General features: G+C 60.3%; 55 protein-coding genes and 2 pseudogenes (2 of these 57 cut by a window edge). 39 read left to right on the top strand and 18 right to left on the bottom strand.

All coding sequences use genetic code 11. The features are described from left to right. The 16 genes from mnmG to glmS all read left to right on the top strand — a co-directional run. A protein-coding gene (mnmG, locus tag ACOKS3_RS29315; protein ID WP_294327051.1) for a tRNA uridine-5-carboxymethylaminomethyl(34) synthesis enzyme MnmG crosses the window boundary here: on the top strand, positions 1-676 show its 3' portion. Its footprint begins 1,217 nt before the window's first position; only the last 676 of its 1,893 coding nucleotides appear in the window; its start codon lies off the left edge, out of view; its stop codon occupies positions 674-676. Further along, the gene (gene rsmG, locus ACOKS3_RS29310; protein ID WP_103448393.1) at positions 673-1,323 is read left to right on the top strand and encodes a 16S rRNA (guanine(527)-N(7))-methyltransferase RsmG; all 651 of its coding nucleotides are present in this window, start codon (positions 673-675) and stop codon (positions 1,321-1,323) included. The genes mnmG and rsmG overlap by 4 nt, the downstream gene beginning before the upstream one ends. Positions 1,324-1,341: 18 nt before the next feature. After that, a complete protein-coding gene (locus ACOKS3_RS29305) occupies positions 1,342-2,133 on the top strand; it encodes a ParA family protein (RefSeq protein ID WP_060507762.1) in 792 nt (263 codons plus the stop codon). A gap of 9 nt (positions 2,134-2,142) precedes the next feature. Further along, entirely contained in the window at positions 2,143-3,015 is an 873-nt protein-coding gene (locus ACOKS3_RS29300) for a ParB/RepB/Spo0J family partition protein (protein ID WP_103448394.1), read from the top strand. A 149-nt stretch (positions 3,016-3,164) separates the two neighbouring features. After that, positions 3,165-3,572, top strand: a complete 408-nt coding sequence (locus ACOKS3_RS29295; RefSeq protein ID WP_008092225.1) for a F0F1 ATP synthase subunit I — start codon at positions 3,165-3,167, stop codon at positions 3,570-3,572. Between the two features lie 16 nt (positions 3,573-3,588). Next, complete coding sequence (gene atpB / locus ACOKS3_RS29290; protein ID WP_103448395.1) at positions 3,589-4,458, top strand: F0F1 ATP synthase subunit A; 870 nt, start codon at positions 3,589-3,591, stop codon at positions 4,456-4,458. A 143-nt stretch (positions 4,459-4,601) separates the two neighbouring features. Continuing rightward, the gene (atpE, locus tag ACOKS3_RS29285; RefSeq protein ID WP_003097235.1) at positions 4,602-4,859 is read left to right on the top strand and encodes a F0F1 ATP synthase subunit C; all 258 of its coding nucleotides are present in this window, start codon (positions 4,602-4,604) and stop codon (positions 4,857-4,859) included. Between the two features lie 57 nt (positions 4,860-4,916). Continuing rightward, a complete protein-coding gene (locus ACOKS3_RS29280) occupies positions 4,917-5,387 on the top strand; it encodes a F0F1 ATP synthase subunit B (protein WP_027917106.1) in 471 nt (156 codons plus the stop codon). 12 nt (positions 5,388-5,399) lie between these two features. Beyond that, positions 5,400-5,936 (top strand): F0F1 ATP synthase subunit delta, encoded by a 537-nt coding sequence (locus tag ACOKS3_RS29275; protein ID WP_003253191.1) that lies wholly within the window; start codon positions 5,400-5,402, stop codon positions 5,934-5,936. A gap of 21 nt (positions 5,937-5,957) precedes the next feature. Next, positions 5,958-7,502: a F0F1 ATP synthase subunit alpha gene (gene atpA, locus ACOKS3_RS29270; protein WP_060507759.1), complete on the top strand. Its 1,545-nt coding sequence runs from the start codon at positions 5,958-5,960 to the stop codon at positions 7,500-7,502. A gap of 48 nt (positions 7,503-7,550) precedes the next feature. Continuing rightward, complete coding sequence (gene atpG / locus ACOKS3_RS29265) at positions 7,551-8,411, top strand: F0F1 ATP synthase subunit gamma (RefSeq protein WP_013974905.1); 861 nt, start codon at positions 7,551-7,553, stop codon at positions 8,409-8,411. Between the two features lie 27 nt (positions 8,412-8,438). Then, complete coding sequence (gene atpD / locus ACOKS3_RS29260) at positions 8,439-9,815, top strand: F0F1 ATP synthase subunit beta (RefSeq protein WP_008092236.1); 1,377 nt, start codon at positions 8,439-8,441, stop codon at positions 9,813-9,815. 44 nt (positions 9,816-9,859) lie between these two features. Next, positions 9,860-10,279, top strand: coding sequence for a F0F1 ATP synthase subunit epsilon (locus ACOKS3_RS29255; protein WP_103448396.1), 420 nt, complete (start codon positions 9,860-9,862; stop codon positions 10,277-10,279). 120 nt (positions 10,280-10,399) lie between these two features. Then, the gene (gene glmU, locus ACOKS3_RS29250; RefSeq protein WP_422763598.1) at positions 10,400-11,767 is read left to right on the top strand and encodes a bifunctional UDP-N-acetylglucosamine diphosphorylase/glucosamine-1-phosphate N-acetyltransferase GlmU; all 1,368 of its coding nucleotides are present in this window, start codon (positions 10,400-10,402) and stop codon (positions 11,765-11,767) included. Between the two features lie 164 nt (positions 11,768-11,931). Further along, complete coding sequence (locus tag ACOKS3_RS29245; RefSeq protein ID WP_054884856.1) at positions 11,932-12,708, top strand: DeoR/GlpR family DNA-binding transcription regulator; 777 nt, start codon at positions 11,932-11,934, stop codon at positions 12,706-12,708. A gap of 2 nt (positions 12,709-12,710) precedes the next feature. Then, positions 12,711-14,546, top strand: a complete 1,836-nt coding sequence (gene glmS, locus ACOKS3_RS29240; RefSeq protein ID WP_103448398.1) for a glutamine--fructose-6-phosphate transaminase (isomerizing) — start codon at positions 12,711-12,713, stop codon at positions 14,544-14,546. Positions 14,547-14,990: 444 nt separating this feature from the next. On the opposite strand, the pseudogene ACOKS3_RS29235 reads toward glmS, so the two are convergent. Next, a pseudogene (locus ACOKS3_RS29235) lies at positions 14,991-15,542 on the bottom strand (IS3 family transposase); the annotation flags it as partial. Between the two features lie 141 nt (positions 15,543-15,683). On the opposite strand from ACOKS3_RS29235, the gene ACOKS3_RS29230 reads away from it, so the two are divergent. The 4 genes from ACOKS3_RS29230 (at position 15,684) to ACOKS3_RS29215 (ending at position 19,046) form a co-directional block, all read left to right on the top strand. Continuing rightward, positions 15,684-16,187 carry a hypothetical protein gene (locus tag ACOKS3_RS29230; protein ID WP_103448400.1) on the top strand — a complete coding sequence of 168 codons (504 nt, stop codon included), beginning with the start codon at positions 15,684-15,686 and terminating at the stop codon, positions 16,185-16,187. A 284-nt stretch (positions 16,188-16,471) separates the two neighbouring features. Then, entirely contained in the window at positions 16,472-17,362 is an 891-nt protein-coding gene (locus ACOKS3_RS29225) for a LysR family transcriptional regulator ArgP (RefSeq protein WP_103448401.1), read from the top strand. A gap of 566 nt (positions 17,363-17,928) precedes the next feature. Next, positions 17,929-18,825, top strand: a complete 897-nt coding sequence (locus ACOKS3_RS29220) for a polysaccharide pyruvyl transferase family protein (protein ID WP_103448403.1) — start codon at positions 17,929-17,931, stop codon at positions 18,823-18,825. 89 nt (positions 18,826-18,914) lie between these two features. Then, the gene (locus ACOKS3_RS29215) at positions 18,915-19,046 is read left to right on the top strand and encodes a hypothetical protein (RefSeq protein WP_258035890.1); all 132 of its coding nucleotides are present in this window, start codon (positions 18,915-18,917) and stop codon (positions 19,044-19,046) included. Between the two features lie 548 nt (positions 19,047-19,594). Here ACOKS3_RS29215 and ACOKS3_RS29210 read toward each other — a convergent pair. Next, entirely contained in the window at positions 19,595-20,020 is a 426-nt protein-coding gene (locus ACOKS3_RS29210) for an anti-virulence regulator CigR family protein (RefSeq protein WP_258035891.1), read from the bottom strand. Between the two features lie 164 nt (positions 20,021-20,184). Between ACOKS3_RS29210 and ACOKS3_RS29205 the strand changes: the two genes are divergently transcribed. The 4 genes and pseudogenes from ACOKS3_RS29205 to ACOKS3_RS29190 all read left to right on the top strand — a co-directional run bounded on the left by ACOKS3_RS29205 (position 20,185) and on the right by ACOKS3_RS29190 (position 23,011). After that, entirely contained in the window at positions 20,185-20,607 is a 423-nt protein-coding gene (locus tag ACOKS3_RS29205; RefSeq protein ID WP_103448404.1) for a hypothetical protein, read from the top strand. Between the two features lie 66 nt (positions 20,608-20,673). After that, positions 20,674-20,784, top strand: a pseudogene (locus tag ACOKS3_RS29200) (SAM-dependent methyltransferase); the annotation flags it as partial. A 161-nt stretch (positions 20,785-20,945) separates the two neighbouring features. Further along, positions 20,946-22,244 carry an MFS transporter gene (gene tcuC / locus ACOKS3_RS29195; protein ID WP_422763597.1) on the top strand — a complete coding sequence of 433 codons (1,299 nt, stop codon included), beginning with the start codon at positions 20,946-20,948 and terminating at the stop codon, positions 22,242-22,244. Positions 22,245-22,252: 8 nt separating this feature from the next. After that, complete coding sequence (locus ACOKS3_RS29190) at positions 22,253-23,011, top strand: substrate-binding domain-containing protein (RefSeq protein WP_422763596.1); 759 nt, start codon at positions 22,253-22,255, stop codon at positions 23,009-23,011. On the opposite strand, the gene ACOKS3_RS29185 is transcribed toward ACOKS3_RS29190, so the two are convergent. After that, the gene (locus tag ACOKS3_RS29185) at positions 22,997-23,905 is read right to left on the bottom strand and encodes a LysR family transcriptional regulator (protein ID WP_422763595.1); all 909 of its coding nucleotides are present in this window, start codon (positions 23,903-23,905) and stop codon (positions 22,997-22,999) included. The two genes, ACOKS3_RS29190 and ACOKS3_RS29185, sit on opposite strands and share 15 nt — an antisense overlap. Positions 23,906-23,979: 74 nt before the next feature. Beyond that, positions 23,980-25,380, bottom strand: a complete 1,401-nt coding sequence (gene lpdA, locus ACOKS3_RS29180; RefSeq protein ID WP_422763594.1) for a dihydrolipoyl dehydrogenase — start codon at positions 25,378-25,380, stop codon at positions 23,980-23,982. Positions 25,381-25,599: 219 nt separating this feature from the next. On the opposite strand from lpdA, the gene cfaB reads away from it, so the two are divergent. Continuing rightward, complete coding sequence (gene cfaB / locus ACOKS3_RS29175) at positions 25,600-26,784, top strand: C17 cyclopropane fatty acid synthase CfaB (RefSeq protein ID WP_103448409.1); 1,185 nt, start codon at positions 25,600-25,602, stop codon at positions 26,782-26,784. Positions 26,785-26,831: 47 nt separating this feature from the next. On the opposite strand, the gene cls is transcribed toward cfaB, so the two are convergent. After that, positions 26,832-28,271, bottom strand: coding sequence for a cardiolipin synthase (gene cls, locus ACOKS3_RS29170; protein ID WP_103448410.1), 1,440 nt, complete (start codon positions 28,269-28,271; stop codon positions 26,832-26,834). Between the two features lie 130 nt (positions 28,272-28,401). Between cls and ACOKS3_RS29165 the strand changes: the two genes are divergently transcribed. Beyond that, entirely contained in the window at positions 28,402-28,929 is a 528-nt protein-coding gene (locus tag ACOKS3_RS29165; RefSeq protein ID WP_060483822.1) for a DUF3617 domain-containing protein, read from the top strand. A gap of 3 nt (positions 28,930-28,932) precedes the next feature. Here ACOKS3_RS29165 and folE2 read toward each other — a convergent pair whose 3' ends face one another. Then, positions 28,933-29,820, bottom strand: a complete 888-nt coding sequence (gene folE2, locus ACOKS3_RS29160; RefSeq protein ID WP_422763593.1) for a GTP cyclohydrolase FolE2 — start codon at positions 29,818-29,820, stop codon at positions 28,933-28,935. Between the two features lie 22 nt (positions 29,821-29,842). Next, a complete protein-coding gene (locus ACOKS3_RS29155; protein WP_103448412.1) occupies positions 29,843-30,223 on the bottom strand; it encodes a glutamine synthetase in 381 nt (126 codons plus the stop codon). A 112-nt stretch (positions 30,224-30,335) separates the two neighbouring features. Between ACOKS3_RS29155 and zigA the strand changes: the two genes are divergently transcribed. From zigA to ACOKS3_RS29140, 3 genes are read left to right on the top strand one after another with little or no spacing between them, the layout of a single operon-like run. Next, positions 30,336-31,544 (top strand): zinc metallochaperone GTPase ZigA, encoded by a 1,209-nt coding sequence (gene zigA, locus ACOKS3_RS29150; protein WP_422763592.1) that lies wholly within the window; start codon positions 30,336-30,338, stop codon positions 31,542-31,544. Further along, positions 31,541-32,167, top strand: a complete 627-nt coding sequence (locus ACOKS3_RS29145) for a DUF1826 domain-containing protein (RefSeq protein ID WP_103448414.1) — start codon at positions 31,541-31,543, stop codon at positions 32,165-32,167. Before zigA ends, ACOKS3_RS29145 begins: the two co-directional genes overlap by 4 nt. Positions 32,168-32,206: 39 nt before the next feature. After that, complete coding sequence (locus tag ACOKS3_RS29140; RefSeq protein WP_422763591.1) at positions 32,207-33,175, top strand: CobW family GTP-binding protein; 969 nt, start codon at positions 32,207-32,209, stop codon at positions 33,173-33,175. Positions 33,176-33,178: 3 nt separating this feature from the next. Here ACOKS3_RS29140 and ACOKS3_RS29135 read toward each other — a convergent pair whose 3' ends face one another. Further along, the gene (locus ACOKS3_RS29135; RefSeq protein WP_103448416.1) at positions 33,179-33,571 is read right to left on the bottom strand and encodes a DUF3301 domain-containing protein; all 393 of its coding nucleotides are present in this window, start codon (positions 33,569-33,571) and stop codon (positions 33,179-33,181) included. 120 nt (positions 33,572-33,691) lie between these two features. Here ACOKS3_RS29135 and pdxY point away from each other — a divergent pair, with 120 nt between their 5' ends. After that, positions 33,692-34,564 carry a pyridoxal kinase PdxY gene (gene pdxY, locus ACOKS3_RS29130; RefSeq protein ID WP_422763590.1) on the top strand — a complete coding sequence of 291 codons (873 nt, stop codon included), beginning with the start codon at positions 33,692-33,694 and terminating at the stop codon, positions 34,562-34,564. Here pdxY and ACOKS3_RS29125 read toward each other — a convergent pair. Further along, positions 34,561-35,046, bottom strand: coding sequence for an acyl-CoA thioesterase (locus ACOKS3_RS29125; protein WP_103448418.1), 486 nt, complete (start codon positions 35,044-35,046; stop codon positions 34,561-34,563). The two genes, pdxY and ACOKS3_RS29125, sit on opposite strands and share 4 nt — an antisense overlap. A 333-nt stretch (positions 35,047-35,379) precedes the next feature. Here ACOKS3_RS29125 and ACOKS3_RS29120 point away from each other — a divergent pair, with 333 nt between their 5' ends. After that, positions 35,380-37,140, top strand: coding sequence for a cation:proton antiporter (locus tag ACOKS3_RS29120; RefSeq protein WP_103448420.1), 1,761 nt, complete (start codon positions 35,380-35,382; stop codon positions 37,138-37,140). 89 nt (positions 37,141-37,229) lie between these two features. On the opposite strand, the gene ACOKS3_RS29115 is transcribed toward ACOKS3_RS29120, so the two are convergent. The 3 genes from ACOKS3_RS29115 to uvrD form a co-directional block, all read right to left on the bottom strand. Further along, positions 37,230-37,637: an SMI1/KNR4 family protein gene (locus ACOKS3_RS29115; protein ID WP_103448421.1), complete on the bottom strand. Its 408-nt coding sequence runs from the start codon at positions 37,635-37,637 to the stop codon at positions 37,230-37,232. Positions 37,638-37,751: 114 nt separating this feature from the next. Beyond that, on the bottom strand, positions 37,752-38,609 hold the full coding sequence (locus tag ACOKS3_RS29110; protein ID WP_103448422.1) for a Tim44 domain-containing protein: 858 nt from the start codon (positions 38,607-38,609) through the stop codon (positions 37,752-37,754). A gap of 110 nt (positions 38,610-38,719) precedes the next feature. After that, positions 38,720-40,906, bottom strand: a complete 2,187-nt coding sequence (gene uvrD / locus ACOKS3_RS29105) for a DNA helicase II (protein ID WP_103448423.1) — start codon at positions 40,904-40,906, stop codon at positions 38,720-38,722. 367 nt (positions 40,907-41,273) lie between these two features. Between uvrD and ACOKS3_RS29100 the strand changes: the two genes are divergently transcribed. Next, positions 41,274-43,502, top strand: a complete 2,229-nt coding sequence (locus ACOKS3_RS29100) for a putative bifunctional diguanylate cyclase/phosphodiesterase (protein WP_374755327.1) — start codon at positions 41,274-41,276, stop codon at positions 43,500-43,502. A gap of 13 nt (positions 43,503-43,515) precedes the next feature. Here ACOKS3_RS29100 and zwf read toward each other — a convergent pair whose 3' ends face one another. Then, entirely contained in the window at positions 43,516-44,958 is a 1,443-nt protein-coding gene (gene zwf / locus ACOKS3_RS29095) for a glucose-6-phosphate dehydrogenase (RefSeq protein WP_103448425.1), read from the bottom strand. 103 nt (positions 44,959-45,061) lie between these two features. Between zwf and hexR the strand changes: the two genes are divergently transcribed. Both hexR and ACOKS3_RS29085 read left to right on the top strand, forming a co-directional pair. Continuing rightward, complete coding sequence (gene hexR, locus ACOKS3_RS29090) at positions 45,062-45,928, top strand: transcriptional regulator HexR (RefSeq protein WP_103448426.1); 867 nt, start codon at positions 45,062-45,064, stop codon at positions 45,926-45,928. A 131-nt stretch (positions 45,929-46,059) separates the two neighbouring features. Next, entirely contained in the window at positions 46,060-46,278 is a 219-nt protein-coding gene (locus ACOKS3_RS29085; RefSeq protein ID WP_103448427.1) for a PA3496 family putative envelope integrity protein, read from the top strand. Here the strand turns inward: ACOKS3_RS29085 and ACOKS3_RS29080 are convergent. Then, positions 46,220-47,182 carry a LysR family transcriptional regulator gene (locus ACOKS3_RS29080; RefSeq protein WP_103448428.1) on the bottom strand — a complete coding sequence of 321 codons (963 nt, stop codon included), beginning with the start codon at positions 47,180-47,182 and terminating at the stop codon, positions 46,220-46,222. The genes ACOKS3_RS29085 and ACOKS3_RS29080 overlap by 59 nt on opposite strands. Before the next feature lie 189 nt (positions 47,183-47,371). Between ACOKS3_RS29080 and ACOKS3_RS29075 the strand changes: the two genes are divergently transcribed. The 4 genes from ACOKS3_RS29075 (at position 47,372) to ACOKS3_RS29060 (ending at position 52,424) form a co-directional block, all read left to right on the top strand. Continuing rightward, positions 47,372-48,787: an acetyl-CoA carboxylase biotin carboxylase subunit gene (locus ACOKS3_RS29075; RefSeq protein WP_016489867.1), complete on the top strand. Its 1,416-nt coding sequence runs from the start codon at positions 47,372-47,374 to the stop codon at positions 48,785-48,787. Between the two features lie 11 nt (positions 48,788-48,798). Then, complete coding sequence (oadA, locus tag ACOKS3_RS29070) at positions 48,799-50,607, top strand: sodium-extruding oxaloacetate decarboxylase subunit alpha (protein WP_103448429.1); 1,809 nt, start codon at positions 48,799-48,801, stop codon at positions 50,605-50,607. A 216-nt stretch (positions 50,608-50,823) separates the two neighbouring features. Beyond that, entirely contained in the window at positions 50,824-52,149 is a 1,326-nt protein-coding gene (locus ACOKS3_RS29065; RefSeq protein WP_422763589.1) for a type II toxin-antitoxin system HipA family toxin, read from the top strand. Further along, a complete protein-coding gene (locus tag ACOKS3_RS29060) occupies positions 52,146-52,424 on the top strand; it encodes a helix-turn-helix domain-containing protein (RefSeq protein ID WP_103448431.1) in 279 nt (92 codons plus the stop codon). The genes ACOKS3_RS29065 and ACOKS3_RS29060 overlap by 4 nt, the downstream gene beginning before the upstream one ends. Before the next feature lie 50 nt (positions 52,425-52,474). Here the strand turns inward: ACOKS3_RS29060 and ACOKS3_RS29055 are convergent, their stop codons facing one another. The 3 genes from ACOKS3_RS29055 to ACOKS3_RS29045 are packed head-to-tail and all read right to left on the bottom strand — an operon-like array spanning position 52,475 to position 54,240. Continuing rightward, positions 52,475-53,146, bottom strand: a complete 672-nt coding sequence (locus ACOKS3_RS29055) for a GNAT family N-acetyltransferase (RefSeq protein WP_103448432.1) — start codon at positions 53,144-53,146, stop codon at positions 52,475-52,477. Between the two features lie 5 nt (positions 53,147-53,151). Continuing rightward, complete coding sequence (locus ACOKS3_RS29050; RefSeq protein ID WP_422763588.1) at positions 53,152-53,598, bottom strand: GNAT family N-acetyltransferase; 447 nt, start codon at positions 53,596-53,598, stop codon at positions 53,152-53,154. 12 nt (positions 53,599-53,610) lie between these two features. Continuing rightward, on the bottom strand, positions 53,611-54,240 hold the full coding sequence (locus ACOKS3_RS29045) for an FMN-binding negative transcriptional regulator (RefSeq protein ID WP_422763587.1): 630 nt from the start codon (positions 54,238-54,240) through the stop codon (positions 53,611-53,613). An 89-nt stretch (positions 54,241-54,329) separates the two neighbouring features. Here ACOKS3_RS29045 and pdxR point away from each other — a divergent pair, with 89 nt between their 5' ends. Beyond that, positions 54,330-55,859 carry a MocR-like pyridoxine biosynthesis transcription factor PdxR gene (gene pdxR, locus ACOKS3_RS29040; protein WP_422763586.1) on the top strand — a complete coding sequence of 510 codons (1,530 nt, stop codon included), beginning with the start codon at positions 54,330-54,332 and terminating at the stop codon, positions 55,857-55,859. Positions 55,860-55,890: 31 nt separating this feature from the next. On the opposite strand, the gene ACOKS3_RS29035 is transcribed toward pdxR, so the two are convergent. Then, positions 55,891-55,933, bottom strand: the end of a protein-coding gene (locus ACOKS3_RS29035; protein ID WP_103448436.1) for a polyamine ABC transporter substrate-binding protein. It continues 1,061 nt past the right edge of the window; only the last 43 of its 1,104 coding nucleotides appear in the window; its start codon lies beyond the right edge, outside the window; the stop codon is at positions 55,891-55,893.

Below are 55,933 nucleotides of genomic sequence, written 5' to 3'. Positions count from 1 at the left end.
CGAGGCGTACATCGGCGTACTGGTCGACGACCTGATTACCCTGGGTACCCAGGAGCCGTATCGCATGTTCACTTCGCGCGCCGAATACCGGCTGATCCTGCGTGAAGACAACGCCGACCTGCGCCTGACCGAGAAAGGTCGCGAGCTCGGCCTGATCGATGACGATCGCTGGGCAGCGTTCTGTGCCAAGCGCGACGGCATCGAGCGGGAAGAGCAGCGCCTGAAGTCGACCTGGGTGCGCCCAAACACCGAGCAAGGCCAAGCCATTGTGGATAAGTTTGGTACGCCGCTGGCCCACGAGTACAGCCTGCTCAACCTGCTGGCCCGTCCAGAGATCGACTATGCCGGGCTGATCGAAGCGACCGGCGGTGCAGAAATCGATCCACAGGTTGCCGAACAGGTCGAGATCAAGACCAAGTACGCCGGTTACATCGACCGCCAGCAGGACGAGATCGCCCGCCTGCGCGCCAGCGAAGACACGCGCCTGCCTGTGGATATCGACTACACCACGATTTCCGGGCTGTCGAAGGAAATCCAGGGCAAGCTCGGCCAGACCCGTCCGGAGACCCTGGGCCAGGCTTCGCGTATCCCCGGCGTTACTCCGGCGGCGATTTCCCTGTTGCTGATTCATCTGAAAAAACGCGGCGCTGGCCGCGAATTGGAGCAAAGCGCTTGAGTTCCCTGGTCACCCCGCAACACGCCGACGAGTTGTCCACAGGTGCGCGCCAGCTTGATGTCGAGCTGAGCGCCGAGCAGCACGAAAAGCTGCTGGGCTACCTGGCCCTGTTGATCAAATGGAACAAAGCCTACAACCTCACTGCCGTGCGCGACCCGGATGAGATGGTTTCCCGCCATCTGCTCGACAGCCTCAGTGTCATGTCGTTTATCCACAGCGAGCGTGACAACTGGCTGGATGTTGGCAGCGGCGGTGGTATGCCTGGGATTCCTTTGGCTATCCTGCATCCGCACAAGCAGGTGACGGTGCTGGACGCCAACGGCAAGAAGACGCGCTTCCTGACCCAGGTGAAGATGGAGCTGAAACTGGACAACCTCACGGTTATCCACAGCCGGGTCGAAGCCTTCCAGCCGTCGCTACCGTTCAGCGGCATCATCTCCCGCGCCTTCAGCAGCATGGAGAACTTCACCAACTGGACCCGCCATCTGGGCGACACCGGGACGCAATGGCTTGCAATGAAGGGGCTGCATCCTGCCGATGAACTGGTAGCATTGCCCGCAGACTTCACAGTGGAAAGCGAGCAGGCCCTGACCGTTCCAGGTTGCCAGGGCCAGCGCCATCTGCTGATACTGCGCCGCAAGGCTTGATTGGGAACACACGCAACAATGGCTAAGGTATTCGCAATCGCGAACCAGAAAGGTGGTGTCGGCAAGACCACCACCTGTATCAACCTCGCAGCATCGCTGGCCGCGACCAAGCGTCGTGTGCTGCTGATCGACCTCGATCCGCAGGGCAACGCGACCATGGGCAGCGGTGTGGACAAACACGAACTCGAGCATTCGGTCTATGACCTGCTGATCGGGGAATGCGACCTTGCCCAGGCCATGCACTATTCCGAGCATGGCGCCTACCAGCTGCTGCCGGCCAACCGCGACCTGACCGCCGCGGAAGTGGTGCTGCTGGAAATGCAGGTCAAGGAAAGCCGCCTGCGCAACGCGCTGGCGCCGATCCGCGAAAACTACGATTTCATCCTCATCGACTGCCCGCCGTCGCTGTCGATGCTGACGCTCAACGCCTTGGTCGCTTCCGATGGCGTAATTATCCCGATGCAGTGCGAGTACTACGCACTGGAAGGTCTCAGCGACCTTGTGGATAACATCAAGCGCATCGCAGCGCGGTTGAACCCGCAGCTGAAGATCGAAGGCCTGCTGCGGACCATGTACGATCCGCGCCTGAGCCTGAACAACGATGTGTCGGCGCAGCTCAAGGAACACTTCGGCGAGCAACTGTACGACACGGTCATTCCGCGCAACATCCGCCTGGCCGAGGCCCCGAGCTTCGGCATGCCGGCGCTGGCGTACGACAAGCAATCGCGTGGCGCACTGGCCTATCTGGCCCTGGCCGGGGAACTGGTACGCCGTCAACGCCGTCAATCTCGCACTGCACAAACAACTTAAGGAATCCGCATGGCCGTTAAGAAACGGGGTCTCGGACGTGGGTTGGATGCACTGCTCAGTGGTCCTTCCGTCAGCGCGCTCGAAGAGCAGGCTGTGAAGATCGACCAGAAAGAACTGCAACATCTGCCCGTTGAACTGATCCAGCGCGGCAAGTACCAGCCGCGCCGCGACATGGACCCCGAGGCACTGGAAGAACTCGCGCACTCGATCCGCAACCACGGTGTGATGCAGCCGATCGTGGTTCGTCCGATCGACGGTAGCCGCTACGAGATCATTGCTGGTGAGCGCCGCTGGCGCGCCACCCAGCAGGCCGGTCTCGACACCATCCCGGCGATGGTGCGCGAAGTGCCGGATGAAGCCGCCATCGCCATGGCGCTGATCGAGAACATTCAGCGCGAAGACCTCAACCCGCTGGAAGAAGCCCTGGCCCTGCAGCGCCTGCAGCAGGAGTTCGAGCTGACCCAGCAACAGGTGGCCGATGCCGTGGGCAAGTCGCGGGTAACCGTGGCCAACCTGCTGCGCCTGATCTCGCTGCCCGAGGCGATCAAGACCATGCTCGCCCACGGCGACCTGGAGATGGGCCACGCCCGTGCCTTGCTCGGCCTCGAGGAAGATCGTCAGGAAGAGGGGGCGCGTCATGTTGTCGCACGTGGCCTCACCGTGCGCCAAACCGAGGCGCTGGTCCGTCAGTGGCTCAATGGCAAGCCTGATCCGATCGAACCGAGCAAGCCTGATCCGGACATCGCGCGCCTTGAACAGCGGCTCGCAGAGCGCCTGGGCTCTGCCGTGCAGATACGCCACGGTAACAAGGGCAAAGGCCAATTGGTTATTCGCTACAACTCGCTTGACGAGTTGCAAGGCGTGCTTGCTCACATCCGTTGAAACAATTCCCGTTGTAGCGCGCAGTCGGAAATCACTACCGAAGAGTTGAATAGGGGTTAATCCACCCCTATACTCTGCGCGCATTTTGTCGGCACAAATTATGCCAAGTCATAGCTGACTTGTTGGTCGACTTCCGAGGAGCAGTTGTGATGGAAATCCGCACGCCAAACCGCCTGCCTTTCCATCGCTGGGCGGTTTTTCCGGTACTGCTGGCTCAATTCGTCGTACTACTGCTGGCAACTTTGGTGTTGTGGCAGTGGAAAGGGGCGGTCAGTGGATATTCAGGCCTTTGCGGAGGTTTGATTGCCTGGCTGCCCAATGTGTATTTCGCCTGGAAGGCTTTTCGCTTCAGCGGAGCTCGGGCGGCACAAGCTATCGTCAAGTCGTTTTACGCGGGCGAAGCAGGCAAGATGATTTTGACGGCAGTGCTTTTTGCACTGACCTTCGCAGGAGTGAAGCCACTGGCGCCGTTAGCAGTATTCGGCGTCTTCGTGTTGACCCTTTTGGTCAGCTGGTTCGCGCCCCTGCTGATGAATAAAAGACTTTCGAGACCTTAGGGCGTTTGAGGCAACCATGGCAGCAGAAACCGCTTCGGGCTATATCCAGCACCACTTGCAGAACCTGACCTACGGTCAACTACCAGACGGCAGCTGGGGCTTTGCCCATTCGGCTGCAGAAGCCAAGGCAATGGGCTTCTGGGCGTTCCACCTGGACACCCTGGGTTGGTCCGTCGCGCTGGGTCTGATCTTCCTGTTCATCTTCCGCATGGCGGCCAAGAAGGCGACTTCCGGCCAACCTGGCGGCCTGCAGAACTTCGTTGAAGTGATGGTGGACTTCGTCCACGGCAGCGTGAAGGACTCCTTCCACGGCCGTAGCCCGGTCATCGCTCCGCTGGCACTGACCATCTTCGTCTGGGTGTTCCTGATGAACGCCATCGACCTGGTACCGGTCGACTGGATTCCTCAGCTGGCCATGCTGATCTCCGGTGATCCGCACATTCCGTTCCGCGCCGTGTCGACCACCGACCCGAACGCGACCCTGGCCATGGCCTTCAGCGTGTTCGCCCTGATCATCTTCTACAGCATCAAGGTCAAGGGCCTGGGCGGCTTCATCGGTGAGCTCACCCTGCATCCGTTCGGCAGCAAGAACATCTTCGTTCAGATTCTGCTGATCCCGGTGAACTTCCTGCTGGAATTCGTCACCCTGATCGCCAAGCCGATCTCCCTGGCACTGCGTCTTTTCGGCAACATGTACGCCGGCGAGCTGGTGTTCATCCTGATCGCCGTGATGTTCGGCGCCGGCATCCTCTGGCTGAGCGGCCTGGGTATCGTGCTGCAGTGGGCGTGGGCTGTGTTCCACATCCTGATCATCACGCTGCAAGCTTTCATCTTCATGATGCTGACCATCGTCTACCTGTCGATGGCTCATGAAGATAACCATTAAGACCGCCTGGCGTGTCTTGTAGCCTTCCCCGCTCGTTTGGGGGGAGGGCTTTAAAAGTCCGCAAGGGCAGCTGTACCAAACGATTTGTTTTACCGCTTCAACTTAAAAACCTAACCAATACGACGTAAAAGTCGGGAGGAAAGATGGAAACTGTAGTTGGTCTGACCGCTATCGCTGTTGCTCTGCTGATCGGCCTGGGTGCTCTGGGTACCGCCATTGGTTTCGGCCTGCTGGGCGGCAAATTCCTGGAAGGCGCTGCTCGTCAACCAGAAATGGTTCCGATGCTGCAGGTGAAAATGTTCATCGTTGCCGGTCTGCTCGACGCCGTAACCATGATCGGTGTTGGTATCGCTCTGTTCTTCACCTTCGCGAATCCGTTCGTTGGTCAGATCGCCGGCTAATCACTCGTAACCACGAGTTGATGGCTGTGATGAATTAAGACCGAGCGAGGTGTTGGCGTGAACATTAATGCAACCCTGATTGGCCAATCCGTTGCCTTCCTGATTTTTGTACTCTTCTGCATGAAGTACGTATGGCCTCCGGTCATCACTGCTCTGCAAGAGCGTCAAAAGAAGATTGCCGACGGCTTGGACGCTGCCAACCGCGCAGCTCGCGACCTGGAGCTGGCCCAAGAGAAAGTGGGTCAGCAACTGCGTGAAGCTAAAGCACAGGCAGCCGAAATCATTGAGCAAAGCAAGAAACGCGCTGCTCAGCTTGTCGAGGAAGCCCGTGACCAGGCCCGCGTCGAAGCTGACCGTGTGAAGGCTCAGGCTCTGGCCGAGATCGAACAGGAACTGAACAGCGCTAAAGACGCCCTGCGTGCCCAAGTGGGTGCCCTGGCTGTTGGCGGTGCTGAAAAGATCCTTGGCGCCACAATCGATCAAAACGCGCATGCGGAGCTGGTTAACAAACTGGCCGCTGAAATTTAAGCGAGGGCGATCATGGCAGAACTGACCACGTTGGCCCGACCTTACGCTAAGGCTGCCTTTGAGCATGCCCAGGCCCATCAGCAACTGGCCAATTGGTCAGCCATGCTCGGCCTGGCTGCTGCGGTGTCGCAAGACGACACCATGCAGCGCCTGCTCAAGGCCCCGCGACTGACGAGCGCAGAAAAGGCCGCCACGTTCATTGACGTGTGCGGTGACAAGTTCAATGCACAGGCACAGAATTTCATTCATGTTGCCGCGGAAAACGACCGTCTCCTGCTTCTGCCGGAGATTGCCGCCCTGTTCGACCTGTACAAGGCCGAGCAAGAGAAATCCGTGGACGTGGAAGTCACCAGTGCCTTCGCGTTGAACCAAGAACAGCAAGACAAACTCGCCAAGGTTCTCAGTGCACGGCTAGGCCAGGAAGTTCGCCTGCACGCGTCGGAGGATGCCAGCCTGATTGGCGGCGTCGTCATCCGCGCTGGTGACCTGGTAATCGATGGCTCTGTTCGCGGCAAGATCGCGAAACTGGCCGAAGCATTGAAATCTTGAGTTTGAAGGGGCAGCAGAGCAATGCAGCAACTCAATCCTTCCGAAATTAGTGAAATCATCAAGGGCCGCATCGACAACCTCGATGTGAGCTCCCAAGCCCGTAACGAAGGTACCGTTGTTTCGGTATCCGACGGTATCGTGCGGATCCACGGTCTGGCCGACGTCATGTACGGCGAAATGATCGAGTTCCCTGGCAGCGTATTCGGCATGGCCCTGAACCTGGAGCAAGACTCCGTAGGTGCAGTGATCCTGGGTGCCTATGACACCCTCGCCGAAGGCATGAGCGCCAAGTGCACCGGCCGCATCCTGGAAGTTCCGGTTGGTAAGGAACTGCTGGGTCGCGTCGTTGACGCACTGGGCAACCCGATCGACGGCAAAGGTCCTCTGGGCAACACTCAGACCGACGCGGTCGAGAAAGTCGCTCCAGGCGTGATCTGGCGTAAGTCGGTAGACCAGCCTGTACAGACTGGTTACAAGTCCGTCGACGCCATGATCCCTGTCGGCCGTGGCCAGCGCGAGCTGATCATCGGTGACCGTCAGATCGGCAAGACCGCCATGGCCATCGACGCCATCATCAACCAGAAAGACTCCGGTATTTTCTGTGTTTATGTTGCTGTCGGCCAGAAGCGTTCCACCGTTGCCAACATCGTTCGCAAGCTGGAAGAAGCCGGCGCCCTGGCCAACACCATCGTGGTCGTTGCCAGTGCTTCGGAATCCGCCGCACTGCAGTTCCTGGCGCCATACGCCGGCTGCACCATGGGCGAGTTCTTCCGTGACCGCGGTGAAGACGCCCTGATCGTTTACGATGACCTGTCCAAGCAGGCCGTTGCTTACCGTCAGATCTCCCTGCTGCTGCGCCGTCCACCAGGACGTGAAGCGTACCCAGGCGACGTGTTCTATCTCCACTCCCGTCTGCTGGAGCGTGCATCGCGCGTTTCGGAAGAGTACGTCGAGAAGTTCACCAACGGCGCAGTCACTGGCAAGACCGGTTCCCTGACCGCCCTGCCAATCATCGAAACCCAGGCTGGCGACGTTTCTGCGTTCGTTCCGACCAACGTGATCTCCATCACCGACGGTCAGATCTTCCTGGAATCGGCCATGTTCAACTCGGGCATCCGCCCTGCAGTGAACGCCGGTGTTTCGGTATCCCGCGTAGGTGGTGCCGCTCAGACCAAGATCATCAAGAAGCTGTCCGGTGGTATTCGTACCGCTCTGGCTCAGTACCGTGAACTGGCTGCATTCGCCCAGTTCGCTTCCGATCTGGACGAAGCGACCCGCAAGCAGCTGGAGCATGGTCAGCGCGTTACCGAGCTGATGAAGCAGAAGCAGTACGCGCCAATGTCCATCGCGGACATGGCTCTGTCGCTGTACGCCGCTGAGCGTGGTTTCCTGACTGACGTAGAAGTCTCCAAGGTCGGTAGCTTCGAGCAAGCACTGATCGCCTACTTCAACCGTGATCACGCCGAACTGATGGCGAAGATCAACGTGAAGGGTGACTTCAACGACGAAATCGACGCTGGCATGAAAGCCGGTCTCGAGAAGTTCAAGGCCACCCAGACCTGGTAAGCCGCAGCGGGGGCCCAGGCCCCCGCTTGCTAACCTGATAGGTGATACATGGCAGGCGCAAAAGAGATTCGCAGTAAGATTGCGAGCATCAAAAGCACGCAAAAAATTACCAGCGCCATGGAGAAAGTGGCGGTCAGCAAGATGCGCAAGGCACAAATGCGCATGGCTGCTAGCCGTCCTTACGCGGAGCGTATCCGCCAGGTGATCGGTCATCTGGCCAACGCCAACCCGGAATACCGCCACCCGTTCATGATCGAGCGCCCTGTAAAGCGCGCCGGTTATATCGTGGTGAGCAGTGACCGTGGTCTGTGCGGTGGCTTGAACACCAACCTGTTCAAGGCCCTGGTCAAGGACATGAACGAAAACCGCGAACAGGGCGTTGAAATCGACCTGTGCGTGATCGGCAGCAAGGGTGCGACTTTCTTCCGCATCTTTGGCGGCAACGTCGTAGCTGCGATCAGCCACCTGGGCGAAGAGCCATCGATCAACGATCTGATCGGCTCCGTCAAAGTGATGCTGGACGCCTACCTGGACGGCCGTATCGATCGCCTCTCGGTGGTTTCGAACAAGTTCATCAACACCATGACCCAAAAACCGACGGTCGAGCAATTGGTACCGTTGGTGGCAACCCCGGATCAGGATCTCAAGCATCACTGGGATTACCTGTACGAACCCGACGCAAAAGAGCTGCTGGACGGCTTGATGGTGCGTTACGTGGAGTCGCAGGTATACCAGGCGGTGGTCGAGAACAACGCTGCTGAACAGGCAGCCCGGATGATCGCCATGAAGAACGCCACAGACAACGCCGGTGATTTGATCAAAGAGCTTCAGTTGATCTACAACAAGGCGCGTCAGGCTGCGATCACCCAGGAGATCTCGGAAATCGTCGGCGGCGCTGCCGCGGTTTAACGGTTCAAAAATTCAGAGGATCCAGCTATGAGTAGCGGACGTATCGTTCAAATCATCGGCGCCGTCATCGACGTGGAATTCCCACGTGACGTCGTACCGAGTGTTTACAACGCGCTGAAAGTACAAGGCGCGGAAACCACCCTCGAAGTTCAGCAGCAGCTGGGCGACGGCGTGGTTCGTACCATTGCGATGGGCTCGACCGAAGGCCTGAAGCGCGGTCTGGATGTCGTTGACACCGGTGCTGCCATTTCCGTTCCAGTTGGTAAGGCCACTCTGGGCCGTATCATGGACGTACTGGGCAACCCGATCGACGAAGCCGGCCCGATCGGCGAAGAAGAGCGTCGCGGTATCCACCAGCCAGCGCCTTCGTTCGCTGACCAGGCAGGCGGCAACGACCTGCTGGAAACCGGCATCAAGGTTATCGACCTGGTTTGCCCGTTCGCCAAGGGTGGTAAAGTTGGTCTGTTCGGTGGTGCCGGTGTCGGCAAGACCGTAAACATGATGGAACTGATCCGTAACATCGCCATGGAACACAGCGGTTACTCCGTGTTCGCTGGTGTGGGTGAGCGTACTCGTGAGGGTAACGACTTCTACCACGAGATGAAGGATTCCAACGTTCTCGACAAGGTAGCGCTGGTCTACGGTCAGATGAACGAGCCACCAGGAAACCGTCTGCGCGTAGCGCTGACCGGCCTGACCATGGCTGAGAAGTTCCGTGACGAAGGTAACGACGTACTGCTGTTCGTCGACAACATCTATCGTTACACCCTGGCCGGTACCGAAGTATCCGCACTGCTGGGCCGTATGCCTTCGGCAGTAGGTTACCAGCCGACCCTGGCCGAAGAGATGGGCGTTCTGCAAGAGCGTATCACTTCGACCAAAGAAGGCTCGATCACCTCCGTACAGGCCGTATACGTACCTGCGGACGACCTGACCGACCCGTCGCCAGCGACCACCTTCGCCCACTTGGACGCCACCGTCGTTCTGTCCCGTGACATCGCCTCCCTGGGTATCTACCCAGCGGTCGACCCACTGGACTCGACTTCGCGCCAGCTGGACCCGAACGTGATCGGCAACGAACACTACGACACCGCTCGTGGCGTTCAGTATGTTCTGCAGCGCTACAAAGAGCTGAAGGACATCATCGCGATCCTGGGTATGGACGAACTGTCCGAAAGCGACAAGCAACTGGTAGCCCGCGCTCGTAAGATCCAGCGCTTCCTGTCGCAGCCGTTCTTCGTGGCCGAAGTCTTCACCGGTTCGCCAGGCAAGTACGTTTCCCTGAAAGACACCATCGCTGGCTTCAGCGGCATCCTCAAAGGTGACTACGACCACCTGCCAGAACAAGCGTTCTACATGGTCGGCAGCATCGACGAAGCGATCGAGAAAGCCAAGAAACTGTAATCCCGGCGCCCCGCAAGGGGCGCTAATCAGGTTGAGGCAAGCAGATGGCTATGACAGTCCATTGCGATATCGTCAGCGCGGAAGGGGAAATCTTCTCCGGCCTGGTCGAGATGGTAGTAGCGCACGGCAACCTGGGCGATCTTGGTATCGCTCCAGGCCACGCCCCGCTGATCACCAATCTCAAGCCGGGTCCGATCACGCTGACCAAGCAAGGTGGCGATCGTGAGGTGTTCTACATCTCCGGTGGCTTCCTCGAAGTGCAGCCGAACATGGTCAAGGTTCTTGCCGACACCGTACAGCGCGCTGCCGACCTGGACGAAGCTCAGGCTCAGGAAGCCCTCAAGGCTGCTGAGAACGCCCTGAATGCGAAAAGTGCGGACTTCGACTATGGTGCTGCTGCCGCACGCCTGGCCGAGGCTGCAGCTCAGCTGCGTACCGTCCAGCAAATGCGCAAGGGCAAGTAATCCGGTTCAGGCCGTATACTTCCGTTGCGATTGAGTTAAAGGGTAGCCTCGGCTACCCTTTTTCTTTTTCTGAATTCCCCTCTTCGGTCATCTCTGACCGCCTGGATTGGTAGCCAGTCAATGTCCCTTGATATCGTTATTCTCGCCGCCGGCCAAGGCACCCGCATGCGTTCGGCGCTGCCCAAGGTACTGCACCCGGTAGCCGGCAATTCCATGCTCGGCCACGTTATCCACAGCGCGCGCCAGCTTCAGCCCCAAGGCATCCACGTGGTCATCGGCCACGGTGCGGAGCTGGTACGTGAGCGCCTGGCAGCCGATGACCTGAATTTCGTCATGCAGGACAAGCAACTGGGCACCGGCCATGCCGTTGCGCAGGCATTGCCGGCGATCACCGCCGACACGGTGCTGGTGCTTTATGGCGATGTACCGCTGATCGAACTGGAAACCCTGCAGCGCCTGTTGGCCAAGGTCAGCGACACGCAACTGGGCCTGCTCACCGTGACCCTGCAGGACCCGACCGGCTATGGCCGCATCGTGCGTAATGGTGAAGGACAGGTGACCGCTATCGTCGAGCACAAGGACGCCAGCGAAGCACAGAAGGCGATCAAGGAAGGCAACACTGGCATCCTGGCCATGCCGGCCGCGCGCCTGGCTGACTGGATGGGTCGCCTGTCGAACAACAATGCTCAGGGCGAGTACTACCTCACTGACATCATCGCCATGGCGGTGGCCGACGGTCTGGTGGTTGCCACCGAACAGCCGCACGACCCGATGGAAGTGCAGGGCGCCAATGACCGTCGCCAGCTGTCGGAACTCGAGCGCCATTACCAGCTGCGCGAAGGCCGCCGGCTGATGGCCCAGGGTGTCACCTTGCGCGACCCTGCACGCTTCGATGTACGTGGCGAAGTGACCGTTGGTCGCGACGTGCTGATCGATATCAACGTGATCCTCGAAGGCAAGGTGGTCATCGAGGACGACGTGCAGATCGGCCCTAACTGCGTGATTAAAGACAGCACTTTGCGCAAGGGCGCGATCATCAAGGCCAACACTCACCTCGACGGCGCGGTGATGGGCGAGGGCAGCGATGCTGGCCCGTTCGCCCGCCTGCGTCCGGGCAGCGTGCTGGAAGCCAAGGCCCATGTGGGTAACTTCGTCGAACTGAAAAATGCCCACCTGGGTGAAGGGGCCAAGGCCGGTCACCTGACCTACCTGGGCGATGCCGAGATCGGTGCACGCACCAACATCGGTGCCGGTACCATCACCTGTAACTACGATGGTGCCAACAAGTTCAAGACCGTGATGGGGGAGGACGTGTTCATCGGCTCAAACAACTCCCTCGTGGCACCTGTGGAAATCAAGGCCGGTGCAACTACGGCAGCCGGTTCGACCATCACTCAGGCCGTCGAAGCCGGTGACCTTGCCGTGGCGCGTGCGCGTCAGCGCAACATCTCGGGCTGGAAGCGGCCGGAGAAGATCAAGAAAAGCTGAGTTATACACAGCCATTTCTATCGAAAGCCGACCTATGTGAATAAGTCGGCTTTTTTATTGGCCCAGGCGGCGAGTGGTCAGGAAAATTTATCCACACCTTGACGAACCGGTCATCTTAGGTTTTGATTGCAACCATTATCTTTCGAATCGAAACTTAACCGCCCATGTCGAAACGTAACACCCCCCAGCGGCGTCACAACATCCTGGCCCTGCTCAGCGAGCAAGGCGAAGTGAGCGTGGATGCCTTGGCCAAGCGTTTCGAAACGTCGGAAGTGACTATTCGCAAGGACCTTGCCGCGCTGGAGGCCAACGGCCTGCTGCTGCGCCGCTACGGCGGTGCGGTGCCAGTCCCGCAGGAGATGCTCAGCGAACCTGCGCAACCGGTCTCTGCCTACAAGAAGGCTATCGCCCGTGCAGCGGTTGGCCGTATCCGCGAGCATGCGCGGATCATCATCGACAGCGGCAGCACCACCGCCGCCATGATCCCGGAACTGGGCCGCCAGCCCGGCTTGGTGGTGATGACCAACTCGTTGAATGTGGCCCGCGCCATCAGCGAGATCGAGCACGAACCGGTGCTGCTGATGACCGGCGGTACATGGGACCCGCATTCGGAGTCGTTCCAGGGCCAGGTCGCCGAGCAGGTACTACGCTCTTACGATTTCGACCAGCTGTTCATTGGTGCCGATGGCATCGACCTGCAGCGCGGCACCACCACCTTCAATGAGCTCCTTGGCTTGAGCCGAGTGATGGCCGAGGTGGCCCGGGAAGTGATCGTGATGGTCGAGTCCGACAAGGTCGGGCGCAAGATCCCCAATCTCGAGCTGCCCTGGGGCAGCGTGCACACCCTTATTACAGACGAACGCCTGCCCGCAGCGGCACGCGAACAGATTCAAGCCCGCGGCATCAACCTGATCTGCGCCGCGATCAGCCAGGAGCAATAACCATGTGTGGAATCGTTGGTGCCGTAGCCGAGCGCAACATCACTGCCATTCTCATCGAAGGCCTCAAGCGTCTTGAGTACCGTGGGTACGACAGTGCCGGCCTGGCCGTCTACACCCAGCAGGGCGAACTGCAGCGCCGCCGTCGCATCGGCAAGGTCGCCGAACTGGAGGCGGCTGTTGCTGCCGAGCCGCTGAACGGTCAGCTGGGCATCGCCCATACCCGTTGGGCCACCCATGGTGCACCGACCGAAGGCAATGCTCACCCGCATTTCTCCGGTAGCGAAGTGGCCGTTGTTCACAACGGCATCATCGAGAACCACGAAGAGCTGCGTGAAGAACTCAAAGGCTTGGGTTATGTCTTCACCTCGCAGACCGATACCGAAGTTATCGTGCATCTGATCCACCACACCCTGAAGACCATTCCGGACCTGGCCGATGCGCTGAAATCCGCAGTTAAGCGCCTGCACGGAGCCTATGGCCTGGCACTGATCAGCGTGAAACAGCCTGACCGCCTGGTCGCCGCGCGCAGCGGTAGCCCACTGGTGATCGGCCTGGGCCATGGCGAGAACTTCCTGGCTTCCGACCAATTGGCCCTGCGCCAGGTCACCGACCGCTTCATGTACCTGGAAGAAGGCGACATTGCCGAGATCCGCCGCGACCAGGTGAAGATCTGGGACCAGGCTGGCAAGCCGGTACAGCGTGAAACCGTGAGATACCACGAAGGCACCGAAGCCGCCGACAAAGGCGCCTATCGCCACTTCATGCTCAAAGAGATCCATGAGCAGCCGACCGTGGTCCAGCGCACCCTGGAAGGCCGCTTGGGCAAGGACCACGTGATGGTCCAGGCTTTCGGCCCGCAGGCTGCCGAGCTGTTCGCCAAAGTGCGCAACGTGCAGATCGTCGCCTGCGGTACCAGCTACCACGCCGGCATGGTCGCCCGTTACTGGCTGGAAAGCCTGGCTGGCATTCCTTGCCAGGTCGAAGTGGCCAGCGAGTTCCGTTATCGCAAGGTGGTGGTGCAGCCAGACACCCTGTTCGTCTCGATCTCCCAGTCCGGCGAAACCGCCGACACCCTTGCCGCCCTGCGCAATGCGAAGGAACTGGGTTTCCTCGGTAGCCTGGCCATTTGCAACGTCGGCATCAGCTCGTTGGTACGTGAGTCCGATCTGACCCTGCTGACCCTGGCTGGCCCGGAAATCGGCGTGGCTTCGACCAAGGCCTTCACCACTCAGCTGGTTTCGCTGATGCTGCTGACCCTGGCCCTGGGCCAGGTGCGTGGCACCCTCGAAGCGGGTGTCGAAGCCGGGTTGGTGGAAGAGCTGCGCCGCCTGCCAGCGCGCCTGGGCGAGGCCCTGGCCATGGACAGCACCGTGGAGAAAACCGCCGAGCTGTTCGCCGACAAGCATCACACCCTGTTCCTCGGCCGTGGTGCGCAGTACCCGGTGGCCATGGAAGGTGCGCTGAAGCTCAAGGAAATTTCCTATATCCACGCCGAAGCCTACCCGGCCGGTGAGCTCAAGCACGGCCCGCTGGCGTTGGTGGACAGCGACATGCCAGTGGTGACCGTGGCGCCGAACAACGAACTGCTGGAGAAGCTCAAGTCCAACCTGCAGGAAGTGCGTGCCCGTGGTGGCGAGCTGGTGGTGTTCGCCGACGAGAACGCCGGCATGAGCAACGGCGAAGGCACCCACGTGATCAAGGTGCCGCATATTGCTGACGAGCTGGCGCCGATCCTCTACACCATCCCGCTGCAGCTGCTGTCGTACTACGTGGCCGTGCTCAAGGGTACTGATGTCGACCAGCCGCGCAACCTGGCGAAGTCGGTGACGGTGGAGTAAGCGTTTTTCTATCTGCAAGAACGTTGGTTTCCGACAATAAAAGCGGTACCGCGACAATAAAAGCTGTCATGCGCGACTGCGGCCTCCCATAGGGGCCGCGGTCGCGTGGGTCGGCGCGACACAGTTACGTTATCCAAGCAGTCTCAGCATGCTCTCCATACCGCGTTTGCAAATTCAGCCTGAAGAGTCAATTCGCTCGTATCTGGAACGTTCTTTGTTCCTCTGCTGGGAGTCTCATGCTGTCGACGACATCCGTAAATTTCAAAATAAGGTACGCCTGGGAACAGGAACATGGTGTACATGTGCCGATCCTCCGGCCAGGGTGAGATGGCCAAAGCCGGAATTGACTTATGACTGTCCTGACTTCGTATTTAGTGCTGGTGATCGCCAAGTTGACGAATACGGGCGAAAAAAAGCGTCTGCTCAGTCCCAGAGCCCCGCTCTACTAAATTGACTGCCTTGGTCTGAATGAATCATCACTTGCTGCTGTGGCTTGCGGCGCCACACGGCCATCAACATCGCGTCAATCGCCAGGTCGCGGCACATCCTGGGCTTCATTGACCAGCCAATCACTTGGCGGGAAAACAGATCTAGCACTACCGCCAGGTACAGCCATCCTTCATAGGTGCAAATGTATGTGATGTCTGTCACCCAGACCTTGCTCGGCTCACTGACCTTGAACTGGCGCGCAAGGTGGTTTGGCGAGGCTACGGTTGGCTTTCCGCCATAAAATCCTGGGCGCCGCCGATAGCCCGTTTGCGAGCGCAGCCCCTCTGCCTGCAGCAAGCGCCCCACCCGATTTCGCCCGCAGGTTTCTCCCAGTTCACGCAGGTCATCGTGAATTTTGCGACAGGCGTACACACCACCACTTTCCAGCCAAGCTTGCTTGATCAAGCCAAGTAGCCGTTGGTCTTCTTAGGCTCGGGCAGACCGAGGCTCGGCCAGCCAGGCGTAGTAGCCGCTGGGATGCACCTTGAAGGTTTGGCAAAGGCGACGTCGGTACTGAGAAGGCTATGTGAAGGGCGGCTCTGCTGTCGGTATCGTGATGACGTCGAGGTGGGCGCACGCTATGCTTTATCAATTTTGCTAATGCCTAATATAAGTATGTGATAGGCAATACGACGGAGGACCGCCAGGATGGCCAAATCGAGCCAGAAAAGCATGCGAGATCTGCTGCTGCAGCAGTATGACAAAGAGATCGGAGCGTCCTACGACAAGCAGTTCATGGAGTTTATGAGCTATCTGTCGCGCGGCGGGGACAACCCGAAAGCAATCTGCGGTCGTTGTGGGGCTGAATGCGGTGCAGCCCACAAGCGCGCCAAGCGTGGGCTTGTGATTGCTGCCTTGGAGCGTGAAAAGGAAGCGGGCATGGACATAACGCCCACTGTCGCTGGCCACGTATTCGAACGCCTGATCGGACGGGGAATGGATGACCGTGCCGCGTCTGCTCACTTCGCGACACCAGGTCGAACAGCAGCGAACAAGTCGACGCTCACCGCTGAAGACTTTGCCGAGCTGGAAGCGCGTCTCGCCGGTGAGGTGGTAGAGCTGATGGATAAGATGGAGGAAATCAGGGAGCGCCATCGGGACATTTATCGGGACCGAGTAAAGGCCGCCACGGCAGAGCTTGTCACGTCTTAACAGTAGGCTGGCACTGCATCTTTGAAATTGCTTTCCACTCGCCTACAAGGGCACGCTCTCGGCCTTGAGCTGCCGCAGCACAAAGCTGGACACGGAGTGGCGAAACACCTCATGGGATATACGTGAGTGAGATGCCGTATTCGCCATAAGTTGTGGATATGTCAATGTATATACCCATATTTTCAGCTATCTCCGCGCGCATTGACAGGATATGGGTAACTCCCGATCATTCCACCGAAACCCGTCAAGAGCGGGTTTTCGTGTTTCTGTACCCAGGAAAAACCATGTTCGACTACAAATTGCTCTCGGCTCTGGCGGCGGTGGCCGAACAGGGAAGTTTCGACCGCGCCGCCCAGGTTCTCGGCCTATCGCAGTCCGCCGTTTCACAGCGGATCAAGCTGCTCGAGGCGCGTACCGGGCAACCCGTCCTGATCCGTGGTACGCCGACCGTGCCGAGCGAGATCGGCCAGCGTCTGCTCCACCATGTGCAGCAGGTTCGCCTGCTCGAGCGCGACCTCCACGGCCAGCTGCCCCAGCTCGATGAGGAAACCGTCCCCGATCGGCTGCGCATCGCCCTGAGCGCGGACAGCCTATCCACCTGGTGGGCAGCCGCCGTCGGCGAATTCTGCGTCGAGCGCGGTTTGCTCCTGGACCTGGTGGTGGTTGACCAGGAGGTGGGACTGAACCGCATGCGATCGGGAGACGTAGCCGCGTGCTTGTGCAGCAGCGAGCGCAGCGTCGCAGGGACAAAAAGCGTCCTGCTCGGGCATATGCGCTACCGGCCGATCGCAAGTCCAGCGTTCGTCGCGCGGCACTTCCCGCAAGGGTTCGACATCGCGCGTCTGGCTCGGGCGCCGGCTCTGGTTTACGGGCCAGATGACCTGCTGCAGCAGCGTTACATGGCGGAGCAGGGGATCGAGGATTACCTCCACCACCTATGCCCGTCGTCCCAGGGCTTCGTCCAGATGGCTGAGGCGGGGATCAGCTGGGGGCTGATACCCGAGATGCAAGTGAAGGGACAGCTCGCCGCCGGCACCCTGGTCGACATCAACCCGGACGGCTGCGTCGACGTGGCCATGTATTGGCACCACTGGCGGCAGGGCGGCAAGCTGCTGGCCGACCTGACAGCCCACCTGGTACGTCACGCCGGAGCATTGCTGCAACCCATCGCGTAGGGCCTCAATCGCACCCCATCGCCAGAACGAACCACAGCAGCGCCCAAGCCGCTCACTCCAGTCAGCCATCACACGCTGCTGTCACGGCGTCAGATCGTCAGGTTTTGGATGGGCGGCACAAGCGAGAAGGCCAGCCAAGCAGGTCTGTACATGAAGAATTCTTCACGACAATCCGTGGTATCGGATGTGGCCAACAAACTCCGAAAGGGGTAAGGTGCGCGCCGTTCCGGAGGGGAGAGCACTGATTCGGTTCCTGTGATTGCTCATTTGATTTCCCCCGTTTGGTGTGTGGACCCCTCCCTCTGGAATACCAGCTTGTCGACCTCCTACCTAACGCATATTTGCCTTAGGTTCTCCACTGACAAGATGGCAGCCCTTCAAGGCGCCCTCCTGGGCGCTTTTTTTCGCCTAGTGCCCAGCAGCCATCGGCACCGGCAGTTGCAGAATGGCGAGCAGCACCAGGAGCATCACGATCCCCAGCGCAGGTCCCACAGGGCCGTCCAGAATCCGGCGCAGATCGGTCGTAGGAGAGAGAAAAGGCGGATTTCATTTATGGGGCCTCGGTGATGTCGGGAATTCTCCGGAGGTGTGAAGATTGCGTCGTCACGACCGAAATGGTCTATGATCCGCGCGTTTTTTTGCTTAACAAGGGTATAGAAGTGAGCAAGATCAAGCTGTACTGGTGTCGCGGAAGCGGGCGTAAAAACCCGAATCAACAGAATTTCGGCGATTACCTGTCGGCAGAGGTGGTGGAGTTCGCCTCAGGGAAGAAAATTGTGTGGGCCCCGGTAAAATCGGCCGACATGATCGCTATCGGAAGCGTCCTCGGACGCGAGAGCAAAGCCAAATTCCTCTGTTTCCCGCGCAAGCTACACATCTGGGGCACAGGCACCGGTGTGGCCGAAGAACGGTTCTCCGGTCGGCACCATTACCACGCTGTCCGTGGCCAGCTCTGCGCTGATCGCATTCACGACACGCGCGTCCCGCCCGTATTGGGCGACCCAGGCCTCCTGTCGCCGGCAATCGTCAAGAAACCGAGCCGCAAGAGCGCCCGCATCGGGATCATCCCGCACATCCACGACCGGACGTCCCCGGTGATCCAGGATCTGCGTCGACGCCTATCAGGATCGCGGGTCATTGACGTCTTCTCGCCGGTGAAGCAGGTGCTGGCTGAGATTGCATCTTGCGACTTCATTTTGTCGACCAGCCTCCATGGTCTGATCGTCGCGGACTCCTACGGGGTGCCGAACAAGTGGATGGTCATGGAGCGCAACCCGCACTGGGAATTCAAGTTTCAAGACTACTACTCGTCGTTTGGCATAGCGGGTACAGAGCCAGTGACACCGAAGCAGATCCTCAAGAACGCGAGCTGGACCATCGAAGGCAGTATCGGCAATTACCACCGACCAGGACTGGAAGCGATGCAGGAAAACCTGCTGCACGTTTTCCCGAAAAGCCTTTAGCCTAACGCATAGATGATCTAAGCGTTGACTCAAATTCTGGGCGTCTGTAGGGTTGCGCCACAGTTGCTTAACACATACATGAGATAACCATGAAAAAGATCGCTATTGCCGGCCTCGTTGCCTTTCTGTCCGTTGCCTCGTTCACTGCTTCGGCCTGCCCGCGCGGTACCCATCCGCATGGCGGCACCGGTTCGCACCACAACGGCGGCTGGTGCTCGTAAGTAGCCCAGGCGGTACCAGGAACCCCGGCCCACGTAGCCGGGGTTTTTCATAAGGGATACCGGTCTACGGAATACTCCAGCAGCAGGAGAGATGTCGAGGAGTTGTACCGGATAGTGGTGGAAGGCCCTAGAGGGACGAAACGGAAGGACCTCTATTGTCCTCTAGAAGTGCCGGCTGCGCGCACATCCGAAAAAACGCGGAGCGTTTGAGGGCATCAAGCTTTAGATAAAAAGCAGATCGCCGAGCTATCGAGAAAAGACATAAAAATCAGTTATTTATGGTCATTTACGGACTTTATTGTCTGTATGTTTGACTCGATACCTAGGAGTCGCAGGCTAAGACAGGTTGGCGAGAATGTCAGAAAGGTCCACAGCCTGCGTTCCGTAAGGCACTGAAAATACAGTCTTTATTGAGGAAAACTAAACGTTGGCTTTAGAAAATTAAAACTGTCGCAGGAGCCGGTGAGGTTCACCTCATCGCCTCCTGCGATGCTCCCGGCCCTTCGCTGGCTCTAAACTCCTTCACCCTTCCTGCACCCTGGGGAACTTCAATCCAGCACGTTGTGCAGTACCTCATAGATTACACCCGAGGCAATAGCTACAAGCAGTAGGTCAGCTCCGGCTTGTTGCCACTCATAGCCATCGTAATGAGGAAGTCGATTGATCAGCCTGCTGTCCAGTTTTTTGGCAATTCCGGGCGGGAGAGGTTTGCCGCGTGCCAGATTCTTCTGGATCCCTGGAGGTAGAGAGGAGGCTGGACTCCAGTAATCGCGGTTGTCGTTGAGGATGACCCGCACCCCGCCCAAATCGACAGAAGGTCCACTCTGCCAGCCGTTAGCACTGCCTTGATGCCTTTGGTTGTCGTGCTGATTTCCCTTGTCGTGACCTTTCCCTTTTCCGGGATCTGCCAACAACATCGGGCTCAAACCCATTACCAGCGACAGCACTACGGCAAAATTCAATTTCTTACCCACGTGAACAGTCCTTGGTCATTTATCTAACCAGAGCGTAGTCAACCTGTTATCGAAGGCAATGCTCTTAACGGGGCAGCATTCTGTCGGAATGCGAGAACCTCACCGCGCTCTCTTGGTCAAAGAGTCACATTAGCTTCCCCCACGCCTCTGGATGCGAATAAAAAATGAGAAAACCCCTTCTTGCTGCCTTTGCTTGTGCATTGGTACTCGGGTTGACGGCATTCGTGCCCGCTGACCTATCCCCGATGGGTTCTGCCTACGCCAAAGGTGGCGGCGGTGGCGGTGGCAACGGCGGCGGACATGGGGGTGGTCATGCAGGTGGTATGGGAGGGCACAACGGAAATGGAATGAGCGCTGGAAGCGATCACGAAGGCAAGGCAACACGCGATCATGGAGCAAGCGGCAACCATTACGGGAGCTCGCGCAACAGTGATAAAGGTCACGGAACCACCACCTCGGGTGTCGCCCACTCCAAAGATACTCGCGGCTTGGCCAAATCCACAGCCATCTCTCGAACCACTCCAGGCGAGCACAATTCCAGAGGTCTAAGCAACGCCACGGTATCTTCTTCAAAGAACGATCGGTGATTTGACAGATTCGATTGAGTGTCGCCCTTAGCGTTAAGAAGCCCAGCCTCTGCTGGGCTTTTTTGCATTGATACTTCTGGGCCGATGCTTGAAACCGCATAGCAGCAGTTAGCCGCAAACAGCCTGCTTGAAAAAACAGATCTGCATCTTGGCTACGTTGAAGACCTGGCGGCCGATGGATTCAGCGCCGTTGCGCACAATTTTCCCTGCCGCCCGCGCCCGATTGATCTCATCGGCGCATCAATTAATGAAAAATGAACGATTATCTCCAGCGCCGTTTTCGACGATCATTCCAGAAATAAGCACTTACAATTATTAAGAAACGCTGGAGATCCACCATGAGTCTGCCGTCACGCTCGGTGCCCGAGGGCAAGTCCAAGGCCGGTATGGTCTTCCGGGTTACGTCCGGAAACTTCCTCGAACAGTTCGACTTTTTCCTGTTCGGCTTCTATGCCACGCACATCGCGGCGGCCTTCTTCCCCGCGTCCAATGAATTCGCCTCGCTGATGATGACCTTCGCCGTGTTCGGCGCCGGCTTCCTCATGCGCCCGCTGGGTGCGGTGATCCTGGGGGCGTACATTGATGACGTGGGCCGACGCAAAGGGCTGATCGTCACCTTGGCAATCATGGCCAGCGGGACCTTGCTGATCGTGCTGGTGCCCGGCTACGCCAGCATCGGGCTATTGGCCCCGGCTCTGGTGCTGATCGGGCGCTTGCTGCAAGGGTTCTCGGCGGGTGCTGAACTGGGCGGTGTTTCGGTGTACCTGGCCGAAATGGCAACGCCTGGGCACAAGGGCTTCTACGCCAGCTGGCAGTCCGCCAGCCAGCAGGTGGCAATTGTCGTCGCTGCGGCGCTGGGCTTTGCGCTCAACGAATGGCTGTCTGCCGCCGAGATCGCCCAGTGGGGCTGGCGCGTGCCGTTTGCTGTGGGCTGCATGATCATCCCGGTGATCTTCCTGCTGCGTCGCAGCTTGCAGGAAACCGAGGAGTTCGCCGCACGCGAGCATCGCCCTACCATGAAGCAGGTGCTGGCGACGCTGGCCGCCAATTCCGGCATGGTGCTGTTCGGCATGCTGATGGTCGCCATGACCACCACCGCCTTCTACATGATTACGGTGTACGCGCCGACCTTCGGCAAGACAGTTTTGCAACTGAGTACCGGTGACGCGCTGCTGGTGACCTTGCTGACGGCGGTGTCGAACTTCATCTGGTTGCCCATCGGCGGTGCGCTCAGCGATCGCTTGGGGCGCAAGCCGCTGCTGCTGGCCATGTCGCTGATGACGATGATCACCGCCTACCCGGCACTGACCTATCTGGCCCAGGCGCCGAGCTTTGGCCACATGCTCGAAGTGCTGCTGTGGTTCTCCTTCCTGTACGGCATGTACAACGGTGCGATGATCCCGGCGCTGACCGAAATCATGCCGGTGGAAGTGCGGGTGGCAGGTTTTTCGCTGGCTTATAGCCTGGCGACTGCACTGTTCGGCGGTTTCACGCCGGCAATCTCGACCTGGATGATCCATGTCACCAATGACAAGGCGGCACCCGCCTACTGGATGATGTTTGCCGCGCTCTGTGCATTCGTCGCCACCTGGATGCTGTACCGTCGCCTGGCCAACCGCGCTCCGGTGGCTGTATGAGGACCTCGATGAAAGCGTTACTGGCTGTTGCTCTCCTGGCTGGCTGCAGCCTTGCCCAGGCTGCCGAACTGACCGTGATGACCTCGGGCGGCTTCACCGCCGCCTACAAGCAACTGGGGCCCAAGTATGCCGCGCAGAGCGGCGATACACTGGTCACTGTGCTCGGGCCCTCGATGGGCAAGGCCCCCGAGGCGATCCCCAATCGCCTCGCTCGTGGCGAGCACGCCGATGTGGTGATCATGGTTGGCTATGCGCTGGATGAGCTGATCCGCCAGGGCAAGGTCGACCCGGCTTCACGGGTCGAGCTGGCGGACTCGCGCATCGGCATGGTGGTCAAGCAGGGCCAGGCCAAGCCTGATATCGCCACTCCCGACCAGCTTAAGCAGACACTGCTGGCGGCCAAATCGGTGGCCTACTCGGACAGCGCCAGTGGCGTGTATATCGAGAAGGAGCTGTACAAGAAGCTGGGTATCGAGGACCGCCTGGTCGGCAAGAGCACCATGGTCGAGCGCATACCGGTGGCCTCGCAGGTGGCTCAGGGCAGCTATGAGCTGGGTTTCCAGCAGGTTGCCGAGTTGCTGCCCGTGCCGGGTGTGACCTTCGTTGGCAAGATTCCGGAAAGCCTGCAGTCGGTGACCCGCTTCGCCGCCGCTATTCCAAAAGGCGCCGAGCACCCAGCCGAGGCGAAACAGCTTCTGCAATACCTGGCTTCACCTGCCGTGCAGCCTGACGTACGTGCCACCGGCCTGGATTCAGTCGCCCGGTAATACGCCGGGCAGTTCCCGAATCAGCCTTACCATCTCGAGTGCCGCAGGCGTCAGCGTACGGCCGCGGCGCTTGAGCAGGCCCATCTTGCGGCTGACCTCGGGTTCGACCAGTGCAACGCTGGCGAGGATCGGATGCGGCGTTATCGGCAGCGCGATCGATGGCACCGCCGCAATACCCAGGCCTGCTTCGATCAGGCCGAGCAGGGTGGTCACATGCCTGGCTTCGCACACACTCTCTTTGCTGACCTGCATCCCGGCCAGCGCCCGATCCAGTACCAGACGGTTGCCTGACGATTTACCCAGGGTGATGTAGTCGTGTTCGTAGGCTTGTGCCCAAGTCACCTTCTCCAGCTTGGCCAGCGGGTGGTCCTGCCGGCAGGCGATGACATAACGCTCTTCGAGCAGGACACTGAACTCGATCTCCGGGGCAAGGTTGCCGGTGAAGCTCAGGCCGAAGTCCGCTTCGCCGGAGGCCACGGCGGCGCTGACTTCGTTGGCAGCGGCGTCGTACAGGTTGATACGCACTTTCGGGTATTGCGCATGGAAGGCGCGAATAGCATGGGGCATGAAGTAGTAGGCCGCCGACGGCACACAGGCAATGGTCAGGGTGCCGGTGCGCAGCGAGCCACCATCACCGACGCTGAGCAGCGCCAGATCCAAGTCGTCCAGCAGGCGTTCGACCTGGGGCAGGAAGGCGCGCCCGACATTGGTCAGCGACACCTTGCGCGTGGTGCGTTCGAGCAGCTTCACGCCCAACGCCGACTCGAGTTTTTCGATACGCCGGCTCAACGCCGACTGGGTGATGAGAATGGTATCGGCGGCGCGGCGAAAGCTGCCTTGTTCGACCACGGCACGAAAGGCCTGCAGGTCGTTCAGATCGAAATTGATGCTCACCCGGTGGGGCCCCGCTGGTTTGATCGAAAGCGTGCATCAATGGTATTTCGAAAAAACCGGCGGAGCCAGCTGGGTCAGATCTGCATCGCCATGCCGTGCACATTCATCGCGGCTTGGCGCAGGGCTTCGGAGCGGGTCGGGTGCGGGTGGCAGATCAGGGCGATGTCTTCAGCCGAGGCGGCGAACTCCATGGCCACGCAGAACTCGCCAATCATCTCGCTGACGCTCGGGCCGACCAGATGCACGCCGAGCACCTCATCGGTGTTGGCGTCGGCGATGACCTTGGCGAAGCCTTCGGTCTCATGGTTGATCTTGGCGCGGCTGTTGGCGGTGAAGGGGAACTTGCCGACCTTGTAGGCGCGGCCTTCGGCCTTCAGTTGCTCTTCGGTCTTGCCGACGGTGGCCAGTTCCGGACGGGTGTAGATCACGCCCGGGATCAGGTTGTAGTTCACTTCATGCGGCTTGCCGGCGATGCGCTCGATGCAGGCGACCGCTTCGTCTTCAGCCTTGTGCGCCAGCATCGGGCCAGAGGTGACATCGCCGATCACCCACACGCCTGGAACCGAAGTGCGGTGGTGCTCGTTGCTCAGCATGCCGCGCTTGTCGGTTTCCAGCCCTACGCTCTCAAGGTTCAGGCCCTTGGTATAAGGACGACGGCCGATCGCGACCAGCACGTAGTCGGCCTGCAGGGTTTCGGCGGCACCACCAGCTGCCGGCTCCAGGGTCAGGCTGACACCGTCGGCTTCAGTCTTCGCCTGGGTGACCTTGCTACCGAGCTTGAAGGCCATGCCTTGCTTGGCCAGGGCTTTCTGCAGGGTCTTGGCGGTTTCTTCATCGGTACCCGGGCAGATGCGGTCGAGGTACTCGATGACGGTGACCTGTGCACCCAGGCGGCGCCATACCGAGCCCAGTTCCAGGCCGATGACGCCGGCGCCGATCACCACCAGGTGCTTGGGTACCTGCGGCAGGGCCAGGGCGCCGGTGGAGTCGATGATGCGCTGGTTGTCGATGGTCACGCCGGGCAGGGGAGTGGGCTCGGAGCCTGTGGCGATGACGATGTCCTTGGCCTGCAGTGCGGTCTCGCTGCCATCTTCGGCCTTGACGATGACCTTGCCAACGCCATCCAGGCGGCCCCAGCCTTTGATCCAGTCGACCTTGTTCTTGCGGAACAGGTACTCGATGCCCTTGGTCAGGCCAGTCACGCTCTCGTCCTTCTGTTTCATCATCTGGGCGAGGTTGAGCGTCGGCTTCACTTCGATGCCAAGGTGAGCGAACTCGTCGCCGCTGGCCGCTTCGTAAAGCTCGGAGGCGTGCAGCAACGCTTTCGACGGCATGCAACCGACGTTGAGGCAGGTGCCACCGAGGGTCGAACGGCCTTCCACGCAAGCGACGCTCAGGCCCAGTTGGCCGGCGCGGATCGCTGCGTTGTAGCCGCCAGGGCCGCCGCCGATGATCACCACGTCATAGGATTTCATGGGTTTTGTACTCCAGATGAGGAAGCGCGAGAGGGGCATAAGGTTAAGCTGAGAAGGGTAGATTGTATACAATCCGTTGCTTTCATCAGATCAGTTGGTTCTAGACCTTGGTCGCGTTTAGGTCTGATCTTGAGGAAACCTCCCACGAATGAACTACTCTGTTCCGGCGACGTTCGAAATATCAGGCGTCGTGGCCTTATAGGGATAGGAGGAGTGTTCATGCTTGCTCAACTTCCACCGGCACTGCAAAGCCTGCATCTGCCACTGCGGTTTAAACTGTGGGACGGCAACCAGTTCGATCTGGGCCCAAGCCCGCAGGTCACCATCCTGGTCAAGGACCCACAGCTGATCGCTCAGTTGACGCATCCAAGCATGGACCAGCTGGGCACCGCGTTCGTGGAGGGCAAGCTGGAGCTGGAAGGTGACATCGGCGAAGCCATCCGCGTGTGCGACGAACTCAGCGAAGCACTGCTGACCGACGAGGACGAAGCTCCGCCGCAGCGTCTGGCCCACGACAAGAGCACCGACGCCCAGTCCATTTCCTACCACTATGATGTGTCCAATGAGTTCTATCAGCTGTGGCTGGATCAGGACATGGCGTATTCCTGCGCCTACTTCCGCGAGCCGGACAATACCCTCGATCAGGCCCAGCAGGACAAGTTCGACCACTTGTGCCGCAAGCTCCGCCTGGATGCCGGTGACTATCTGCTGGACGTGGGTTGCGGCTGGGGCGGGTTGTCTCGTTTTGCGGCACGTGAATATGGCGCCAAGGTATTCGGCATCACCTTGAGCAAGGAACAGCTGAAACTCGGACGTCAACGGGTCAAGGCCGAAGGCCTGGCCGAGCGTGTCGACCTGCAGATTCTCGACTACCGCGACCTGCCCCAGGATGGGCGTTTCGACAAGGTAGTCAGTGTTGGCATGTTCGAGCACGTAGGGCATGCCAACCTGCCCCTGTATTGCCAGAAGCTGTTCGGTGCGGTGCGCGAAGGTGGCCTGGTGATGAACCATGGCATCACCGCCAAACACATTGATGGCCGCCCGGTTGGACGAGGGGCGGGGGACTTCATCGACCGTTATGTATTCCCCAATGGCGAACTGCCGCACCTGTCCATGATCACAGCCAGCATCTGTGAGGCGGGGCTGGAGGTGGTGGACGTCGAGAGCCTGCGCTTGCACTACGCCAAGACACTCCATCACTGGAGCGAGAACTTGGAGAACCAGTTGCATAAAGCGGCGGCGCTGGTGCCAGAGAAGACCCTGCGCATTTGGCGCTTGTACCTGGCCGGCTGTGCCTATGCGTTCCAGAAGGGCTGGATCAACCTGCATCAGATTCTGGCCGTGAAGCCGTATGCCGATGGGCACCACGATCTGCCGTGGACACGGGAAGACCTTTATCGCTGATCATGCACCGAATGAAGAAAGGGCCGCATAAGCGGCCCTTTCTTCATTCAGAGGATGGGTGAAATCAGGCGCGCAATGCGCATCCCCAGCTGCTGGACACGATGGGTATCGCGGCTGTCTTCAGCAGTGATCTCGCGGGCCTGTTCGAAGTCGTCCAGCAGCATCGCTTCCACCTGGTCGGCGAACGGGCGGTCTACCGTCAGCAAGGTGATCTCGAAATTGAGCCGGAACGAGCGGTTGTCCAGGTTGGCGCTGCCGATCGCGCTGACCTCGTCATCCACCAGCACCACCTTCTGGTGCAGGAAGCCAGGCTGATAACGGAACATCCTTACCCCTGCACGTACTGCCTCGAATGCGAACAGGCTGGAGGCCGCATAGACGATCTTGTGATCGGGCCGAGACGGTATCAGCACGCGCACATCCACCCCGCGCAGCACCGCCAGGCGCAAGGCGGCGAACACGGCTTCATCCGGAATGAAGTAAGGGCTGGTGATCCATACCCGTTTGCTTGCCGAGTGGATGGCTTCGATGAAGAACAGCGAACAGGTTTCCTGCGGGTCTGCCGGGCCACTGGCCAGGGCTTGGCAGAGCACGCCGTTGTCGGGGTAGGTGTCCGGCAGGATCAAAGGTGGCAGCTCGCGCGTGGCCCAGTACCAGTCTTCGGCAAACGACTCCTGTAGGCAGGCCAGCACCGGGCCGCTGATCTGCACATGAGTATCGCGCCAAGGTGACAGGTGTGGATTCTTGCCGAGGTACTCGTCCCCTACGTTATGCCCACCGATGAAGCCGAGCAGGCCATCGACCACGACGATCTTGCGGTGGTTGCGGAAGTTGACCTGGAAGCGGTTGAACCATCCGCGGCGGGTCGCGAAGGCATGGATCTGCACACCGCCATCACGCAGTACCTGGCTGTAGCTGGCCGGCAGGGCATGGCTGCCGACACGGTCATACAGCACAAAAACCTTTACCCCCTCGGCCGCCTTGCGCAGTAACAACTGCTGCAGATCTTTGCCAAGGACATCGTCGTGGATGATGAAAAACTGCACCAGTACTGCTTCGCGTGCCTGCTCGATGGCGGCGAAGATGGCGTCAAAAGTGGCTTTGCCATTGATCAGCAGCTTCACTTGGTTATTGGCCAGGCAAGGCATTCGCCCGAGTTTCGGCATGGCACGCAAGGCCGCGTAGCTTTCCGACTCTCTGGCGGTGAGGGCTTCCTCAACCCACGGCCGCCAGTTGAGGTTGGCCATGGCCACGTGCATTTCCTGGTTGGCCTGGCGCCGGGCCTGGATGTAGGCGTAGAAGGATCGTGCTCCAAAGATCAGGTAGGGAATCAGCGTGAAGTAAGGAATGAAGAACAGCGACATGGCCCAGGCAATTGCGCCTTGGGCGGTACGCACGGTGAACACTGCATGTAACGCGGCGATCATGCCGAGCAAATGAATCAGGCCGAGCACGTAGCCGAAAAAGTAGGGGCTGTGGTAATCCATACGCATCCTGCTTGCCGAATACACAGCGGATAACAGAACACGTTCCACGTCCGCCTTGCAACCTGAAAGCGGATTTGGCGTCTAAGGCTGAGCCCGGCCCGTTGGCCGGTTTTTCGAGGAGCGTTCGTACATGAAGATTCGTCTGCCACTGTTGGCTCTGGCCTTGGGCCTGAGCAGCCCACTGGTGCATGCGCAGATGTTGCAGCCCGGTCTGTGGGAGCTGACTACCAGCAACATGCAGGTCGATGGCAAGCCGTTACCCGATATGCAGTTCATGCTCGGGCAGTTGAAGAACCTGCCACCGGAACAGCGGGCCATGATGGAAGGGGTACTGGCCAAGCAGGGGGTCACGATTGGTGGCAACGGGGTGCGTTCGTGCCTGACGCCTGAGCAGGTCCAGACCAACGATATTCCGTTGCAGGACCCGAAGTCGGGTTGTACCCAGAAAATTACCGATCGCACCGGAAATGTCTGGAAGTTCCAGTTCAGCTGCCCGAAGGCTCAGGGTACTGGCCAGGCGACATTCCTCAGCGACAAGGAATTCACTACGCAGGTCAACGGCACCTTCAATGCCTCGGGCGTTCAGCAGCAGGGCAGTATGAACACCCGGGCCGTATGGCTTGGCAACGACTGTGGAACAGTCAAACCCCGTACCTGAGTTTCACCACCGCCATTGGCTGCTGGCTACCGCATCGTGGGCATGCAGGCTCTCTGCATGTTCCACGCGGAGCTTGAAGGCGGTAGCCCACTGCAACTGCCGCAGCGACCGATGCAATCGCCGCGCGGCGTCCTCACAGAACATCAGGTTCTGCCCATTGGCTAAGGCGAACGCCTGTTCGTCTGCACGCTTTACGGCGGTCTGCACAGCCGTACCCAGGCTGACCTCAATCTGGTCGATCAATTCGGTTATGGGTATCGACGCCAGATTCTCCTGCAGGCGCACGCTGACCAGTGCCTGGCTGCGCTGGCTATGCGGCGTTGCGACGATGCCCTGGCTGCTGCCCAACCACTCCAGTACCGCGCTGCGCTCCAGGTGCTGCTCAGCGAAATCAGTCTCGAACTGCTGTTGAATCAGTTGCCTGGCCAGCGCTGCCGAGCACGGGCAAGTTGAGGAGTAAGGCACACGAGCAGATAGTTCCACGTGGAACATTTCATTTTCTATCTTCGCTTCCAGGGTGATCGGATAGCTCTTCCAACCTGCGAGTGGGCTGATCAAGGCTGGTCGTTTCAGCAGTTGCTCGAAAGCCAGGTTGAGATAAGCCGCGTTGGAGAGCCCTTCGTGGCTGGCGATAAAGTCCGCCAGAAGACGGCGAATGGCCAAGGGCGTCAATGGCTGCGGTTCAAGCGATTCCAATGCGAGGTAGAGGCGAGACATATGAATGCCCCGCGAAGCGCTATCCACCAAGCTGACACCGGCATTGGCCATGGCCGGAACCTGACGACCATCGATCTGGATGGGTAAGGCGATGCCGCACATGCCGACCCAATCCAATGGGACGGCGTGCTCTTGGGTCTGTATGGCAATGTCCGGAAGTGTCAGGCTAGTCATGGGGGATACCAGGCAAAAAGGGTCAGCGACATCCGCCGACCAGGCTGCAATGCAAGTTGAAACGTTGGCCACTGGAGCTGGACACGCGGTTGAACGTGGTCCAGCCAACACGGCGGCTGTATCCGAACCAGGCTTCACCATCGCTGGCCAAACCGGTGAAGAATGTCAGTGCGCCATAGCGGCTGTTGGTTTGCGACCAGAGTCGACTCGTCGTCGTGTCGAAGCCGCGCAGGTAAAGATGGCTGCCTTCGGTGCGCACGCTGTAGTAATTGCCATTGCCGTCCTGGCAGGCGAGTAGCGTTGCGCTGCGGGTACACAGCGCGAGCGAACTGCCTTGCGCCAATGCCAAGGCTGGCAGAGGCGCGAGAAGCAGCAGCAACAGGGCAGCACGTGGCAGGCTCATTTCCATCTCCGAATTACCCTTCCGACGAGTACAGCTTGGCGAAATTGTATTGTTACTTTATAACATTATGCAATGCATCGTTTCGAGTGCGTCCGCCTGAAGAGGTTTCACCATGTTCAATCGCCTCCCCGTCACCGTGCTTTCCGGCTTCCTCGGCGCCGGCAAGAGCACCTTGCTCAACCATGTGCTGCGTAATCGCGACAACCTTCGGGTCGCGGTGATCGTTAACGACATGAGTGAAATCAACATCGACGCCAGCGAAGTGCAGCGCAACGTCAGCCTCAACCGCGCAGAAGAAAAACTGGTCGAGATGAGCAACGGCTGCATCTGCTGCACCCTGCGTGAAGACCTGCTGGAGGAGGTCGCGCGACTGGCTGAGGAAGGCCGCTTTGACTATTTGCTGATCGAGTCCACCGGTATTTCGGAGCCGCTGCCGGTCGCCGAGACGTTTACCTTCCGCGACGAGCAAGGCCGCAGTCTGTCCGACATGGCGCGCCTGGACACCATGGTCACCGTGGTCGATGGCCTGAACTTCCTGCGCGATTATCAGCAAGCCGAAAGCCTGGCGAGCCGTGGCGAGACGCTGGGTGAAGACGATGAGCGTTCCATCAGCGACCTGTTGATCGAACAGGTCGAGTTCGCCGATGTGCTGCTGCTGAGCAAGATCGACCTGATCAGCCAGCACGAGCGCGAAGAACTCACCGCCATTTTGCGCAGCCTCAATGCCCGTGCGCAGATCGTGCCCATGGTCATGGGCCAGGTGCCGCTGGCGCGGATTCTCGATACCGGGCTGTTCGACTTCGACCAGGCTGCGCAGGCGCCAGGTTGGCTGCAGGAGTTGCGTGGGGCGCATATACCGGAAACCGAGGAGTACGGCATCGCGGCGACTACCTGGGAAGCTCGCCGGCCACTGCACCCGCAGCGCTTCTTCGACTTTATCCACAACACCTGGAGCAATGGTCGGCTGCTGCGTTCCAAGGGCTTTTTCTGGCTGGCCAGCAAATTCCAGGAAGCTGGCAGCTGGTCGCAGGCTGGCGGCATGATGCGCCATGGTCTGGCCGGGCGTTGGTGGCGTTTTGTTCCACGGGAGCATTGGCCGCAGGATGAGCAGAGCACGGCAGACATTCTCAAGCACTGGCACTACGAAACTGGTGACTGCCGTCAGGAGCTGGTGTTCATCGGGCAGAACATCGACTTCGCAAGGTTATCCACAGAGTTGGATGCTTGTTTGCTGAGTGATGAGGAAATGGCGCTCGGGCCGATGGCCTGGCTTCGCCTGCCGGATCCTTTCGGCCCATGGCATGCCGAGGAAGCAGCATGAGCCCGGCGTTGCGCCCTGTGGATATCCGCCAGGCTTTCGCGGAATCGCCAAAGGTGCTCACCGAGATCTTTCAGGATGGCGTGAACCTGGCCGTCTGGCAGCGCCGCTTGCCAGCACAGGTGGAAGACTTTGCTGCCTTGGTGGTGAGCCTCGGGCAGTCCCTGGCTGACCAGCGCGTACTCGATGTGAGCGAGCACGAACCGCCGCTATTGCCTGACCTGCTGCAGGAGGCTGCGGACCTGCATGGCTACGAGGGCTTTGTGGCCGATGTGAAGTGGCTGGTATCTGCCTACACCTGCCTGCTCGGCGCACGGCGGGTGGGGTTGCGGCTGCGGGTGCTGCAAGGTGCCATGTGCCCGCGCTTCCATGTGGATAACGTGCCCTTGCGCTTGCTGACTACCTACGTGGGCCCTGGCAGCGAATGGCTGGAAGAAGGCGCACTAGAGCGGGTGGGCCTGCACCTGGCACCGGCACCTGTGGATAACATTCGCACCTTGCAGGCGGGTGAGGTGGCTGTCCTCAAAGGGGAAAAATGGCTGGGCAATGAAGGCGCGGGACTTATCCACCGCTCGCCAGCCAGTGGGCAGCGGCGGCTGTTGCTCAGCCTTGACTGGCTGGCATGACGGGGCATAGTGGGGTGAATTCCCCATAGAAGCCCTGGCATGCTGCAGAACATCCCCACCCACGTCATCGCCGGCCCCTTGGGGGCCGGCAAGACCAGCCTGATCCGCCAGCTGATGGCCCAGCGCCCGGCAAACGAACGCTGGGCCGTGCTGGTCAACGAGTTTGGCCAGGTCGGGCTCGATGCGGCGTTGCTCAGCCGTGACGAGGACGGTATCGCCATTGGCGAGGTGGCCGGCGGCTGCCTGTGCTGCGTGAACGGCACTCCGTTCCAGGTCGGGCTTGGCCGCCTGCTGCGCAAGGCTCGGCCCGACCGGTTGTTCATCGAGCCTTCCGGACTGGGGCATCCCGTGCAGTTGCTGAACCAGTTGCAGCAGGCACCCTGGGTTGGGGTGCTGGCAGTGCAGCCGTTGGTGATGGTGCTGGATGCTCAGGCACTGGCCCGAGGTGAGCCATTACCCGAGGCTCAGCAACAGGCCTTGCAAGCGGCAGCGTTGGTTCTGCTGAACAAGGCCGACGCTGTGGATGAAGATATTAAGTTGTTGATAAATAAAGATTTTTTAAATATCCACAAGGTTTGGACCCGGCAGGGTTTGGTCGAGCTCAACATGCTGCCTGTTTCATCCACAAGTCAAATCAGTGACAGTTCTGTGAATAGTTTGCCTGAAGCAAGTCTATCCACAGCGCCTTCAGCCCTGTGGATAGATCCTTCTCTGCCGATTTGTTCGGCTCAGGAAGGTGAGGGGGGTTGGAGCATAGGCTGGCGCTGGCACCCCAGTCAGCGATTCGAGCCACAGGGCTTGCAGGCGTTTCTCGGGGCCTGGCCATGGCGGCGCGCCAAGGGAGTTATCCACAGTGTCGATGGATGGCAGTCATTCAATGGGCTGGAAGGTGACTTGCCGCAGTGGCAGCCAAGCGGCTGGCGCAAGGACTCGCGCATCGAACTGATCTTCGAGCAGGCGCAGCCAGAGCCGCTGCTAAAGGCGGCTCTGGCGAAATGCCTGATCTGATTGTCAGTTGCGCCAGCGGTTGTGCTCCTGGCGCCACTGCTGCATCTCGATCACATTGTCAGCCCGTGGCGGCGTCTTGATCTCGAACGGGTAGGGTGCCAGTTCAATCTGGGCGCTGTGGGCGCCGAACTGGGTCACGGTCCCAGGGTGGCGTTGTTCCCCGGTCACGGTGAACTCGAAGGCATAGACCCGGGCCAGGCGCTTGCGGCCGTTGGCATCGCGGATGAACGCGATGCGCTTGAGCGCAACGGCGTCATCCAGCAGTTCCAGGTCGAGCTTTGCGCAGTGCTGTTTGACCCGCTCCAGGGCCTTCTCGCGCAGCCCATGGTTGTGCCATAACCAAGCGCCTGCCGTGGCCAACAACATCAGGACGAAGAGATTCTCCAGGGTCAACATTTACGTATGCTCCAAACAGGTCAAACCAGCTTAACTGCGTCCCTGGCCTGTCGTACAGGTGGCAATCGAGTCCATACTGCGCGCTGCACAATCCTTGAAACAGCTTTGGAATCCTCCCGCATGAAACGTACCCCGCATCTGCTCGCCATCCAGTCCCACGTGGTCTTCGGCCACGCCGGCAACAGCGCTGCGGTGTTCCCCATGCAGCGTATCGGGGTCAACGTCTGGCCCCTCAATACCGTACAGTTTTCCAATCACACTCAGTATGGCCAGTGGGCGGGCGAAGTGCTCGCTCCAGCGCAAATTCCTGCGTTGGTGGAGGGTATTTCCAACATCGGCGAACTGGGCCACTGCGACGCCGTGCTGTCTGGCTACCTGGGCAGCGCCGAGCAGGGCCGGGCAATTCTGGCTGGGGTCGAACGCATCAAGGCTGTGAACCCGAAGGCACTGTACCTGTGTGACCCGGTCATGGGCCATGCGGAAAAGGGCTGTATCGTTCCCCGGGAGGTCAGCGAGTTCCTGCTCGATGAAGCAGCCGCCAAGGCGGATATCCTTTGCCCCAATCAGCTGGAGCTGGACAGCTTCTGCGGCCGCCGTGCGCAATCGCTAGAGAACTGCGTCAGCATGGCGCGCAGCCTGCTCGAGCGCGGCCCACAAGTGGTGCTGGTCAAGCACCTGTCGTATCCGGGGCGTGCTGAGGATATGTTCGAGATGTTGCTGGTGACCCGTGAACAGAGCTGGCACCTGCGTCGCCCCCTGTTGGCCTTCCCGCGGCAACCGGTTGGCGTAGGTGACCTGACGTCGGGGATGTTCCTGGCCCGTGTGCTGCTGGGCGACAGCTGGCTACAGGCCTTTGAATTCACTGCGGCGGCCGTGCATGAGGTGCTGCTGGAAACCCAGGCTTGCACCAGCTACGAACTGCAGCTGGTGCGGGCCCAGGATCGCATTGCCCACCCGCGCGTGCGCTTCGAGGCGCAGCGCCTGGCTTACTAGATCGCGTCGGTTTTAAGGTCCTGGTAGCGCTTTTCCAGTTCCTGACGGATCTGGCGGCGCTGCTGGCCCTGCAGGAAGCGGCGCTTCTCTTCGCTGGAATGCGGCTGGCGAGGCGGCACCGGCACCGGGCGGCGGTTGTCATCGACTGCGACCATGGTGAAGAAGCAGCTGTTGGAATGGCGTACCGAGCGCTCGCGGATGTTCTCGGTGACCACCTTGATGCCCACTTCCATCGAGGTGTTGCCGGTGTAGTTGACCGAGGCGAGGAACGTTACCAGCTCGCCGACGTGAACCGGCTCGCGGAAGATCACCTGATCGACCGACAGGGTCACCACATAGCTGCCGGCATAGCGGCTGGCACAGGCATAGGCCACTTCGTCGAGGTACTTGAGCAGGGTGCCGCCGTGTACGTTGCCAGAAAAGTTGGCCATGTCCGGTGTCATCAGGACGGTCATGCTCAGCTCGGCGTTTCCAGGTTCCATAGTGTGCTCACGGTGAGATTGCGCTGAATCGGGGCGGGTATCTGCTGACACTTCTGTTTCCCCTCTAGAAGGTTTGCCTTCCTGAATTACGGGACGTTGCCGGACGCTCACTCGTCACGCCAATTAGGTCATCAGAAGCGGCTGTTCGGCCGATCTGTTTCTACATATTGCACCGGCTTTTTGCGGCGGGGTGCGATGTTAACCTGAGTACGCCCATGCAACGTGGGCGTTTCTGCATTCAATACAGTATGTACTTGCTGCTCGCTCAGCTTTGCCTTGGCAGAGGAGCGGTCTGCCCGGGCATCCAGCAAAGTCGAAAAGGAGTATCGCGCCATGCATGCCATCAGCTTCATCCAGGACCTGGCAGTGATCATGCTGGTCGCCGGTGTGGTGACGATCCTCTTTCATCGCCTCAAGCAGCCCGTGGTACTGGGCTACATCGTCGCCGGCTTCATCATCGGCCCGCATACGCCACCGTTCGGCCTCATCCACGATGAAGACACGATCAAGACCCTGGCCGAGCTGGGGGTCATTTTCCTGATGTTCTGCCTGGGCCTGGAGTTCAGCCTGCGCAAGCTGTTCAAAGTCGGCGCCACGGCATTCATTGCGGCATTCCTGGAAATCGTCCTGATGATCTGGATCGGGTTCGAGATTGGTCGCTGGTTTGGCTGGAACACCATGGACTCGCTGTTCCTTGGCGCGATCCTGGCGATTTCCTCGACCACCATCATCGTCAAGGCGCTGAACGACCTGAAGATGAAGAACGAGCGCTTCGCCCAGCTGATCTTTGGCGTGCTGATCGTCGAGGACATCCTCGGCATCGGCATCATCGCCTTGCTTTCAGGCATTGCCGTCAGTGGCACGGTCAGCTCCGGCGAGGTGTTTTCGACGATCGGCAAGTTGTCGTTGTTCATGATCGTCGCGCTGGTCATCGGCATTCTGCTGGTGCCCCGACTGTTGGCCTACGTGGCGAAATTCGAAAGCAACGAGATGTTGTTGATTACGGTGCTAGGCTTGTGCTTTGGCTTCTGCCTGTTGGTGGTCAAGCTGGAATACAGCATGGTGCTGGGGGCCTTCCTGATCGGTGCGATCATGGCCGAGTCGCGCCAGCTGCTGAAGATCGAACGCCTGATCGAGCCGGTGCGCGACCTGTTCAGCGCGATATTCTTCGTCGCCATCGGCCTGATGATCGACCCACAGGTGCTGATCGACTATGCCTGGCCGATCATGGTCATCACCGTGGCAGTGGTATTGGGCAAGATGCTGTCGTGCGGCATGGGCGCATTCATTGCCGGCAACGATGGGCGTACTTCGCTGCGGGTAGGCATGGGGCTTTCGCAGATTGGCGAATTCTCCTTCATCATCGCGGCCCTGGGAATGACCCTGCAAGTCACCAGCGACTTCCTCTACCCGGTGGCGGTGGCGGTTTCGGCCATTACCACGCTGCTGACGCCTTACCTGATCCGCGCCGCCGATCCGCTGTCACTGAAGCTCGGCAACGTCGTGCCACGGCGCTTGGCGCGAGTGCTGTCACTCTATGGAGAATGGTTGCGCAACATTCAGCCGCAAGGTGAAAGCGCCATGCTGGCGGCAATGATCCGGCGCATCCTGTTGCAGGTGGGCGTCAATCTGGCGCTGGTGATCGCGATCTTCTTCAGTGGCGGTTATTTCGCCGGGCGCATCGGCGATTGGCTCAATGAGTGGGTGACGGATGTCAGCCAGCAGAAGGCGCTGATCTGGGGCGCGGCGTTGCTGCTGTCGTTGCCGTTCCTGATTGCCGCTTATCGCAAGCTCAAGGCACTGTCGATGCTGCTGGCGGAGATGGGGGTGAAACCGGAAATGGCCGGGCGGCATACCCAGCGCGTGCGTCGCGTGGTTGCCGAGGTGATTCCGCTGCTGTCGCTGCTGGTGATCTTCCTGCTGCTGTCGGCGTTGTCGGCGAGCATCCTGCCGACCAGCGAGCTGTTGCTGGTGATCGCAGTCGTAGCGGCGGTGGTGGTGGCGTTGCTGTGGCGCTGGTTTATCCGCGTGCATTCGCGGATGCAGATTGCCTTGCTGGAGACGCTGGAGAACAGCCGCGATCATTCGCACTGAGGGGATGGAGCGGTAGCGATGTCGCCAGGCGCAAAAAGCCTGGCGATTTTAACTACCTTGATGGCACCAAGCCATTTTTCTTCTGTGTGTCAGCTTTCCAGCCACACGTCTCGTGCCCAATGCCACACCGATTCCCAATTGTCCTCGGCGGTAGCCTCTTCTTCCGCAACCCACAGCACCACGGTACCGTCTTCTTCGACGCAGTAGTAGTCGTCGCCGTCTTGGCACAGTGGAATCAAGTCGCGTGGCACGCCGGCATCCCAGGCATTGGCCGCGACATCGGGCAGGTATGTGTGCGATTGGGGATCAGTGACGGTTACCGGCTCCAGCGAACCGTACACGACATCGCTGACGGTCAGCAGAAACTCTTTGAACACGAACGGAATGTTGATGAACAGTTCTTCCTCGATCTCTACCAGTTGGTCTTCGTCGGGAAGCTCCAAGGGCACCGGCACGGGTTCATTGGCTTCACGAAGTTGTTCGATCACTTCTTCCACGGTTTACATCCTCTGACCTTGATGACAACGCTGCGCGTTATACCCTAGTAGCCTGCTTTGGCAAAAGCAAAAACCCCGGGACAGGCCCGGGGTTTTTTGTGCAACGTGCGGCGGTTAACCGTTTTGACGGATACCGGCGACCAGCCAAGGCTGGTTCTCGCCCTGGGCGCGAACCATGTGCCAGCTTTCGCTGAAGGCTTCGCCCTGGTCGAAGCGCGAGGTCTTCGACACGCCACGGAAGGTCAGGGTGGCGTCGGTGCGGTCGGCGCGATCGTCGACACCGTCCAGTTGCACATCGAGGTCATCGATGTAGGTCGACTGGAAGCCATCACCCAGGTCGGCACGCTCGCGCTTGAGGAACTCGAGCATCTGCGGAGTGACGAACTCGGCGATCTTGTCCATTTCGTTGGCATCCCAGTGCTGCTGCAGCGACTGGAAGTGGCTGCGGGCGGCGGCCAGGAAGCTCTGCTCGTTGAACCAGGCCGGTGCGTTGATCACCGGAGCGGCTGCAGCGGCAGGCGCGGCCGAACCACCGAAGATCGACGGCTGGGCAGGCTGCTGGCCATGGGCTTCACGCTGGAACGGCGCGTGGCCCGGAGCGGCCATTTGCGGCTGCTGCTGGCGACGGCGTGCGGCAATGAAGCGGAACACCAGGAAGGCGATCAGCGCCACGATCAGGAAGTCCATGATCTGGAAGCCTTCGAATCCGTCGCCCATGAACATGGACGCCAGCAGGCCACCGGCGGCGAGGCCGGCCAGTGGGCCCAGCCAGCGCGAAGCACCGCTGGCGGCGGCTGGGGCGCGACCTGGAGCGGTCGGCGCGGCGGCAGGCGTGGTTGGCGTAGCCTGGCGGGTCTGGTGGATAGGTGCGGCGCCCGAGCTCTTGCCGCCGCCAAAACGCTTGGCGTTGGCGTCCAGGCTCAGCGTCAGGCCGACGCAGAGCGCCAGTGCGATGCTAAGAAAACGTTGCATAAATGGGATTTCCCCTGTTGTGGATTGCACGCGCGCCATGGTGCACAGGTTCCTGTGCACATGACCAGCGACAAGATGTTTCCAGCTTTTGCCTGAATGTTTCGAGGCTTTTAGATAGCTTCGAGCTTGGCGTACCCCAGCATGAGCCATTTGCTGCCTTCGGCAAAGTTCACCTGCACTCGCGCCTGGGCACCGGAGCCCTCGAAGTTGAGGATCACCCCTTCGCCAAACACGGCGTGCTGCACGCGCTGGCCAAGGTTGAAGGCGGTCTGCGGAATATTGGCATTGGCAAACAGGTTGCTGCTCGTGCTCGTCGAACCGCCGAACGGTCGGCTGACACTGTTGGAAAGGCGTACTTCCTGAACCAGGCCGCTCGGAATCTCGCGTACGAATCGAGATACCTTGTTGTAGGTCTCGCTGCCATAGAGGCGGCGAGTCTCGGCATAGGTCATGATCAGCTGGCGCATGGCACGGGTAATGCCCACGTAGGCCAGGCGGCGTTCCTCTTCCAGGCGGCCGGGCTCTTCCAGGCTCATCTTGTGCGGGAACAGGCCTTCTTCCATGCCGACCAGGAACACGTAGGGGAATTCCAGACCCTTGGCGCTGTGCAAGGTCATCAGCTGGATGCTGTCTTCGTGCTCGTCCGCCTGGGCATCGCCGGCCTCCAGCGAGGCATGGCCAAGGAAGGCCGACAGCGGCGACAGGTCGGCGTCGTCTTCGCTGGTTTCGAAGTTGCGTGCGGCGCTGACCAGTTCCTCAAGGTTTTCTACCCGTGCCTGGCCCTTTTCACCCTTTTCTTCCTGGTGATAGATGATCAGGCCGGACTGCTCGATGGCCGTCTGGGTCATGGTGTGCAGCGGCATGTCCGCGACCTTGCTGGCCAGGCCCTCGATCAATTCGATAAAGGCACCCAGGGCAGAAGCAGCGCGGCCTTTCAACGCCTTGGCGGCCAGCAGCTGGCACATGGCTTCCCACATCGACAGCTGGCTGTGGCGGGCATGCTCGCGAATGGCCTCGACGGTCTTCTCGCCGATACCACGGGGTGGCACGTTGATCACCCGTTCCAATGCCGCATCGTTGCCGCGGCCTTCGATCAGCCGCAGGTAAGCCATGGCATTCTTGATTTCGGCGCGTTCGAAGAAGCGCTGGCCACCGTAGATGCGATAGGGGATGCGTTCGCGCAGCAGGGCTTCTTCCAGCACCCGCGATTGGGCGTTGGAGCGATACAGAATGGCGATATCGCTGCGCGCGTTGCCTTGCTTGATCAGGCTTTCGATAGTCTCGACCACATAGCGCGCTTCATCGTGTTCGTTGTAGGCGGCGTACAGCGTCAGCGGCTCGCCTTCGCCCATGTCGGTCCACAGTTCCTTGCCCAGGCGCCCGCTGTTGTTGGCGATCAGCGCGTTCGCGGCCTTGAGAATGCCGCCGGTGGAACGGTAGTTCTGCTCCAGGCGGATCATCTCGGCGTCGGGGAAGTCGGCCGTGTACTGGTGAATGTTCTCGATCTTGGCGCCGCGCCAGCCATAGATCGACTGGTCGTCGTCGCCCACCGCCATCAGGCTGCCACCGCTTTTGCCGGCCAGCAGGCGCAGCCAGGCGTACTGCACCGCGTTGGTGTCCTGGAACTCGTCCACCAGCAGGTGGCGGAAGCGCCGCTGGTAGTGTTCCAGCAGGCCGGGGTGGTCGCGCCAAAGGTCGAGGGCGCGCAGCAGTAATTCGGAGAAGTCGATGACCCCGGCGCGCTCGCAGGCTTGTTCATAGGCGCTGTAGACATCACGCATGGTCTGCAGGAACAGGTCACCGCTGGCCTGGATATGTTGCGGGCGCAGGCCCTCGTCCTTTTGCCCGTTGATGAACCACTGCGCTTGGCGCGCTGGCCACTTCTGCTCGTCCAGGCCGAGTTCACGCATGACGCGTTTGATCAGCCGCTGCTGGTCATCGCTGTCGAGGATCTGGAAGTTCTGCACCAAGCGTGCTTCCTGCCAGTGCGCCCTAAGCAGGCGGTGCGCCAGGCCGTGGAAGGTGCCCACCCACATGCCGGCCGGGTTGATACCCAGCAACTGCTCGATCCGCTGGCGCATCTCGGCGGCAGCCTTGTTGGTGAAGGTCACCGACAGGATCGAGTGCGGCGAGGCCTGCTCGACCTGGATCAGCCAGGCGATGCGGTGCACCAGCACGCGGGTTTTACCGGAACCGGCGCCAGCAAGCACCAGCTGACGCCCAAGCGTGGCCGCGACGGCCTGGCGTTGGGCATCGTTGAGGGAATTCAGCAGGAGGGAGAGGTCATCTGTGTGCATCCGGCCATTCTAGGGGCAGGCCGGGCAACGGGCAAACGTCTACTGTATAAATATTCACCTCTTGGGCAGTCGCTCATCGGGTTCTGGTCGCCGCAACATTTCAGCTATACCAAATGTCTGAACCGCATGAATGGGAGAAGGATGCCCGACAGCAGTTTGGCCAAGTCTGCCGTTTGTGTAAGATCGCAGCTCGTTTAGTGCCAAACATAACAAGAACACTACAAGAACCAGCGCTATGACCCAGGACTGCACGGCGATCGACGTATCGCTGGAGATGACAAGGAACGTGCGCAGGCAGTTCGCCACTCAGCTCTCTGTCGAGCGAACCCGTCTGCTGTATCAAGGCTCACTGTTACCCACATTGTTCATGCTGCTCAATGGCTTGCTGTGCGCCTGGTTGTTGTGGAACCCTGGGCGTTACCTGCTGGTGGGCGCGTGGCTGGTGTGGGTGCTCGCGCTGGTGGCCCTGCGGGTGATCCAGGTGGCGGCGTTCGACGCAGCCACGGCGCAACGCCAGGCCAACCCCGGCTGGCGCCGCATGTTTCTGTTCGGTTCGGCGTTCAGCGGCTTGACCTTGGCTTGTGCCGCGATCGCGCTGGTGCCGGAAGACAATTTCTTGCAGCAGGCCTGGGTATTCGGGCTGCTGGGGATGGCCACCTTGAGCGCGAGCATTGCCTATGCAGTGAGCCTGCCGGCTTTCCTCAGTTTTGCCTTGCCCTGCCTGTTGCCCCCCATCCTGTTCCTGTTCCACTTCGAGGCGGGGCAGCAGCGCGGTTGGGGCTGGCTCGGCCTGATCCTGCTGGCAGCGCTGCTGGTAGTGGCCTGGCAGGTCAACCGGCTGCTCGACCGCAGCCTGCTGCGGCGTTTCCAGAATCAGGCGTTGAACCAGGACCTGCAACGGGTTTCGGCGCAGAAGGTGCTCGAAGAGCAGCAGCGCCTTGCTGCCACGGTGTTCGAGGCCTGCAATGAGGGTGTGGCGATTCTCAGTGCCGATTTCGTGGTGCTGGCAGTGAATCAGGCTTACTGCCAGATGACTGGCTACAACCGCTCCGAGCTACTGGCGCGCGAACTGTTCGACCTGCCATGCCACAGCGATGCGCGCCGGCACAGCCAGGCCATCGAGTCGGCGCTGGCGCAGCAAGGCGGCTGGCAGGGCGAGCTGGTAGAGGCCCGCAAGCATGGCGAGTTGCACCCGCAAAGGTTGCAGCTGACGGCTGTGCGCGACCCTCAAGGCCATTTGAGCCAGGTAGTCGGCTTCTTCACCGACCTGTCTGCCCGTCGGGCATCCGAGGAGCGCCTGCGCTACCTGGCGCACTACGATGAACTGAGCGGGTTGGCCAACCGCACACTGTTCCGGCTGCGCCTGCAGGAAGCCGCGCAACGTGTGCGCAGCAACGGCCGAAGCCTGGCCCTGCTGCATGTCGATCTGGACCGTTTCAAGCTGCTCAATGAAAGCCTGGGCCATGAACTGGCCGATCAGCTGATTCACAAGATTGCCCGGCGCATTGTCAGCACCGTTCCCGAGGCAGATACCGTGGCGCGGCTTTCCGGCGATGAGTTTGCCGTGCTGTTCGATGGTTATAGCAACCTGTCGAGCCTGGTGCGGGTCACCACCCGCTTGTTGAACAAGTTGCGCAAGCCGCAGCGGCTCGATGGGCATGAGGTCGTGGTCAGCGCTTCGGTGGGCATCAGTGTGTTGTCCGACGCCACGCTCGATGCCGATGCCCTGATCAGCCAGGCCGACATGGCCAAGCAACATGCCAAGCATCTGGGGGGAGACAACTTCCAGTTCTATACCGAGAGCCTGCGCGCCAGCACGCTCGAGCGCCTGCAGCTGGAGAACCAATTACGCAAGGCCATCGAAGAAGAACAACTGATGGTCTATTACCAGCCCAAGCTGTGCCTGCTCAGTGGGCACTTGCATGCCGCCGAGGCACTGGTGCGCTGGCAGCATCCACAGTGGGGCATGGTGCCGCCGGGAGAATTCATTGGCCTGGCGGAAGAAACCGGGCTGATCGCCCCTATCGGTGAGTTCGTGCTCCGCCATGCCTGCAGGCAGGCGCGCGAATGGCTGCAGGAAGGGCTGGAGGTGCGGGTTTCGGTCAACCTGTCGGTCTACCAATTGCGCCAGGGCAAGCTGGTCAGCCTGGTGCGTCAGGTGCTGGAGGAAACCGGGCTCGCGCCTCATCAGCTGGAGCTGGAACTGACCGAAAGCCAGCTGCTGGACAGTGTCGAACACATCATCTCGACCTTCGAGCAACTGCACGCACTGGGGGTGAAACTGGCCATAGACGATTTTGGCACCGGCTATTCGTCATTGAGCTACCTCAAGCGCCTGCCGGTGGACTACGTGAAGATCGACCAGGCATTCATCCGTGGCTTGCACGAGGGTAGTCAGGATGCGGCCATTACCCGGGCGATCATCGCCCTGTCCAGAAGCCTGGGCCTGAAGGTGGTGGCGGAAGGGGTGGAAACGGCCGAACAGTTGGCGTTCCTGCGTGAACAGGAATGTGACGAGGCCCAGGGCTACCTGATCAGCAGGCCCGTCCCGGAGCCTGAGTTCAGGCAGATGATTGCCCGCCCGTGGGGGCATTGAGCGCACCTTTCACTCAGCCATGCCAGTGCCTGCCATGCCTGGCCAGCAGGCTGTTGGCCTGTTCCGGGCCGTTGTTGCCGGCTGCATAGTGGCGGGGCGCCTGGAAGTGTTCTTCCCAACCCTCGATGATCGGGTCGATCCAGGCCCAGGCGGCCTCCACTTCGTCACGGCGCATGAACAGCGTCGAATCGCCCTCCAGGATGTCCAGCAGCAGACGTTCATAGGCGTCCCAGCGGCGCGTCTGGCCAAATACCTGGGCAAGGTTGAGATCCAGATCGACGGGCTCCAGGCGCATGCCCTTGCCGGGACTCTTGGTCATCATGCGCAGGCTGATGCGCTCCTCGGGCTGCAACTGGATCAGCAACTGGTTGACTTGGCCACCGCTGAACAGCTCGTGGGGCACCGGTTTGAACTGGATGACGATTTGCGATGAGCGCCGGGCCATGCGCTTGCCGGTCCGCAGGTAGAAGGGCACGCCGGCCCAGCGCCAGTTGTCAATGTGGGCGTGCACGGCGACGAAGGTTTCAGTGTCGGTGTCGTTGTCGACGTCCTTCTCGAAGTAGTAGGCCGGCACTTCCTGGCCGCCGATGTGGCCGGCGCCGTACTGGCCACGCACGGTCTTGTCCTGCACATCCTGGCCGGTAATGGGCTTGAGGGCGCGCAGGATCTTCACTTTCTCGTCGCGTACGGCTTCGGCCTCGAACTGCGCGGGCGGCTCCATGGCCACCAGGCACAGCAGCTGCAGCAGGTGATTCTGCAGCATGTCGCGGGTCGCCCCGGCGCGGTCGTAGTAACCGCCGCGGTTTTCCACACCGAGGGTCTCGCAGACGCTGATCTGCACATGGTCGACCTGGCCGTTGCGCCACACCGGTTCCAGCAGGGCATTGGCGAAGCGCAGGGCCATCAGGTTCTGCACGGTTTCCTTGCCGAGGTAGTGGTCGATGCGAAACACCTGCGATTCGTCGAACACCGCGCCGATCGCTTCGTTGATGGCGGTGGCAGATGCCAGCGAGTGGCCGATCGGCTTCTCCAGCACGATGCGCGCTTCGCTGTCGGCCAGCCCGGCAATCCGCAAATGGTTGGCGATCGGGACGAAGAGGTTGGGCGCAGTGGCCAGGTAGTAGATGCGGGTCAGCCCTCCAGGCTCGCCGAGGTAGCGCGCCAGGCGGCCGAAATCGGCGCTTTGCGCGGCATCCATCGGGAAGTAGTCGAGACGTGCGGAAAAGCGTTGCCACACATCTTCATCGAAATCGTGGCGGGCGATCTGCGCCCGGCAATGGCGCTCGGCGAGCTTGAGGTATTCGTCACGGCTTATGTGGCGGCGGGCGAGGGCAATGATGCGCACCGCGTTGTTCAGGCGTGCCTCGCGATACAGGTGATAGAGCGCCGGCAGCAGTTTGTGCAGGGCCAGGTCACCGGTACCACCGAACACCAGAATGTCGCAAGGAATAGTCAAACCACCACTCTCCACGTTCGTTTAACTGGGCGGGTTGGCGTCCATGTAGTATAACTACAAGAAAGCTACATCCCGGCCAGCCGATCATAACCGAGTCCAGCCCGTGAATCTGTTGCAACATATCGCCCAATCGCGCCACCTGCTGCGCAAATCGGAACTCAAAGTGGCCGACCACGTGCTGCTAGACCCGGCTGCCGTGATGCACAGCTCCATGGCTGACCTGGCGCACAGCGTGGGTATCAGCGAGCCGACCATTGTGCGTTTCTGCCGGGCGATCGGCTGTTCAGGCTTCCAGGATCTCAAGCTCAAGCTGGCGCAGAGCCTGGCGGCCGGTGCCAGTTTCGGCCAGTTCGCGATTCATGAAGACGACTCGGTTGCCGACTACAGCCTGAAGATTTTCGACACTACCCTGCACACGCTGATGGAAGTGCGTGAGCACCTGGACCCGCAGGCTCTGCAACAGGCCGTGACTGCCATGGCTCAGGCTCAACGCGTGGAGTTCTATGGCTTTGGCGCATCCGGTGCGGTAGCGGCCGATGCCCAGCACAAGTTCTTCCGCCTGCTGCTCAGCGCCGCGGCCTACTCCGACCCGCACATGCAGGCCATGTCGGCGGTGACGCTGAAGCCGGGTGACGTGGCGGTGTGCATTTCCCAGTCCGGACGCTCCAAGGACCTGCTGATCACCGCCAACCTGGTGCGTGAAAGCGGCGCCAACCTGATCACCCTGTGTCCGAGCGCGACGCCGCTGGCGGAGCTGTCGACGGTCAATCTGGCGATCGACGTGCATGAAGACACCGAGATCTACACCCCGCTGACCTCGCGTATCGCTCACCTGGTGGTGATCGACGTGCTGGCCATGGGCGTGGCCATGGCCCGTGGGCCGAGCCTGGTCAATCACCTCAAGAGCGTGAAGCGCAGCTTGCGCAGCCTGCGGTTGTCGCCCAAGTCGATCAAGGCTACCGACGACTGAATCTTTCTCCTGTTCAGGCTTCTTCGCGGGACAGGAAAAGCAGATTTCACGGTTTTGTCACCATTCCACAGCTAAACCGTAAACCCTCAAGGCCAGTCTGAAACTCCCGCATCCTATCTGGGAGACAGGCAATGGCTCGTGACTTCGACGGTACGTACCAACCCAGCGCCAAGGCTCGCAAGCAGCAGGAAAAGGATCAGCGCCGCATGGAGTACCGCCGCGCGATCGAGAGCTATTGCGACCAGCGCCAACTGCTCCGCGATCTGGCCGACTACCCCGAACTGCAAGCACTCACGGTGTGGCAGGCATCGGCGGCAACTTCCCCGAAAAACGCTCAACCAGCGCGCTGATCAGCGCTCGTTCGCTGCGGATGAACGCCAGAAAGGCCAAGGCCACCGGCGATTGTCGCTTGGCCTTGGCCTGCACCACGCACCAGCTGCGGTACAGCGGCAGCTCGTCTACCGGCAGCTCCCTGAGCACCCCCGTGGCCAGCTCCAGGTTCACGGCATGGCGGGTCAACAGGGCAATACCCAGGCCGGCGATCACGCATTCTCGCTGGGCATCGGCCGAAGCGACCTCCAGCGTCTGGGTAAAGTGCACGCGTTTGTCCTTGAAGTACTCCTCGCAGGCCTTGCGCGTGCCCGAACCCTGCTCGCGAACCAGCAAGGTATGAGGCTCCAGGTCCTGCAGGCGCAGGTGTTCGAGCTTGTACAGTGGGTGCTGCGGTGGTGCCACGGCAATGATCGGGTTGTTCAGAAACGGCAGAAATTCCAGGCCCATGTCCTGCGGCACCATCGACATGATGATCAGGTCATCGCGATTGTCGGAGAGCCGACGGATCGCCTGGGCCCGGTTGACTACCGTGAGGGTCAGGTTGACCTCCGGGTGACGCTGCTTGAAGGCGGCGAACAGGTGTGGCACGAAGTACTTGGCACTGGACTCGATCGCCAGTTTAAGCTGCCCCTGCAGTGAGCCCTGCATGTCCGACAGCTGCATGTCCAGGCTCTCCAGGCGCCCGAAGATGTCGTGGCTGGCGCGCTGCAGCGCTTCGGCCGCTTCGGTCAGGTAGAGCTTCTTGCCGACGTACTCGAACAGTGGCTGGCCGATCAGCTCTTCGAGCTGACGGATCTGTAGACTAACGGCGGGTTGCGTCAGTGCCATCTCCTCCGCAGCCCGGCTGTACGAACGCAAATCGCACACCTCGTTGAAGATCTGCAATTGACGCAATGTCATACGCATCAAGGACTTACGCATTTTTGTCGGCTCATCGGCAATACCTTGTTACCGAACTATAAGCTTTTGCTAATACAGCCCCTAACAAATATTGATTTTTGTTTATCGACCTTCAGCGCTAGGGTGAATATGCGACTGGCCAGCAACCTCTGGTCACGCGCCGACCGGTAGAACCGGATCGTCAGTTCCTACGGCTTTGGGAAGACTCCAGTGATAAAAAAAATCCTGATCGCCAACCGGGGTGAAATCGCAGTTCGGATCGTGCGTGCCTGCGCCGAGATGGGTATTCGCTCTGTCGCGATCTATTCCGATGCCGACCGTCACGCCTTGCACGTCAAGCGCGCCGACGAGGCCCACAGCATTGGTGCCGAGCCACTGGCCGGTTACCTGAACCCGCGCAAGCTGGTCAACCTTGCTGTGGAAACCGGCTGTGATGCCTTGCACCCGGGTTACGGTTTCCTGTCGGAAAACGCCGAACTGGCAGAGATCTGCGCCGAACGCGGGATCAAGTTCATCGGCCCGGCCGCCGACGTCATCCGCCGCATGGGCGACAAGACCGAAGCGCGCCGCACCATGATCGCAGCCGGTGTGCCGGTAACCCCGGGCACCGAAGGCAACGTTGCCGACATTCACGAAGCCCTGAGCGAAGGCGAGCGCATCGGTTACCCGGTGATGCTCAAAGCGACTTCCGGTGGTGGTGGCCGTGGTATTCGCCGCTGCAACAGCCGTGAAGAGCTGGAACAGAACTTCCCGCGGGTCATTTCCGAGGCCACCAAGGCCTTCGGTTCGGCCGAAGTGTTCCTGGAAAAGTGCATCGTCAACCCCAAGCACATCGAGGCGCAGATCCTCGGTGACAGCTTCGGCAACGTCGTGCACCTGTTCGAGCGAGACTGCTCGATCCAGCGCCGCAACCAGAAGCTCATCGAAATCGCCCCGAGTCCACAGCTCACCCCCGAGCAGCGCGCCTACATCGGCGACCTGGCGGTGCGTGCGGCCAAGGCGGTGAACTACGAGAACGCCGGTACCGTGGAGTTCCTGCTCGCCGATGGCGAGGTGTACTTCATGGAGATGAACACCCGGGTGCAGGTGGAACACACCATCACCGAGGAAATCACCGGGATCGACATCGTCCGCGAGCAGATCCGCATCGCATCGGGCCTGCCGCTGTCGGTGAAACAGGAAGACATCCAGCACCGTGGCTACGCGTTGCAGTTCCGCATCAACGCCGAAGACCCGAAGAACAACTTCCTGCCCAGCTTCGGCAAGATCACCCGTTACTACGCCCCCGGCGGCCCGGGCGTGCGCACCGACACGGCGATCTACACCGGCTACACCATTCCGCCGTTCTACGACTCCATGTGCCTGAAGCTGGTGGTCTGGGCGTTGACCTGGGAAGAAGCCATGGACCGCGGCCTGCGGGCCCTGGACGACATGCGCGTGCAAGGGGTGAAGACCACTGCCGCGTATTACCAGGAAATCCTGCGCAATCCGGAATTCCGTAGCGGCCAGTTCAATACCAGCTTCGTCGAAAGCCACCCGGAACTGACCAACTACTCGATCAAGCGCAAACCCGAAGAGCTGGCCCTGGCCATCGCCGCCGCCATCGCCGCCCACGCAGGCCTGTGAGGAACCCCATAATGTCCAAGAAAATTCACGTAACCGACACGATCCTGCGCGACGCCCACCAGTCCCTGCTGGCTACCCGCATGCGCACCGAAGACATGCTGCCGATCTGCGACAAGCTCGACAAGGTCGGCTACTGGTCGCTGGAAGTCTGGGGTGGCGCCACCTTCGACGCCTGCGTGCGTTTCCTCAAGGAAGACCCGTGGGAGCGCCTGCGCAAACTGCGTGCGGCCCTGCCGAACACCCGTCTGCAAATGCTGCTGCGCGGCCAGAACCTGCTGGGCTACCGCCATTACAGCGACGACGTGGTCAAGGCCTTCGTCGCCAAGGCTGCGGTCAACGGCATCGACGTGTTCCGCATCTTCGACGCCATGAACGACGTGCGTAACCTGCGTGTTGCCATCGAAGCAGTGAAAGCTGCCGGCAAACACGCCCAGGGCACCATCGCTTACACCGTCAGCCCCGTGCACACCATCGACGCCTTCGTCGCCCAGGCCAAGCAGATGGAAGCCATGGGCTGCGACTCGATTGCGATCAAGGACATGGCCGGCCTGCTGACGCCGTTCGCCACTGGCGAGCTGGTCCGGGCGCTGAAGGCCGAGCAGTCGCTGCCGGTGTTCATCCATTCCCATGACACCGCCGGCCTGGCCGCCATGTGCCAGCTCAAGGCCGTGGAAAACGGTGCTGACCACATCGATACCGCGATCTCCAGCTTCGCCTGGGGCACCAGCCACCCGGGTACCGAGTCGATGGTCGCTGCGCTCAAGGGCAGCGAGTTCGACACCGGCCTGGACCTGGAGCTGCTGCAGGAGATCGGCCTGTACTTCTACGCCGTGCGCAAGAAGTACCACCAGTTCGAGAGCGAGTTCACCGCCGTGGACACCCGCGTGCAGGTCAACCAAGTCCCGGGCGGGATGATTTCCAACTTGGCCAACCAGCTCAAGGAGCAGGGCGCGCTGAGCCGCATGAACGAAGTGCTGGCAGAGATCCCACGCGTGCGTGAAGACCTCGGCTTCCCGCCGCTGGTTACCCCGACCTCGCAGATCGTCGGTACCCAGGCGTTCTTCAACGTGTTGGCCGGTGAGCGCTACAAGACCATCACCAACGAAGTGAAGCTGTACCTGCAAGGTGGTTACGGCAAGGCGCCGGGTGTGATCAACGAGCAGCTGCGCCGCCAGGCCATTGGTAACGAAGAAGTGATCGACGTGCGCCCGGCTGACCTGCTCAAGCCAGAGATGACCAAGCTGCGTGGCGACATCGGCGCCCTGGCCCGTTGCGAAGAAGACGTGCTGACCTTCGCCATGTTCCCGGACATTGGCCGCAAGTTCCTCGAAGAACGCGAAGCCGGCACCCTTACTCCAGAAGCCCTGCTGCCGATTCCCGAGGCCGGTGCAGTGGCGTCCCATGGCGGTGAAGGTGTACCGACCGAGTTCGTCATCGACGTGCACGGTGAAACCTACCGCGTCGACATCACCGGTGTGGGTGTCAAGGCCGAAGGCAAGCGTCACTTCTACCTGTCGATCGATGGCATGCCGGAAGAAGTGGTGTTCGAGCCGCTCAACGAATTCGTCGGCGGCGGTGGCAGCAAGCGCAAGCAGGCCAGCGCACCGGGCCATGTCAGCACCACCATGCCAGGCAACATCGTCGATGTGCTGGTCAAGGAAGGCGACGTGGTCAAGGCCGGCCAGGCCGTGCTGATCACCGAAGCGATGAAGATGGAGACCGAAGTGCAGGCGGCCATCGCCGGCAAAGTCGTGGCCATCCACGTGGCCAAGGGCGATCGCGTGACGCCGGGCGAGATCCTGATCGAGATCGAGGGCTGAGATAAGCCCTCATCTACAAGCGGTTAACCTCTGGGGAGCGGATGCTCCCCTTTTTTTAATTGTATTTAGTGCATTTTATTGCAGATAATGCGAAGACATACTCCGTTTATCTGCACTAAAATGCAGAAATACATGGGAGACTGATGAGGATCTGCACTATGCTGCAGATAGATCATCTGAAGTGATCGACAACATGCAGTAAATTGCAGGTGACCCATGTTCAGACTCACGCTCCAACTCCATGACAAAGGTCGGTGGCATGATGCTGTTGCCATCGCTTTTGCCGAGCCCGAAAAGAGCCTCTCCAGTCCCTGCGATTTTGGATATACATCCGAGTACGTCAAAACCAATCTGGATGCCTATGATAGCCTGTTCTGCCAGGCCGCAAGCGCCAGGCTGCCGGTGGACTTCGGCTCCCATCGTCTGCAGCACGCTCCCGCATTCCTTTACGACATCGCGCCCGCAGGGGCCGCGAAGCGCTTTCTCCTCAGGCATATTGGCCGGGAGAAACCGGAAGGCATGGGTGAGGACCTGTTTTTGCTCGGGCGCTCCACCCCGGCCCCAGTTGGCAATCTGCGCATCAAGGAGTCGGTCGAGCTACTGGACCTTGCGGACCCCATCGGGTTTTCCCGCCAAGACGTCATCACTCGCGATCAACGTTTTCTCGAATACGCCTATGAGCAAGGCGCGGCCATTGGGGGCGCGACAGGCGCCGGCGGCGAGGCGCCAAAGCTGTTGATGACCGAAGGTGAGAACGGCCAGTTGTATCCAGACGCGGTGCTAGCGGATGAACGTGCCCGACGACATTGGTTCATCAAGTTCGCCCGCAATCAGGCCCTGGCCGATGATCAGGACATCCTGCGGACCGAGTATCTCTACTATAAGGCGTTGCAGCAGCTTGGCATCGACACGGTGGCCAGTGAGCACATGGCGCTGGAAGAAGGCAGAAAGCCCAGCCTGTGGATGGAACGCTTCGATCGTCAGGTTTGCGCTCAGGGTGTGCAGCGCTTTGCCGTGGAGTCGGTGTATTCGCTGTGTGGGGTTACCGAGCCAGGTAGCCGGATGGGGCACCGCGAGGTAATCAAGGCGCTCGCCGGGCTGTGGAAGATGGCCGGACAAGGCAAAGAGGTGCCTGACCTGATTGCGGATTATCTGCGACGCGATCTGATCAACAAGATCCTGGGTAACGCCGATAACCACGGGCGCAATACGGCGATCATTCGTACCCGCGACACGGTGCGTCTCGCACCTATCTATGACCTTGCGCCGATGGTGATGGATCAGGAAGGGATAACACGAACCACCAAGTGGCCTGCTTCGATCGAACGAGCAGGCGAAATCGATTGGCAGGCGGCCTGTGATGCGCTGGCTGAATTCGTTGATCCGGGCGAGGCTTATCAACGTCTACGGCAGGATGCCCAGCATCTGTTGGCATTGCCGGATATCTTGTCCGGTCTTGGGCTCCCCGATGCAGTGATGAATCACCCGGCGATTGCGCTGGGCAAGCTTGAGCGCCGAATGGCGGAGTGGGGGTTGGCATGACAGTTTCCATCGATGCACGCGGGCTGATGATCGACGGCGTGCGCGAAGGTATTGCCGAAGGCAGCCTTGAACTGGGGGCTGCCGTGCGACGGCTCCGTATGGAGGTGGCGAAGATGCAGCAGACCCAGTTTGCGCGGATGTGCAAGATTTCCGTGCGTACGCTCATTCAGATTGAGCAGGGGGATGGTAATCCCACGCTCAAGTCGTTAAACGCCGTATTTAAGCCATTTGGTTTGCAGATGGGTGTCGTCAGGCGCGTGAGCCAGATCAGGTAATCCTCTCAGGCCGATCACAGGCCCGCTGGTCCGTGATCGATCTCGACGAATCAGCCTCTGCGGCAGTCTTCAAGTGTTCGTGCCTGGCCTTCTGGCTTCTGATTCTCTGCGCTCAACCACCGCTCGAACCCGGCCGCCACCTGTGGCCACTCATCATCGGTAATCGAATACCACGCCGTATCCCGATTGTGGTCCTTCACTACCAGGTGCTTGCGGAACACGCCTTCAAAAGTGAAGCCGAACCGCTCCGCTGCGCGCTTGGAGCGGGCGTTGGCGTTGTTGCACTTCCACTCCAGGCGGCGGTTGCCCAGCTCGAAGCCCAGCTTGCCCAACAGGTAGACAGCCTCGGTACTCTTGGGGGTGCGTTGCATCGGTGCGCCGAAGGCGACGTGGCCGATCTCGATACGGCCGTGGTCGGGCACGATAGACATCAGGGTGAGCACGCCCTGAGCCTGGCCATTGGTGCGATCGACCACGGTGTAGTACAGCGGATCGTGGCTGGCGGCGTTACCTTGCAGCCAGCGGTCGAAGGCCGCACGCTCAGTGAACGGGCCATAGGGCAGGTAGTCCCACAGCACCGGGTCGGAGTCCGGGCCTTGCAGGGCGAGCCAGAGGTCGTCGCCGTGGCGCGCCGGGTCGAGTTTCTCGAGGCGGATGAAGCGGCCGTCGATGGGCTCGGCCTTGGGCGATGCAGCAGGTTTCCAGTTCAGTGTGTCAGTCATGTGGCCTACAACCCTTTGCGGAATTGGATGAAGCTCGGGCGCTCGGCAACCTGCTCGTACAGGCTGATGGCGGTGGCATTGGTTTCGTGGGTCAGCCAGTGCACCTTGATGCAGCCGGCGGCCTTGGCCGTGGCGTACACGTGTTCGATCAGCTGGCGGCCGATGCCCAGGCCCCGCTGGCTGCTGTCGACGTAGAGATCCTGCAGGTAGCAGGAGTTCTCGATGCTCCAGTTGGAACGATGGTAGATGAAGTTGACCATGCCCACTGCCTTGCCATCGACCCAGGCAAGGGTCGAATGGGTTGGCTCGTTAGGGTCGAGCAGGCGTTGCCAGGTACTGAGGCTTACTTCCTCTGCCAGCTCGGTCTGGTAGAAGCGCAGGTAGGCTTGCCACAGGGCGAGCCAGGCGGCGTGGTCTTGGGCGCTGACAGGGCGCAGGGTAACGCTGGGCATGGGGCTTTTCCTTCAGAGTTGGCGCATGTGCGCCGCAAGTTGGTTATCCAGGTAATCCGGGCTGGCGCCCAGGCCATCACGCACCCCAGCGATATCTTCGGCCGTGCGGTTCTGGCTGAGCTTGCGCGCGCCCTGCAGACGGGCGATGGGCAGGCGGATGCCGACGATGGCGCGGAGCATGCCGTCGAGGTAGTCGGCGGGGGCATCGGCGACTTTCCAGGGCGCGCTGCGGCCCTGTTCGTGGCGGTCGGTCAGGCGGCTGACGATCTGCAGCAGTGGCGCGGCGTCGTGGATCACTTTGGCCGTGCCGTAGGCGTGCACGGCAAGGTAGTTCCAGGTCGGTACCACCTTGGGGGTTTCGGCCTTGCTCGGGTAATAGCTGGGGCTGACGTAGGCGTCGGCACCCGGGAACACCAGCAGTGCTTCGGCACCTTGCTCCAGGTCCTGCCATTGGCGGTTAGCCCGCGCCAGGTGGGCATAGACGGTGCCGAACTCGCCCTCTTGGGTGTCGAGCAACACCGGCAGGTGCGTGGCCAGCAAGCCCTGTTCACCGTGGCTGACCAACACGGCCAGACGGGTTTCGCGCATGTGCTGGTGCAAGCGCTCAAGGTCATGTTCCTGGTGGGGTTTGCTGTTGTACATGCGGGGGTCCTTGTCGAATGCTTCCATCCTAGGCAGGCTATTGGTTCTGGGTAAGAGCCATTTATGGCTGTTTTGATAGGTCCAATTTCATGAGCGAGCGCCCCCTCGTATTGCCTTTCGATCCTGCCGGGATCGTTCTTGATCGTCGTCGTGGTCTTAGCCAGCAGCTTTACCAGGCCCTGCGTGCGCGGGTGCTGGATGGTCGCTTGAGCAGTGGTACTCGGTTGCCGGCCACGCGTGAGCTGGCGAACGTGCTGGCGCTGTCGCGCAACAGCGTGGTGCGTGCCTATGACCAGTTATATGCGGAGGGCTACATCGAAAGCCGGGTGGGGGATGGCACTTATGTGAGCCGTCTGCCAAAACTATCCACACAACTGTCCACAGGGTTATCCCTGGGTTTATCAACAGACTTATCCACATTTTCTTCGGAAAGCACTGAGGTTTTATCCAGCAACAAGCTTTTCAGTGAGCCATTGGAACGGTTGAAAAGTAACCATCTGCCGCCGCCAAAAAGCGGTGTGCCGAGGGCATTTCGAGTCGGAATTCCGGCGTTCGATTTATTCCCGTTCGACGTCTGGGCCAAGCTGCAGGCGGCTTTCTGGCGCAATCCTTCGCCTGCGCAGCTGGGCTATGGTGACCCAGCCGGTGAGCCAGTGTTACGCGAGCTGATAGCCGCCTACTTGCGTCGATCGCGTGGTCTTTCCTGCACAGCTGAACAAATTGTGATCACCAGTGGTGCGCAGCAGGCCATCAGCCTTTGTGCACAGTTGCTGTTGCAACCGGGCGACGGCGTGGCTGTGGAAAACCCGGGTTATCGGGCCGCTGGGCATACCTTCGCCGTCGCCGGTGGCAAGGTGACTGGCGTGCCGGTGGACGAGGAGGGCATGGATTGCCAGCACCTGGAGCAGTTGAAGGACTGTCGGCTGGCCTATGTCACCCCGGCGCACCAGTACCCGACCGGCGTGACCATGAGCCTGCCGCGGCGCCTGGCCTTGCTGGCTTGGGCCGAGCGCAACGATGGCTGGATCATCGAGGATGACTACGACGGCGAATACCGTTACAGCGGCGCGCCCTTGACCCCGCTGGCAGCGCTCGACCACCAAGGGAGGGTGTTGTACGTCGGGACCTTTGGCAAGATCGCCTTTCCGGCATTGCGCCTGGGCTATCTGGTGCTGCCACCACGGCTGTTTCAGGCGTTCAGCCAGGGGCGGGCACTGGCGGTACGGCATTCGGAAGTGGGCACCCAGTGCGTGATGGCCGAATTCATGGCCCAAGGGCACTTCCAGCGGCACATCCGGCGCATGCGCAAGGCGGCGCTGACCCGGCGCAATGTGCTCAAGGCCGGATGGCCTGTGGATGTGCCTGGGCTGGCTGCGATGCCTGAGGTGGCGGCGGGCCTGCATGTGAAGGTGGATGTGGATAACTTTGCGCGGGAGCAGGAGTTGGTGGCCAGAGCTGAAGCGGTGGGGGTGGAGGTGAACCCGCTGAGCAGTTACTGGCTGGAGGATAGCGAGGCGCCTGTGGATAAGCGGGCTGGGCTGGTGCTGGGGTTTGCGGCGGTGCCTGAAGGGGAGATTGCCGGGTCCTTGTTGAAATTGCGCAGGGTCTGGAAAGCGTGAATGGGGCCGCGCAGCGGCCCCCGGTGCTAAATCAGGTTCCGGACTTGATCCGGGTCCAGGCCCTGGTCCGCGCC

It is taken from the genome of Pseudomonas sp. HS6-2, assembly GCF_049325675.2.
Lineage (GTDB): Bacteria > Pseudomonadota > Gammaproteobacteria > Pseudomonadales > Pseudomonadaceae > Aquipseudomonas > Aquipseudomonas putida_N.
Note: the sequence above shows the minus strand (reverse complement) of the source record. Positions and strands in the feature narration are given on the sequence as shown.

Bases quoted from the DNA above. Each gene is read 5' to 3' on its own strand.
- uvrD (WP_103448423.1), bottom strand. From the start codon at position 40,906: ATGCACACAGATGACCTCTCCCTCCTGCTGAATTCCCTCAACGATGCC.
- oadA (WP_103448429.1), top strand. From the start codon at position 48,799: ATGTCCAAGAAAATTCACGTAACCGACACGATCCTGCGCGACGCCCAC.
- ACOKS3_RS29190 (WP_422763596.1), top strand. From the start codon at position 22,253: ATGAAAGCGTTACTGGCTGTTGCTCTCCTGGCTGGCTGCAGCCTTGCC.
- ACOKS3_RS29155 (WP_103448412.1), bottom strand. From the start codon at position 30,223: ATGAGCCTGCCACGTGCTGCCCTGTTGCTGCTGCTTCTCGCGCCTCTG.
- ACOKS3_RS29230 (WP_103448400.1), top strand. From the start codon at position 15,684: ATGGCCAAATCGAGCCAGAAAAGCATGCGAGATCTGCTGCTGCAGCAG.
- ACOKS3_RS29135 (WP_103448416.1), bottom strand. From the start codon at position 33,571: ATGTTGACCCTGGAGAATCTCTTCGTCCTGATGTTGTTGGCCACGGCA.
- ACOKS3_RS29085 (WP_103448427.1), top strand. From the start codon at position 46,060: ATGGCTCGTGACTTCGACGGTACGTACCAACCCAGCGCCAAGGCTCGC.
- glmS (WP_103448398.1), top strand. From the start codon at position 12,711: ATGTGTGGAATCGTTGGTGCCGTAGCCGAGCGCAACATCACTGCCATT.
- ACOKS3_RS29225 (WP_103448401.1), top strand. From the start codon at position 16,472: ATGTTCGACTACAAATTGCTCTCGGCTCTGGCGGCGGTGGCCGAACAG.
- ACOKS3_RS29065 (WP_422763589.1), top strand. From the start codon at position 50,824: ATGTTCAGACTCACGCTCCAACTCCATGACAAAGGTCGGTGGCATGAT.
- glmU (WP_422763598.1), top strand. From the start codon at position 10,400: ATGTCCCTTGATATCGTTATTCTCGCCGCCGGCCAAGGCACCCGCATG.
- atpB (WP_103448395.1), top strand. From the start codon at position 3,589: ATGGCAGCAGAAACCGCTTCGGGCTATATCCAGCACCACTTGCAGAAC.
- folE2 (WP_422763593.1), bottom strand. From the start codon at position 29,820: ATGACTAGCCTGACACTTCCGGACATTGCCATACAGACCCAAGAGCAC.
- tcuC (WP_422763597.1), top strand. From the start codon at position 20,946: ATGAGTCTGCCGTCACGCTCGGTGCCCGAGGGCAAGTCCAAGGCCGGT.
- ACOKS3_RS29050 (WP_422763588.1), bottom strand. From the start codon at position 53,598: ATGCCCAGCGTTACCCTGCGCCCTGTCAGCGCCCAAGACCACGCCGCC.
- ACOKS3_RS29120 (WP_103448420.1), top strand. From the start codon at position 35,380: ATGCATGCCATCAGCTTCATCCAGGACCTGGCAGTGATCATGCTGGTC.
- ACOKS3_RS29080 (WP_103448428.1), bottom strand. From the start codon at position 47,182: ATGCGTAAGTCCTTGATGCGTATGACATTGCGTCAATTGCAGATCTTC.
- ACOKS3_RS29220 (WP_103448403.1), top strand. From the start codon at position 17,929: ATGTCGGGAATTCTCCGGAGGTGTGAAGATTGCGTCGTCACGACCGAA.
- ACOKS3_RS29145 (WP_103448414.1), top strand. From the start codon at position 31,541: ATGAGCCCGGCGTTGCGCCCTGTGGATATCCGCCAGGCTTTCGCGGAA.
- atpE (WP_003097235.1), top strand. From the start codon at position 4,602: ATGGAAACTGTAGTTGGTCTGACCGCTATCGCTGTTGCTCTGCTGATC.
- ACOKS3_RS29255 (WP_103448396.1), top strand. From the start codon at position 9,860: ATGGCTATGACAGTCCATTGCGATATCGTCAGCGCGGAAGGGGAAATC.
- ACOKS3_RS29100 (WP_374755327.1), top strand. From the start codon at position 41,274: ATGCTGCTCAATGGCTTGCTGTGCGCCTGGTTGTTGTGGAACCCTGGG.
- ACOKS3_RS29300 (WP_103448394.1), top strand. From the start codon at position 2,143: ATGGCCGTTAAGAAACGGGGTCTCGGACGTGGGTTGGATGCACTGCTC.
- cls (WP_103448410.1), bottom strand. From the start codon at position 28,271: ATGGATTACCACAGCCCCTACTTTTTCGGCTACGTGCTCGGCCTGATT.
- ACOKS3_RS29305 (WP_060507762.1), top strand. From the start codon at position 1,342: ATGGCTAAGGTATTCGCAATCGCGAACCAGAAAGGTGGTGTCGGCAAG.
- ACOKS3_RS29165 (WP_060483822.1), top strand. From the start codon at position 28,402: ATGAAGATTCGTCTGCCACTGTTGGCTCTGGCCTTGGGCCTGAGCAGC.
- ACOKS3_RS29205 (WP_103448404.1), top strand. From the start codon at position 20,185: ATGAGAAAACCCCTTCTTGCTGCCTTTGCTTGTGCATTGGTACTCGGG.
- zigA (WP_422763592.1), top strand. From the start codon at position 30,336: ATGTTCAATCGCCTCCCCGTCACCGTGCTTTCCGGCTTCCTCGGCGCC.
- ACOKS3_RS29140 (WP_422763591.1), top strand. From the start codon at position 32,207: ATGCTGCAGAACATCCCCACCCACGTCATCGCCGGCCCCTTGGGGGCC.
- ACOKS3_RS29060 (WP_103448431.1), top strand. From the start codon at position 52,146: ATGACAGTTTCCATCGATGCACGCGGGCTGATGATCGACGGCGTGCGC.
- pdxR (WP_422763586.1), top strand. From the start codon at position 54,330: ATGAGCGAGCGCCCCCTCGTATTGCCTTTCGATCCTGCCGGGATCGTT.
- ACOKS3_RS29125 (WP_103448418.1), bottom strand. From the start codon at position 35,046: ATGGAACCTGGAAACGCCGAGCTGAGCATGACCGTCCTGATGACACCG.
- cfaB (WP_103448409.1), top strand. From the start codon at position 25,600: ATGCTTGCTCAACTTCCACCGGCACTGCAAAGCCTGCATCTGCCACTG.
- ACOKS3_RS29275 (WP_003253191.1), top strand. From the start codon at position 5,400: ATGGCAGAACTGACCACGTTGGCCCGACCTTACGCTAAGGCTGCCTTT.
- pdxY (WP_422763590.1), top strand. From the start codon at position 33,692: ATGAAACGTACCCCGCATCTGCTCGCCATCCAGTCCCACGTGGTCTTC.
- atpG (WP_013974905.1), top strand. From the start codon at position 7,551: ATGGCAGGCGCAAAAGAGATTCGCAGTAAGATTGCGAGCATCAAAAGC.
- ACOKS3_RS29215 (WP_258035890.1), top strand. From the start codon at position 18,915: ATGAAAAAGATCGCTATTGCCGGCCTCGTTGCCTTTCTGTCCGTTGCC.
- ACOKS3_RS29110 (WP_103448422.1), bottom strand. From the start codon at position 38,609: ATGCAACGTTTTCTTAGCATCGCACTGGCGCTCTGCGTCGGCCTGACG.
- ACOKS3_RS29055 (WP_103448432.1), bottom strand. From the start codon at position 53,146: ATGACTGACACACTGAACTGGAAACCTGCTGCATCGCCCAAGGCCGAG.
- ACOKS3_RS29245 (WP_054884856.1), top strand. From the start codon at position 11,932: ATGTCGAAACGTAACACCCCCCAGCGGCGTCACAACATCCTGGCCCTG.
- ACOKS3_RS29295 (WP_008092225.1), top strand. From the start codon at position 3,165: ATGGAAATCCGCACGCCAAACCGCCTGCCTTTCCATCGCTGGGCGGTT.
- ACOKS3_RS29045 (WP_422763587.1), bottom strand. From the start codon at position 54,240: ATGTACAACAGCAAACCCCACCAGGAACATGACCTTGAGCGCTTGCAC.
- atpD (WP_008092236.1), top strand. From the start codon at position 8,439: ATGAGTAGCGGACGTATCGTTCAAATCATCGGCGCCGTCATCGACGTG.
- atpA (WP_060507759.1), top strand. From the start codon at position 5,958: ATGCAGCAACTCAATCCTTCCGAAATTAGTGAAATCATCAAGGGCCGC.
- lpdA (WP_422763594.1), bottom strand. From the start codon at position 25,380: ATGAAATCCTATGACGTGGTGATCATCGGCGGCGGCCCTGGCGGCTAC.